General features: G+C 66.6%; 42 protein-coding genes and 2 pseudogenes. 34 read left to right on the top strand and 10 right to left on the bottom strand.

Annotated elements, in window-relative coordinates:
• The 3 genes and pseudogenes from A5753_RS09735 to prfB all read right to left on the bottom strand — a co-directional run.
• Positions 1-216: pseudogene (locus A5753_RS09735) on the bottom strand (hypothetical protein); the annotation flags it as partial.
• Positions 213-1,199, bottom strand: a complete 987-nt coding sequence (locus tag A5753_RS09730; RefSeq protein ID WP_231990052.1) for a mechanosensitive ion channel family protein — start codon at positions 1,197-1,199, stop codon at positions 213-215. The gene A5753_RS09730 and the pseudogene A5753_RS09735, both read right to left, overlap by 4 nt.
• Complete coding sequence (gene prfB / locus A5753_RS09725) at positions 1,189-2,301, bottom strand: peptide chain release factor 2 (protein WP_067126369.1); 1,113 nt, start codon at positions 2,299-2,301, stop codon at positions 1,189-1,191. The genes A5753_RS09730 and prfB overlap by 11 nt, the downstream gene beginning before the upstream one ends.
• Before the next feature lie 162 nt (positions 2,302-2,463).
• Here prfB and A5753_RS09720 point away from each other — a divergent pair, with 162 nt between their 5' ends.
• Together A5753_RS09720 and A5753_RS09715 are read left to right on the top strand one after the other, a co-directional pair.
• Positions 2,464-3,825, top strand: a complete 1,362-nt coding sequence (locus tag A5753_RS09720) for an FAD-dependent oxidoreductase (protein ID WP_067126366.1) — start codon at positions 2,464-2,466, stop codon at positions 3,823-3,825.
• Positions 3,826-3,883: 58 nt separating this feature from the next.
• Entirely contained in the window at positions 3,884-4,315 is a 432-nt protein-coding gene (locus A5753_RS09715) for a pyridoxamine 5'-phosphate oxidase family protein (RefSeq protein WP_067126363.1), read from the top strand.
• Here A5753_RS09715 and A5753_RS24815 read toward each other — a convergent pair.
• Positions 4,257-4,499 (bottom strand): annotated as a pseudogene (locus A5753_RS24815) (cyanoglobin); the annotation flags it as partial. The gene A5753_RS09715 and the pseudogene A5753_RS24815 sit on opposite strands and share 59 nt — an antisense overlap.
• A gap of 548 nt (positions 4,500-5,047) precedes the next feature.
• Here A5753_RS24815 and A5753_RS09710 point away from each other — a divergent pair.
• Both A5753_RS09710 and A5753_RS09705 read left to right on the top strand, forming a co-directional pair.
• Positions 5,048-6,208 carry a PPE family protein gene (locus A5753_RS09710; protein ID WP_067126360.1) on the top strand — a complete coding sequence of 387 codons (1,161 nt, stop codon included), beginning with the start codon at positions 5,048-5,050 and terminating at the stop codon, positions 6,206-6,208.
• Positions 6,209-6,300: 92 nt separating this feature from the next.
• Entirely contained in the window at positions 6,301-7,389 is a 1,089-nt protein-coding gene (locus A5753_RS09705; protein ID WP_067126357.1) for a PPE family protein, read from the top strand.
• 7 nt (positions 7,390-7,396) lie between these two features.
• Here A5753_RS09705 and A5753_RS09700 read toward each other — a convergent pair whose 3' ends face one another.
• Positions 7,397-7,732, bottom strand: coding sequence for a hypothetical protein (locus tag A5753_RS09700; RefSeq protein WP_156656041.1), 336 nt, complete (start codon positions 7,730-7,732; stop codon positions 7,397-7,399).
• Positions 7,733-7,795: 63 nt separating this feature from the next.
• Between A5753_RS09700 and hisN the strand changes: the two genes are divergently transcribed.
• The 30 genes from hisN (at position 7,796) to nuoN (ending at position 38,923) form a co-directional block, all read left to right on the top strand.
• Entirely contained in the window at positions 7,796-8,584 is a 789-nt protein-coding gene (gene hisN / locus A5753_RS09695) for a histidinol-phosphatase (protein ID WP_067126351.1), read from the top strand.
• 84 nt (positions 8,585-8,668) lie between these two features.
• Entirely contained in the window at positions 8,669-10,066 is a 1,398-nt protein-coding gene (locus A5753_RS09690; RefSeq protein ID WP_067126347.1) for an acyl-CoA dehydrogenase family protein, read from the top strand.
• A gap of 32 nt (positions 10,067-10,098) precedes the next feature.
• Entirely contained in the window at positions 10,099-11,304 is a 1,206-nt protein-coding gene (locus A5753_RS09685; RefSeq protein ID WP_067126343.1) for an acyl-CoA dehydrogenase family protein, read from the top strand.
• A gap of 70 nt (positions 11,305-11,374) precedes the next feature.
• Entirely contained in the window at positions 11,375-12,373 is a 999-nt protein-coding gene (locus A5753_RS09680; protein ID WP_067126340.1) for an acryloyl-CoA reductase, read from the top strand.
• Between the two features lie 22 nt (positions 12,374-12,395).
• Positions 12,396-13,367, top strand: a complete 972-nt coding sequence (locus A5753_RS09675) for an NADPH:quinone oxidoreductase family protein (protein ID WP_067126337.1) — start codon at positions 12,396-12,398, stop codon at positions 13,365-13,367.
• Positions 13,368-13,640: 273 nt separating this feature from the next.
• Complete coding sequence (locus A5753_RS09670) at positions 13,641-14,729, top strand: homogentisate 1,2-dioxygenase (RefSeq protein ID WP_067126334.1); 1,089 nt, start codon at positions 13,641-13,643, stop codon at positions 14,727-14,729.
• Positions 14,729-15,925 (top strand): S9 family peptidase, encoded by a 1,197-nt coding sequence (locus A5753_RS09665; protein WP_067126331.1) that lies wholly within the window; start codon positions 14,729-14,731, stop codon positions 15,923-15,925. Before A5753_RS09670 ends, A5753_RS09665 begins: the two co-directional genes overlap by 1 nt.
• A 4-nt stretch (positions 15,926-15,929) precedes the next feature.
• Positions 15,930-17,135: a CaiB/BaiF CoA-transferase family protein gene (locus A5753_RS09660; protein WP_067126328.1), complete on the top strand. Its 1,206-nt coding sequence runs from the start codon at positions 15,930-15,932 to the stop codon at positions 17,133-17,135.
• Positions 17,132-18,028 carry a hydroxymethylglutaryl-CoA lyase gene (locus A5753_RS09655; protein WP_067126325.1) on the top strand — a complete coding sequence of 299 codons (897 nt, stop codon included), beginning with the start codon at positions 17,132-17,134 and terminating at the stop codon, positions 18,026-18,028. The genes A5753_RS09660 and A5753_RS09655 overlap by 4 nt, the downstream gene beginning before the upstream one ends.
• The gene (locus A5753_RS09650; protein WP_067126322.1) at positions 18,028-18,651 is read left to right on the top strand and encodes a TetR/AcrR family transcriptional regulator; all 624 of its coding nucleotides are present in this window, start codon (positions 18,028-18,030) and stop codon (positions 18,649-18,651) included. The genes A5753_RS09655 and A5753_RS09650 overlap by 1 nt, the downstream gene beginning before the upstream one ends.
• Before the next feature lie 24 nt (positions 18,652-18,675).
• Positions 18,676-19,914, top strand: a complete 1,239-nt coding sequence (locus A5753_RS09645) for an acyl-CoA dehydrogenase family protein (RefSeq protein ID WP_067126319.1) — start codon at positions 18,676-18,678, stop codon at positions 19,912-19,914.
• 11 nt (positions 19,915-19,925) lie between these two features.
• Positions 19,926-20,906, top strand: a complete 981-nt coding sequence (locus tag A5753_RS09640; RefSeq protein ID WP_369829306.1) for a phosphotransferase family protein — start codon at positions 19,926-19,928, stop codon at positions 20,904-20,906.
• Positions 20,903-21,241 carry a DUF6285 domain-containing protein gene (locus A5753_RS24320; RefSeq protein ID WP_067126313.1) on the top strand — a complete coding sequence of 113 codons (339 nt, stop codon included), beginning with the start codon at positions 20,903-20,905 and terminating at the stop codon, positions 21,239-21,241. Before A5753_RS09640 ends, A5753_RS24320 begins: the two co-directional genes overlap by 4 nt.
• A gap of 25 nt (positions 21,242-21,266) precedes the next feature.
• Positions 21,267-21,668 (top strand): nuclear transport factor 2 family protein, encoded by a 402-nt coding sequence (locus A5753_RS09630; protein ID WP_067126310.1) that lies wholly within the window; start codon positions 21,267-21,269, stop codon positions 21,666-21,668.
• A gap of 34 nt (positions 21,669-21,702) precedes the next feature.
• Complete coding sequence (locus A5753_RS09625; protein ID WP_067126307.1) at positions 21,703-22,239, top strand: YceI family protein; 537 nt, start codon at positions 21,703-21,705, stop codon at positions 22,237-22,239.
• Between the two features lie 53 nt (positions 22,240-22,292).
• Complete coding sequence (locus A5753_RS09620) at positions 22,293-22,694, top strand: hypothetical protein (protein WP_067126304.1); 402 nt, start codon at positions 22,293-22,295, stop codon at positions 22,692-22,694.
• Between the two features lie 439 nt (positions 22,695-23,133).
• Positions 23,134-23,511, top strand: a complete 378-nt coding sequence (locus A5753_RS09615; RefSeq protein WP_007772880.1) for an NADH-quinone oxidoreductase subunit A — start codon at positions 23,134-23,136, stop codon at positions 23,509-23,511.
• Between the two features lie 9 nt (positions 23,512-23,520).
• Positions 23,521-24,075 carry an NADH-quinone oxidoreductase subunit B family protein gene (locus A5753_RS09610; protein WP_067126301.1) on the top strand — a complete coding sequence of 185 codons (555 nt, stop codon included), beginning with the start codon at positions 23,521-23,523 and terminating at the stop codon, positions 24,073-24,075.
• Complete coding sequence (locus tag A5753_RS09605; protein ID WP_067126298.1) at positions 24,072-24,779, top strand: NADH-quinone oxidoreductase subunit C; 708 nt, start codon at positions 24,072-24,074, stop codon at positions 24,777-24,779. Before A5753_RS09610 ends, A5753_RS09605 begins: the two co-directional genes overlap by 4 nt.
• The gene (nuoD, locus tag A5753_RS09600) at positions 24,779-26,104 is read left to right on the top strand and encodes an NADH dehydrogenase (quinone) subunit D (RefSeq protein WP_067126294.1); all 1,326 of its coding nucleotides are present in this window, start codon (positions 24,779-24,781) and stop codon (positions 26,102-26,104) included. Before A5753_RS09605 ends, nuoD begins: the two co-directional genes overlap by 1 nt.
• Positions 26,101-26,856, top strand: a complete 756-nt coding sequence (gene nuoE, locus A5753_RS09595; protein WP_067126291.1) for an NADH-quinone oxidoreductase subunit NuoE — start codon at positions 26,101-26,103, stop codon at positions 26,854-26,856. The genes nuoD and nuoE overlap by 4 nt, the downstream gene beginning before the upstream one ends.
• A complete protein-coding gene (gene nuoF / locus A5753_RS09590) occupies positions 26,856-28,202 on the top strand; it encodes an NADH-quinone oxidoreductase subunit NuoF (protein ID WP_067126288.1) in 1,347 nt (448 codons plus the stop codon). Before nuoE ends, nuoF begins: the two co-directional genes overlap by 1 nt.
• Positions 28,203-28,208: 6 nt before the next feature.
• Positions 28,209-30,626 carry an NADH-quinone oxidoreductase subunit G gene (locus tag A5753_RS09585; protein ID WP_067126285.1) on the top strand — a complete coding sequence of 806 codons (2,418 nt, stop codon included), beginning with the start codon at positions 28,209-28,211 and terminating at the stop codon, positions 30,624-30,626.
• Positions 30,627-30,631: 5 nt separating this feature from the next.
• On the top strand, positions 30,632-31,894 hold the full coding sequence (gene nuoH / locus A5753_RS09580; protein WP_067126380.1) for an NADH-quinone oxidoreductase subunit NuoH: 1,263 nt from the start codon (positions 30,632-30,634) through the stop codon (positions 31,892-31,894).
• Positions 31,887-32,432 carry an NADH-quinone oxidoreductase subunit NuoI gene (nuoI, locus tag A5753_RS09575; RefSeq protein ID WP_067126283.1) on the top strand — a complete coding sequence of 182 codons (546 nt, stop codon included), beginning with the start codon at positions 31,887-31,889 and terminating at the stop codon, positions 32,430-32,432. The genes nuoH and nuoI overlap by 8 nt, the downstream gene beginning before the upstream one ends.
• A 26-nt stretch (positions 32,433-32,458) precedes the next feature.
• Positions 32,459-33,247: an NADH-quinone oxidoreductase subunit J gene (locus A5753_RS09570; RefSeq protein WP_067126378.1), complete on the top strand. Its 789-nt coding sequence runs from the start codon at positions 32,459-32,461 to the stop codon at positions 33,245-33,247.
• Positions 33,244-33,543, top strand: a complete 300-nt coding sequence (gene nuoK, locus A5753_RS09565) for an NADH-quinone oxidoreductase subunit NuoK (RefSeq protein ID WP_007772892.1) — start codon at positions 33,244-33,246, stop codon at positions 33,541-33,543. The genes A5753_RS09570 and nuoK overlap by 4 nt, the downstream gene beginning before the upstream one ends.
• A gap of 10 nt (positions 33,544-33,553) precedes the next feature.
• Entirely contained in the window at positions 33,554-35,440 is a 1,887-nt protein-coding gene (nuoL, locus tag A5753_RS09560; RefSeq protein ID WP_067126280.1) for an NADH-quinone oxidoreductase subunit L, read from the top strand.
• 49 nt (positions 35,441-35,489) lie between these two features.
• Positions 35,490-37,337 carry an NADH-quinone oxidoreductase subunit M gene (locus tag A5753_RS09555; protein WP_156656040.1) on the top strand — a complete coding sequence of 616 codons (1,848 nt, stop codon included), beginning with the start codon at positions 35,490-35,492 and terminating at the stop codon, positions 37,335-37,337.
• Positions 37,334-38,923: an NADH-quinone oxidoreductase subunit NuoN gene (gene nuoN / locus A5753_RS09550; RefSeq protein WP_067126277.1), complete on the top strand. Its 1,590-nt coding sequence runs from the start codon at positions 37,334-37,336 to the stop codon at positions 38,921-38,923. The genes A5753_RS09555 and nuoN overlap by 4 nt, the downstream gene beginning before the upstream one ends.
• Positions 38,924-38,945: 22 nt before the next feature.
• On the opposite strand, the gene A5753_RS09545 is transcribed toward nuoN, so the two are convergent.
• From A5753_RS09545 to A5753_RS09525, 5 genes are all read right to left on the bottom strand, one after another.
• Positions 38,946-39,395, bottom strand: a complete 450-nt coding sequence (locus A5753_RS09545; RefSeq protein WP_067126375.1) for a hypothetical protein — start codon at positions 39,393-39,395, stop codon at positions 38,946-38,948.
• Positions 39,396-39,399: 4 nt separating this feature from the next.
• On the bottom strand, positions 39,400-40,659 hold the full coding sequence (locus A5753_RS09540) for a DUF58 domain-containing protein (RefSeq protein WP_067126274.1): 1,260 nt from the start codon (positions 40,657-40,659) through the stop codon (positions 39,400-39,402).
• Positions 40,656-41,636 (bottom strand): MoxR family ATPase, encoded by a 981-nt coding sequence (locus A5753_RS09535; protein WP_067126272.1) that lies wholly within the window; start codon positions 41,634-41,636, stop codon positions 40,656-40,658. Before A5753_RS09535 ends, A5753_RS09540 begins: the two co-directional genes overlap by 4 nt.
• A gap of 19 nt (positions 41,637-41,655) precedes the next feature.
• Positions 41,656-42,138 (bottom strand): hypothetical protein, encoded by a 483-nt coding sequence (locus tag A5753_RS09530; protein ID WP_067126269.1) that lies wholly within the window; start codon positions 42,136-42,138, stop codon positions 41,656-41,658.
• The coding region (locus A5753_RS09525; RefSeq protein WP_156656039.1) for a DUF4129 domain-containing protein at positions 42,135-42,657 on the bottom strand (523 nt) is incomplete at its 5' end. The genes A5753_RS09530 and A5753_RS09525, both read right to left, overlap by 4 nt.

The raw sequence follows: 42,657 nt of genomic DNA, 5'->3' as shown, positions 1-42,657 counted from the left end.
GGCGCGTCCCGGCGGAACCACCTGCGGGGCGGGGGGCTTGGGGGCCGGTTCCGGGCGGTAGGTGTCGTAGACCCACCACGCCAGGAAGAAAGCGATGATCAATACCAAGGTCGACGTGCGCATCCGCCCGCCGAACACGTAGTTGGGCCAGCGATGCGCCGCATCCGTGTCGTCGCCCTCGCCGCGCTTCTCGAGGATGTTCAGGGTGAACTTCAACGCTTCTGCACCGCACCTTGGACTTCATCATCGGTTCGCTGTTCGGCGGCCTGTGCGGCCGGCACCGAGGGGTCTTCGACCAGGCCGACCGTCGCGTCGGCCGCGGTCACGATCCCGACGCGGGCCAGCGCCCGGATGACCAGGACGCGCAGCTGCCGTCCGACCTCGAACTGCTTGCCGGGCAGCGTGCGGGCCACCATACGCAGGGTGACCGTGTCGACTTCGATGCTCTCCACACCCATCACCGTGGGCGCATCCAGCAGCAGTTGGCCCAGCACGGGGTTGTCCATCGCGCGGTCGCATTCTTGATGCAAGACGTCGTTGACCCGGTTGAGGTCGGCGTTGATCGACACCGGGATGTCCACCACCGCGCGTGCCCAATCCTTGGACAGGTTGACCACCTTGACGATCTGCCCGTTGGGAATGGTCAACACTTCACCATCCGGTGAGCGCAGTCGGGTGACCCGCAGCGTCACGTTCTCGACCGTGCCGGTCGCTTCCGTCGCGGACACGACGGTGATGGTCACCATGTCTCCGAACCCGTACTGGCGCTCCACCAGGATGAAGAAGCCGGACAGCAGGTCCCTGACCAACTGTTGCGCGCCGAAACCCAGCGCGGCCCCGACCACAGTGGCCGGCGCGACCAGCCCCCCGATCGAGAACTGCAGTATCTGAGCAACCTGCAGCATGACCCAGATGCCGATGATGACGACCGACACCCACGAGATCACCGACGCCACGGCCTGCCGGTGTTTCGATGCCTCCGAGCGCACCAGCGCATCGCTCTCGGCGAAGCCCAGGTTGAGCTGATGGGTCACCTGCTGCGCCACCCAGTTGACGAACCGGGCGGCCAGCATCGCGGCGATCAGGACCATGACGATCCGCAGACCGCGGGTGATGATCCACTCACCGAACTCGCCCCGCCAGAAGTCGTGCCAGCGGTGCGTCATCGATGCGGCGAGAAAACTTGTGTTATTCGTCATCTTTTCGGTTGCGCCAACGGATTCCCGCTTCCAGGAATCCGTCGATGTCTCCATCCAGGACGGCCGCGGGATTGCCAACCTCGTATTCGGTTCGCAGGTCCTTGACCATCTGATACGGCTGCAGAACGTAGGAGCGCATCTGGTTGCCCCACGAACTGCCACCTTCGCCTTTTAACGCATCTAACTCAGCGCGTTCTTCGGATCGCTTGCGTTCCAACAATTTTGCCTGAAGCACTCGCATCGCCGAGATCTTGTTCTGCAATTGCGATTTTTCGTTCTGGCAAGTCACGACGATACCCGTTGGGATATGGGTTAAACGTACCGCAGAGTCGGTGGTGTTCACCGACTGGCCTCCGGGGCCACTCGAACGGTAAACGTCAACGCGCACATCGCCTTCCGGTATGTCGATGTGATCGGTGGTCTCGACCACCGGAAGCACTTCGACTTCAGCGAACGATGTCTGGCGCCGGCTCTGGTTGTCGAACGGACTGATTCGCACCAGCCGGTGAGTGCCCTGCTCCACCGACAGCGTGCCGTAGGCGAACGGGGCGTGCACGGCGAACGTCGCACTCTTGATGCCGGCCTCTTCGGCGTAGGACGTATCGAATACCTCCACCGGATACTTGTGCTGTTCAGCCCACCGGATGTACATGCGCATCAGCATCTCGGCCCAGTCGGCGGCGTCCACCCCGCCCGCGCCGGAGCGAATCGTGACCAGCGCTTCGCGTTCGTCGTAATCGCCCGACAGCAGGGTGCGGACCTCGGTGGCTTCGATGTCCGCGCGCAGCGCCTTGAGCTCGGCGTCGGCCTCGACCAGCGCGTCGTCGGCGCCTTCACCCTCCTCGGCCGCCAGCTCGTAGAGCACCGGCAGGTCGTCCAGGCGCCCCCGCAACTCCTCGACCCGGCGCAGCTCGCCCTGGGCGTGCGACAACTCGCTGGTCACCCGCTGGGCACGAGCTTGGTCGTCCCACAACTGGGGATCGGACGCCTCGTGTTCGAGCTTCTCGATGCGCGTGCGCAGACCGTCCACATCGAGCACCCGTTCCACCGTGGTCAGGGTGGCGTCGAGGGCGGCGATATCGGCTTGACGGTCGGGTTCCACAGCCGACAACGTTACCCGGGGGCCCCCGAGCAGCTCGGGTCGCAGCGAGTGTCCAGGTCACGACCAGCGGTCATGCGTTTAGCATCGAGGCACGATCATGTGCGCCCCGCTTTGCGCGCGACAGCCCCCTGCGCGCATTCGGGCACGAATAGAAGGTCGAGAATGCGCCCTTACCACGTTGCAATCGTTGGTTCCGGACCGTCGGGCTTCTTCGCCGCGTCCTCCCTGCTGAAGGCGGCCGACGGGTCCGAGGACATCGATATCGCCGTCGACATGCTGGAGATGTTGCCCACCCCGTGGGGGCTGGTGCGCTCCGGCGTCGCGCCCGATCACCCGAAGATCAAGTCGATCAGCAAGCAATTCGAGAAGACGTCGAAGGATCCGCGCTTCCGCTTCTTCGGCAACATCTCGGTAGGCGAGCACGTGCAGGCCAGCGAACTCGCCGAGCGCTACGACGCCGTCGTCTACGCGGTCGGGGCGCAATCAGACCGTGCGTTGAACATCCCCGGCGAGGACCTGCGGGGCAGCATCGCCGCCGTTGATTTCGTGGGATGGTACAACGCGCACCCGAATTTTGAGGCCGCCACGCCCGATCTCTCGGGGGCACGTGCTGTGGTCGTCGGTAACGGCAACGTCGCGCTCGACGTCGCACGCATTCTGGTCACCGACCCCGACGTGCTGGGGCTGACCGACATCGCCGACCATGCGCTGGAGTCGCTGCGCCCGTGCGGCGTCGACGAGGTGGTGGTCATCGGTCGGCGGGGGCCGCTGCAAACCGCGTTCACCACCCTCGAGCTCCGCGAGTTGGGCGACCTGGAAAACGTCGACGTGATCGTCGACCCCGCCCAGCTGGAAGGCATCAGCGACGAGGATGCGGCCGCGGTCGGCAAGACGGCGAAGCAGAACATCAACGTGCTGCGCGATTACGCCAAGCGCGACCCACGCCCCGGACACCGTCGCATCGTGCTGCGCTTCATGACCTCCCCGATCGAGATCAAGGGCAAGGACCGGGTCGAGGCGATCGTGCTCGGCCGCAACGAGCTGGTCACCGACGACAACGGCTGGGTTTCCGCCAAAGATACCGGCGAGCGTGAGGAGCTACCGGTTCAGCTGGTGGTGCGCTCGGTCGGCTACCGCGGTGTGCCGACCCCGGGACTGCCGTTCGACGAGAAGACCGCGACGATCCCCAACAGCGGCGGCCGGGTGGCAGAAAGCCGCAACGAATATGTGGTCGGGTGGATCAAGCGCGGGCCGACCGGCGTGATCGGCACCAATAAGAAGGACTCCCAGGACACCATCGACACGCTGCTCGCCGATCTGTCCGGCGCCGACGGTCTCGCCGATTTCCCGGACGACCACGCCGACCAGCTGGCCGACTGGCTGGCGTCACGCCAGCCCAAGCTGGTCACCTCGGCGCACTGGGATCTCATCGATGCCCACGAGCGAGCAGCGGGCGAGCCGCACGGGCGTCCCCGCGTCAAGCTGCCGAGTTTGGCCAAGTTGCTGCGGGTCAGCCACGGCTGAGTCCGCACCGAGAGTACGAAGGGCCCTACTCAACGACGCCATTCCTAGCGTTGAGCACGTGGGTAGCGACCAACCGGTAGCCCTGCTTTCCGAGGACGAGAACTGGAACCTGTTGGGCAGCGTCTCGCTGGGTCGGCTGGTCACCAACTTCGCCGGTGAGCCCGAGATCTTCCCCGTCAACTTCGTCGCACAAGAGCGCACCGTGTTGTTCCGCACCGCTGAGGGCACCAAACTGTTTTCGGCCGTGGCCAATCACGCGGTGGTCTTCGAGGTCGACGACCACAACGTCATCGAAGGATGGAGCGTGATCGTGCGTGGTCGCGCGCGACTGCTGAAGGCCGACGCGGACATCCAACGAGCCGAACGCGCGCAGCTGCTGCCGTGGACGGCAACGCGCAAACCGCACTATGTGCGCATTACGCCCACCGAAGTCACCGGTCGCCGTTTCCGGTTCGGTCCGGAGCCTGACCGGAACGAGCCGGGTGCGTGACGAGGAGCTCGGGTGCGTCGGCGCCGGTCAGTCGCCGGCGCATGGCCCACGCGATCCGGCCGGCCTGAACCTTCGCCCAATCGGCCGCCGGCCCGCGGTACATCTCGTCAACGGTGTTGTGCCACAGGGTGAGCCAGCGCCGGAAGTGACGATCCGACAAGCGGGCACGACGGTGGATCTCCCGGGAGAAGATTCCGGTTCACATGCGTCTCGGGCTTCGATGAATTTTGTTGCAGAGCAGTGTGTTTCAGGTTCCAGTCGGGCCGGGCTGAAGGTTGCCGCAACGTATCGCACGCACGGAATGACCCGTGTGGCAAAGGGCCTCGGCCCGAATGTTCGACCGGTGTGAACCGGATTCGGCGTTGGTTAACAAATAGTGAACTAAAGGTAAATTTGAGCTGAATTCTAACTTGCCCGCTTCGTGAAATAAGCAAAACCCCGCAAGCATCGGCCGCATTTGCGACTTTTGTAGGGCCCGAAAACACGAAGGTCCTCGCAATGCCCTGCGCGCACGCTCCGCCCACCCGATAGGCGCCACGCTGCCCACCCCAGACGGCAGTGCCGCGATCGCGCGGGCTGCTTTCTCAGCTGACGCGGGGTGAGCCTTGCCGAAGGACAATTCGAATCAGGCAGCGGCCCAGCTATTTTCCAGAACACGCCGATGCGGCTGGCGCCGGCATCGGCGTCGGGGGCGTTTGCCCTAAATCCACACTTCGAGGGGATGTATCACAGATGGAGTGGACCTTTTTTCCACCCGAAATCAATTCGGCCCGGATGTACACCGGCGCCGGGATGGCCTCGCTGCTGACCGCGGCCGGAAGCTGGGACGCGTTGTCGGCCGAGCTGGCTTCCACCGCCGAGTCATACGAATCGGTGCTCGCGGGCCTCGACCTGCAATGGCGCGGCCCGGCCTCGGAGTCGATGGCGTACTCGGCCGCCCGCTACATGGGCTGGCTGCAAGGGACCGCCGAGCAGACGAAACAGACAGCAATGCAGGCGCGGACGGCCGCCGCGGCGTATGAACAGGCGTACGCGATGACGGTGCCCCCACCGGTGATCGCCGCCAATCGCACGCTGTTGGCAGCGCTGGTGGCGACGAACATCGTGGGCCAGAACACCGCGTCCATCGCGGACACCGAGGCGCAGTACGCTGACTACTGGGCTCAGGACGCCGCTGCGATGGCCGGCTACTCCGTGGCGTCGATGGCGGCGACAACCCAGTTGCCGCGGTTCGCCACCGCGCACAAATCCATCAACGAGTCCGGGGTGGGTGCCCAGAACGCCGCCGTGGCCACGGCCAACGCCAACTCCGGCGCGACTAAGGCGGTCACGCAGGCGATTTCGCCGCTCTCGACGCAACCGCAACCGCAAGTGCAGGCGGCACCGAACCTGGGAGCGGGTGGCGCGGGTGACGGCAACGCCTTCCGGGTTCTTGACGCTATTCAGGGGACGGGCCTCGGGTTCAGCGCTCCTTACAACATGGAGCAGTTCGTGTCCGGAATCATCGGGGCCGAGAACAATCTGGGCATTCTCGCCAAGCCCGGCGCGGCCGCGGCCAATCTCGCTCCAGCGCTCGCAGCGCCCGCACTCCGCGGTGCCACATCGGGCCTCGGCGGTGGCCTGGGCAATGTCACCGCGACCCTCTCGCACGCCGGCAGGATCGGGCCGATGTCGGTGCCCGCAAGTTGGTCCGCACCCACGAGCACCCACATCTCGCCATTGGAACCCGCCGGCTTCACCACGCTGCCGGGGACCGAGGAGCCGATGGCGTCCGGGTATCCCGGTTACCCCGGCATGCCGGGCGGCGGCGCCGCGCGATCGGCCGGGGCGGGTGCCCCGCCCCGTTACGGCGTGCGGCTCACCGTGATGCCACGCCCGCCGGCCGCCGGGTGACGTGCCGCCAATCCACCAACTGCCGTCGACCACAGCACTAATCGATCGTCGCCCGCAGTTTCGCTACACGCAGCTCATGAGGCTGTAAGACAATGGATTTCGGCTTCCTTCCACCAGAGGTGAACTCGGGCCGGATGTACGCGGGGCCGGGCTCGGGTTCGCTGCTGGCTGCCGCGGCGAGCTGGGACTCGCTCTCGGCCGAGCTGGGCATCACGGCCGCGGTCTACGAATCGGCGCTGTCCGGCCTGACGGGTTTGTACTGGCACGGGCCCGCAGCCCAGGCGATGTCGGCCGGCGCCGCCCCCTATGTGTCGTGGCTGCATGCGACCGCCGAACGTGCGCAGCAGACGGCCATGCAGGCCCGAGCGGCGGTGGCGGCCTACGAGCTTGCATTTGCCATGACCGTGCCTCCGGCCGCGGTGGCGGCCAACCGCACCCAACTGGCGACGCTGGTGGCAACGAACTTCTTCGGCCAGAACACCGCGGCCATCGCGGCCAACGAAGCCCAGTACGCCGAATACTGGGCGCAGGACGCCGCCGCGATGTTCAGCTATTCCACCAGTTCAGCTGCGGCGGCACAGGTTTCGCCGTTCGTCTCCCCGCGCCAAACCACTACTCCGGATGGAGAACGGGCTCAGCGAGACGCCGTCGCTCAGGCCACCGCCAACGCCTGGAGCTCGAACTCGGGCTCGAAGGCGGCTTCAGCGGCCGCCGGCTCCTCGTCGGAATTGTTCCGGATCCTTGACACCATCCAGGGCACCTCGACTGCGTTCAGATCAATCTTCACTGCCGAGGGGACTACTGCCGGAATCATCCAGGCCGACAAGAACTTGGGCATTTTGCCGAACCTCGCGGCGGTTCCCTCCGCGCTTCCCAAGGCGCCTGCGCTCGGCGCCGCCCCGTCGGGCCTGGGCAACGTCAACGCGGTACTCGCGCGTGCCGGACGGATCGGCTCGATGTCGGTGCCCGCCGGGTGGGCCACCGCGACCGGCAATCCCGTTGCGGCATTGCCGGGAAGCGGCATGTCCGGCCTGGCGGCGACCGAAGCGGTGGGCCGAACGGGGCCCGGGACGCCCGGCATACCCGGGGTACCGGGAGGCACGATCAGGCGGGCCACGCTTGTGGTCCCCCGCTACGGCAGGCGGATCATGGTGCTGACGCGGCCGCCCGCGGCCGGTTGACGGACGTTCAGTGGGCGGGTGGCTGCGGCGACTCGGGCGGCCCGGGCGCCTCGGGCGGTTCCGTGGGAGCGAATCTCCAGTTGTCCGGGTTCTTCGGCGAATAGACCACCGGGAACAGCTGACCGATGGTCGGCCATTGATTCACGTCCACGGCCAGGCGCTGATACACCGCGTGTTCGTTGACGGTGGGCCCATTGATCACGCCGGCGATGGTGACGAATTGCTCGCCGGTCGCGTCGGGGCGGGGGCTTATGCCGGTCACCAGCAACGTGCCGCTCAGCAGCTCACCGCGCGGGCCGCGCGGGGCGAACCGCTGGACGAGAAATACCGCCAGCACGGCCATCAGCAGGAGCAGCAGTCCGAATTCCCACACGGGGCCATGGTAGGACCGTGATAAGACTGCGTCATGAGCCAGGACGATCTGGCGCTGGCACTGACGCTGGCCGACCGCGCAGACACGTTGACTTCCGCGCGCTTCGGCGCGCTGGACCTGCGCGTCGACACCAAACCCGACCTGACGCCGGTCACCGACGCCGATCGCGCGGTGGAAACCGAGCTGCGTGAGCTGCTGGGTCGCGAACGGCCGGACGACAGCGTCGTCGGCGAGGAGTTCGGCGGCGATACCAGCTTCACAGGGCGTCAGTGGATCATCGACCCGATCGACGGCACCAAGAACTTTGTCCGCGGAGTGCCGGTGTGGGCCACGCTGATCGCGTTGCTCCAAGACGGCATCCCCGTCGTCGGCGCCGTGAGCGCCCCGGCGTTGCAGCGCCGGTGGTGGGCCGCGCACGGCCGGGGCGCTTTCGTCGCGGTCGATGGCGCGCCCGCGCGCCGGCTCTCGGTTTCCTCGGTGGCACAACTGGATTCAGCCAGCCTCTCATTTTCCAGCCTGTCCGGATGGGCGCAGCTCGGAGTGCGGGACCGATTCATCGCACTGACCGACGCGGTGTGGCGGGTGCGCGCCTTCGGCGACTTTCTGTCCTATTGCCTGCTCGCGGAAGGCGCGGTCGACATCGCCGCCGAGCCGGAAGTGTCGGTATGGGACCTCGCGGCGCTCGACATCCTGGTGCGCGAAGCGGGCGGCGCGCTGACGGCGTTGGACGGCACCGCAGGCCCGCATCGCGGCAGCGCCGTGGCCACGAATGGTCTGCTGCAGCAGCAGGTGCTCGGGAGCCTTGCGGGCGCCCCGCTGTGAATTAGTTAACAAGTGTTCTCCCCGATCTTACTCCGGAGTAAGATCGGGGATATCCGCATTGCCCAACGACCTGAGGCTGCTGAAATGACCGGTTCCGGTTCCAACCAGACGTCCACCCGCACCCGCGCCAAGCGGCGCGACCACAAGTCCGCTGTCGGGCTACAAACGCACAAACGCACCGGCGTCGACATCGCGATCGCGCTGATCACCCCGCTCGTCGGGCAGGAGTTCTTGGACAAATACCAGCTGCGCGACCCGCTCAACCGCGCGCTGCGCTACGGCACGAAGACGGTCTTCTCCACCGCCGCCAGCTCGTCACGGGAGTTCAAGCGAATCCAGAACCTCCGCGGCGGGCCCACCCGGCTCAAGTCCAGCGGCAAGGACTACTTCGACCTGACGCCCGACGACGAGCAGAAGATGATCGTCGAGACTCTCGACGAGTTCGCCGAGGAAGTGCTACGGCCCGCCGCACACGGCGCCGACGAAGCGACGACCTACCCGCACGAGCTGATCGCCAAGGCCGCCGAGTTGGGCATCACCGCGATCAACATCCCCGAGGATTTCGACGGCATCGCCGCACACCGGTCGAGCGTGACCAATGTGCTGGTCGCCGAGGCGCTGGCCTACGGCGACATGGGCCTGGCGTTGCCGCTGCTCGCCCCGGGAGGCGTAGCCTCCGCGCTGACCCATTGGGGCAGCGCCGACCAGCAGGCCACCTATCTTCCCGAGTTCGCCGGTGAGAACGTGCCCCAAGCATGCGTGGCCCTTGCCGAGCCGCAACCGCTCTTCGACCCCACCCGGCTGAAGACCACCGCGGTGCGCACGCCGAGCGGTTACCGCCTGGACGGGGTGAAGTCGTTGGTGCCGGCCGCTGCCGATGCCGAGCTCTTCATCGTCGGCGCGCAGCTGGACGGCAAGCCGGCCTTGTTCATCGTCGAGTCCTCGACGAAAGGCCTTACCGTGAAAGCGGATCCGAGCATGGGTATCCGCGCGGCGGCCCTGGGCCACGTCGAACTCTCCGGGGTGACGGTGCCAACGACCGCGCGGCTCGGTGAGGACGAAGCGACCGACGAAGATTACTCCGAGGCGATCGCGCTGGCCCGGCTGGGCTGGGCCGCGCTCACCGTCGGCACCTCGCACGCGGTGCTCGACTACGTCATCCCGTACGTGAAGGAACGCGAGGCCTTCGGTGAGCCGATCGCCCACCGGCAGGCGGTCGCCTTCATGTGCGCCAACATCGCCATCGAATTGGACGGGCTGCGGCTGATCACCTGGCGCGGCGCCGCCCGTGCCGAGCAAGGCCTGCCGTTCATCCGAGAGGCGGCGCTGGCCAAGCGGCTCGGCGCCGACAAGGGCATGCAGATCGGCCTCGACGGCGTTCAGCTGCTGGGCGGCCACGGCTATACGAAAGAGCACCCGGTCGAACGCTGGTACCGCGACCTGCGGGCCATCGGCGTTGCCGAGGGCGTCGTCGTCATCTGAGTCGTTATCCAATTCGAGCTGAAAGTTCAATCATGGCAATCAATCTGGAACTTCCCCGCAAGATGCAGGCGGTGACGACGAAGACGCACCAGGGCGCTGCCGAGTTGATGCGCCCGATCGCCCGCAAGTACGACCTCAAGGAACACGCTTACCCGGTCGAACTCGACACTCTGTTCAGCCTCTTCGAAGGAGCCTCGGAGTCAATCGAATTCGCGGGAGCGAACGCGCTGGGCGGTGAGGACGCAGACCGGGACAAAAACCACAACGGCGCCAACATGGCCGCACTGCTGCAGACCCTTGAGGCCAGCTGGGGTGACCTCGCGATGATGCTGTCGGTCCCCTACCAGGGGCTGGGCAACGCGGCCATCTCCGCGGTCGCCAACGAGGAACAGTTGCAGCGCTTGGGCAAGGTGTGGGCGGCGATGGCCATCACCGAACCCGGGTTCGGGTCGGACTCGGCGGCGGTGTCGACGACGGCCACCCTGGACGGCGACGAGTATGTGATCAACGGCGAGAAGATCTTCGTGACCGCCGGCTCCCGCGCCACCCACATCGTGGTGTGGGCGACGCTCGACAAGTCACAGGGCCGCGCGGCGATCAAGTCGTTCGTCGTGCCGCGCGAGCATCCCGGTGTCACGGTCGAACGGCTCGAGCACAAGCTTGGCATCAAGGGTTCCGACACCGCAGTCATCCGGTTCGACAATGCCCGCATTCCGAAGGAAAACCTACTCGGCAACCCCGAAATCGAGGTGGGCAAGGGCTTTTCGGGGGTGATGGAGACCTTCGACAACACCCGGCCCATCGTCGCGGCCATGGCCGTCGGCGTCGGCCGGGCCGCCCTGGAGGAGATTCGCAAGATCCTCACCGAGGCCGGCGTGGAGATCTCCTACGACAAGCCCTCGCACGCGCAGAGCGCCGCGGCGGCGGAGTTCATCCGCATGGAGGCCGACTGGGAGGCCAGTTATCTGCTGTCCCTGCGGGCGGCGTGGCAGGCCGACAACAAGATCCCCAACTCCAAAGAAGCGTCGATGAGCAAGGCCAAGGCTGGCCGGATGGCCACCGACGTCACACTCAAAACCGTCGAATTGGCGGGCACCGCAGGCTATTCCGAACAGTCACTGCTCGAGAAATGGGCGCGCGACTCGAAGATCCTGGACATCTTCGAGGGCACGCAACAGATTCAGCAGCTGGTGGTCGCGCGCCGCCTGCTGGGCCTGTCCTCCTCCGAGCTCAAGTAACTCGGCCATCACCGGTCTGCGCCGAACTGGTCGCTGTCGCTGTGCTCTGCGGTGAGGTTAGCGTCGAAGGATGGACACGTTTCAGGCGCTCGTCGCGCGACAAGATGGTGACCGGATAACCGCGTCGGTCGAGACGCTGAACCGCTCCGACCTGCCGCCCGGCGAGGTCACCATCCGGGTCCTGTATTCGAGCGTCAACTATAAAGACGCACTGGCATTGACGCCGGGCGGCGGCGTGGTACGCGACTACCCGGTGGTGCCGGGCATCGATCTGACCGGTGAGGTCGTGGAGTCGACGTCTCCCGACTTCGCCGTCGGCGATCGGGTGCTGGCCCACGGGTATGCGATCGGCACCGGCCACCACGGCGGCTACGCCGAATACGCGCGGTTGCCGGCCGACCAGGTCGTGGCACTCGGCGCGTTGATCCCACACGAGGGCGCCGCGATCGGCACGGCGGGCTTCACCGCCGCAATGAGTGTGCAGGCGCTGATTGATTGGGGCATCGCGCCGGACGCCGGTCCCATCGTCGTCACCGGGGCCACCGGCGGCGTCGGCTCGGTCAGCGTGGATCTGCTCGCGGCCGCCGGCTACCCGGTGGTCGCCTCGACCGGAAAGCCCGAAGCCGCCGACCGGCTCAAAGCCCTTGGCGCCGCGGAGATTATCGGCCGGTTGCCCGCCGATCCCGACGCCAAGCCGCGACCGCTCGGTAAGGCGCGCTGGGCGGGCGGGGTGGACTGTGTGGGCGGCGCGACGCTGGCCGACGTCCTCAGCACCGTCGATTACGGCGGCGCGGTGGCGGCCAGCGGCCTCACCGGCGGTCCTGCCCTGCACACCACGGTGCTGCCCTTCATCCTGCGCGGTGTCGCGCTGCTGGGCATGGACTCGGTGCTGATGCCGATCGGACCGCGCCGCGAATTGTGGGCCCGGCTCGGCGATTCGTTGCGGCCGCGGCACCTGGCCTCGCTGGTCAGCGATGTCGATGTGAAAGACGTCGTCGGAGTCATCGATCAGGTGCGTGCCGGCAAATTCTCCGGGCGGGCCGTGGTGCGGGTCGCCGGCGGATTTTGACCCGGCAGTAGGCTCTGGTGGCATGCGCGCGGTACAGGTGACTCGGCTCGATGGCCCAGACGCGGTCGAGTTGACCGACATCGACGAACCGTCGGGCGACGGGGTCGTCGTCGACGTACACGCCGCCGGGGTGGCCTTCCCGGACGCCCTACTCACCCGGGGCCTGTACCAATACCGCCCGGAGTTGCCCTTCGTGCTCGGTGCCGAGATCGCCGGCGTGGTGCGGTCGGCACCCGAGGGCGCGAACGTGCGCGAGGGCGACCGGGTCGTCGGCCTCACGATGCTGTCCGGCGGCATGGCCGAGGTCGCGGTGTTGGCCCCGGACCGGGTGTTCAAGCTGCCCGGCAATGTGAGTTTCGAGGCCGGTGCCGGCTTGTTGTTCAACGATCTGACGGTCTATTTCGCGCTGACCGTCCGCGCTCGGCTGCAGCGCGGCGAGACGGTTTTGGTGCACGGTGCGGCCGGCGGCATCGGGACCTCGGCGCTGCGGCTGGCCCCGGCGCTCGGGGCGTCGCGCACCATCGCCGTGGTCAGCACGCAGGACAAGGCCGACATCGCCACGACGGCCGGCGCGACGGATGTGGTGCTGGCCGACGGTTTCAAGGATGCGGTCAAGGAGTTGACCCACGGCCGGGGCGTCGACATCGTCGTCGACCCGGTCGGCGGCGACCGGTTCACCGACTCCCTGCGCTCGCTCACTGCCGGCGGGCGGCTGCTGGTCGTCGGCTTCACCGGCGGCGAGATTCCGACCGTCAAGGTAAATCGATTGCTGCTCAACAACGTTGACGTGGTCGGCGTGGGTTGGGGCGCCTGGGCGGGGACGCATCCGGGCGCGCTGCACGAGCAGTGGGCCGGACTCGAGCGATTGCTCACCTCCGGGGAGCTGACCCCGCCCGAGCCGGTCGCCTACCCGCTGGAGCAGGCCGCGACCGCAGTCGCCTCCCTGGAGAACCGCAGCGCCAAGGGGAAGGTCGTGCTGCGCGTCCGGAGCTAGCCCAGGGCACTTGGTCCCATCCGCCACAGTGGTCTCCGCCGCCGGGCAGTCGACTGTTTGCCCGCCTCTGAGCGACGATCCACCGGTTTGGAGCGTCACCGGTGTTGTCGCTATGAGATGGGGCGACGCCTGTGGCGCCTGTGACAAACCTGGAATGGTGACGAGGACCGGCTCGCCGCGACCCTTGTGCGTCCGCAAAAGAGAAAGTAATGTCACTTTCAGTTTTGTGACCCCTGGTCGCCGACCCGGCTGGTCCCACCGGAGGAGCCGTCCATGGAATCGTTTGTGCACCTGCGAAAAGGCCGAACCCCGCGCCGCCTGCATGCCGACCTCGACGGCCTCAAGGACGACGAGTTGGGCCGGGGCGGATTCACCGGCCGCACCGCCAACCTGTACCGGCGCCACGACCCCACCGCCTATCGGTCGGTCGGGCCGCTGCGTCCCATCGACGTGCTGTCCAGCGAGCTCAAGCCCAGCGATGCCACCGAAGCCGACGGCAGCCCGCTGCTGATGTTCAGCAACGACGACTGTCGAATCCTGTTGAGCCGGCGTCACGAGCCGATGCCGTTCTTCGTCCGTCATGTCGACGGCGACCTGCTGTGCTTCGTCCACCAGGGCAGCGGTCTGGCCGAGACGGAATTCGGGCCGCTGCGCTACCGGGAGGGCGACTGGCTGTACATCCCGAAGGCATGCACCTGGCGCCAGTTCCCCGACAACGCGACGACGATGCTTATGATCGAAGCAACCGACGAATTCCGGGTGCCACCGCCCGGCGCGCTGGGCCGCCACTTCCCCTTCGACCCGTCACAGGTCATCATCCCCGAGCCGGCGCCGGCCGACGAGACCGACGGCGAATTCGAGGTCCGGCTCATCCACGAGGGCGGCCCGACAACGCTGTTCTACCAACACAATCCGCTCGACGTCGAAGGTTGGCGCGGGGACAACTTCGCGTTCACCTTCAACATCGCCGACTACAACGTGGTCACCTCCGACAGTGTTCACCTGCCGCCGACGGTGCACCTGTTCATGCAGGCCACCGGCGTCTACGTGATGAACTTCCTGCCCAAGCCCGCTGAGGGGATCCCCGGCACCGAACGCACACCGTGGTATCACCGCAACGTCGACTACGACGAGATCGCCTTCTTCCACGGCGGCTCGCTCTACGGCATTCCGATGCCGCCCGGTTTGATTTCGCATGCGCCACAAGGGGTTCATCACGGTGCTCCGGAAAAGGCACGGGAACGGGCGCGCCGAAAATTTGACGACTACTCCCGCGTCGACTGGCAGGTGATCGCCATCGACACGCGCCGGCGGCTGACCCCGTCGGCCGAGGTACTGGCCCACGACCTAGGACAACATTGATGACGCAAGCCGTGACACCCAAGAAGTTCGAGTACGACCGGATCCCGTATCTGGTTGCCTTCCAGAATAATTCGGGAGTACGAGATGTCTACGGCGGTCTGGCCGAGATCACCGTGCTGGAGAGCTACCTGCTCAAGCCCAAGGACAAGCCGTCGGACACCGTGCTGGTGTTCATGCATCCCATCGGGGGTGGCGCCTACCTGCCGATGATCAACGCGCTGGCGCGGGCCGGCCATCACGTCATCTACTGCAATAGCCGCTTTCGCGGCACCGACTCGGCACTGCTGATGGAGAAGGTCGTCGAGGACCTCGGCGAATGCATCAAGGACGCCAAAAAGCGGCTGGGCTACCAGAAGGTGGTGCTGGCCGGATGGAGTGGCGGCGGTTCGTTGTCGGTGTTTTACCAGCAGCAGGCGCAGAACCCGACCATCACGTCGAGCCCGACCGGCGACGGCCCCGACCTGACCAAACTCGACCTGCCCGTCGCCGACGGCATCATGCTCCTTGCCGCCCACATCAGCAGGCACGGCACGCTGACCGAATGGCTGGACGCGTCGATCCTCGACGAATCCGACCCGACCAAGCGCGATCCGGAGTTGGACCTGTACGACCCCGATAACCCCAATCAGCCGCCCTACAGCCAAGACTTCCTGAACCGCTACCGACAGGCGCAGATCGACCGCAACCGCCGCATCACCGCATGGGTCAGGGACAAGCTAGCCGAGTTGGCAGCCGCCGGCCGGCCCGATGACGAGTTCGGCTTCGTCGTGCACGGCACCATGGCCGACCCGCGCTGGCTGGACCCGGCGGTCGATCCCAACGAGCGCAAACCCGGCACCTGCTACCTGGGGGACCCTCAGGTGGTGAACATGAGCCCCGTCGGGCTGGCCCGGTTCTCTACCCTGCGCGGCTGGCTTTCGCAGTGGAGCTACGACGATGCCCGAGGCGACGCGGTGGCCTGCGGACCCGACATCGCGATCCCCGCTCTGGTGATCGGTAACCTGGCGGATGACGCCTGCACGCCCAGCCACACCCGGCGGCTGTTCCAGGCGATCGGACACCAGGACAAGGAGATGCACGAAATCCCCGGCGCCACACACTATTACGCGGGACCTGACCAGCGCGGCGCGCTGCGGGCCGCCGTAACCATCGTCACCGACTGGCTGGCGCGGCACGATTTCGCGAGTCAAGGATGAGCGCATGACACCAGCCGGCCCGCTGGATGGCGTCCGGGTTCTCGAACTGGGCACCCTGATCGCCGGGCCCTTCGCCGGCCGGCTGCTCGGCGACATGGGCGCCGACGTCATCAAGGTGGAACTGCCCAAAGCACCGGACCCCTTGCGCACCTGGGGTCAAGCCGAACTCGACGGGCAGCACGTCTTCTGGACGGTGCACGCACGAAACAAGAGGGCGATCACGCTGGACCTGCGCCATCCCCGCGGCCGCGAACTGTTCTGCGACCTCGTCGAGAAATCCGACATCGTGGTGGAGAACTTCCGTCCGGGCACCCTGGAAAAGTGGAACCTGGGCTACGACGTGCTCAGCGAACGCAATCCGGGCATCATCCTGGTCCGGGTGTCCGGCTACGGACAGACCGGGCCCGACGCCACCAAGGCCGGCTACGCCTCGGTCGCCGAAGCGGCCAGCGGGCTGCGGTACCTCAACGGGTTTCCCGGCGGCCCGCCGCCCCGGCTGGCGCTCTCGCTCGGTGACAGCCTGGCCGGCATGTTCGGCGCCCAGGGCGCACTGGCCGCGCTGTACCGACGCAGCGTCACCGGGCGCGGCCAGGTGGTCGACGTCGCGCTGACCGAATCATGCTTGGCAGTACAGGAATCCACCATTCCCGACTACGACGCCGGCGGGGTGGTCCGCGGTCCCTCGGGCACCCGGCTGGAGGGGATCGCCCCGTCCAACATCTACCGCAGCGCCGACGGCTCGTGGGTGGTGATCGCCGCAAACCAGGACACCGTCTTCGCCCGGCTGTGCAAGGCGATGGGCCGCCCGGAGCTGGCCACCGACGACCGGTTCGCCACGCACATCGCCCGCGGCCGCAATCAAGACGAACTCGACAACATCATCGGGGCCTGGGCCGCGGACCGCCAGCCCGGGGACATCATCGAAATCCTTTCCGCCGCAGGGGTGATCGCGGGGCCGATCAATACGGTCGCCGAAGTGGTCAACGACCCGCAGCTGCGGGCACGCGGCATGCTGGTGGAGCATTACGACGAGCGCGTGCAGCGCAACGTGTTAGGGCCGGGCATCGTGCCGGTGCTCTCGGAATCGCCGGGGCAAGTCCGCAACGCCGGTCCCGCGCGGCCGGGCCAGCACAACGACGACGTCTACATCGGGCTGCTGGGCAAGACCGCCGGGGAGCTCGAGGAGCTGCGCTCCGAGGAGGTGCTGTGACCAATCACGTCGACATCCGAGAAGTCGCCCTGCGTGACGGCCTGCAGATCGAAACGCCGATCCCGTTGTCCGCCAAGCTCGAACTGCTGGCCGCGGTGGCGGCCACCGGCGTTCGCGAGGTCGAGGTCACCGCGTTCGTCTCCCCCACCAAGGTGCCGTCGATGGCCGATGCCGCCGAACTGGCTGCCCATCTGCACGACTACCCCGACATCGAATTCTCGGCCCTGGTGGCCAGTGCCAACGGCGCCAAGCGGGCCGTCGCCGCGGGGCTGCGCTCCATCGAGTACGTGGTGGCCGCCGACGACGCCTTCAGCACGGCCAACGTCGGGCGCACCAGCGCGGAGGCCACCGATCAAATCGACGAGATCGTCGCGATCGCGCACGACAGCGACGTCACCGTCGAGGTCGTCATCGCCACCGCCTGGGACTCACCGTTCGAAGGCCCCACCCCGCCGCAGCGGGTGCTCGAAATCGCGGCGGCCGCGCGTGACCGCGGCGTCGACCGCCTGTCGATCGCCGACACCATCGGCACCACCACCCCGGGACGGGTGAGTTCGCTGATCGCACAACTGCGTCCGGTGCTCGGCGACCTGCCGCTGGGCGGACATTTCCACAACACCCGCGGCTCCGGGCTGGCCAGCGCCTACGCCGCGGTCACCTCCGGGGTGACCCGGCTGGATGCCTCGGTCGGCGGCCTGGGCGGCTGCCCCTTCGCTCCGGGGGCCACCGGCAACGTCGCCACCGAGGACCTGGTGTACCTGCTGCGCGACAGCGGCATCGACGTCGACGTCGACCTGCAAGCCGCCATCGCCGCGGCCGACGTGGCGAAATCACTGGTGGGGCACGACCTGCCGAGCGCCCTGTTGCGCGCCGGCGACCGAAAGCGTAACTGATGTCCGCCCCGGAGGCGAACCGCGAGCTGACCGCCAAAGGCCGCCAGACCAGGCAGGCCATCGAACAGGCCGCCCGGAAGTTGTTCGCCGAACGGGGTTTTCACGGCACCACCCTGGCCGACATCACGTCGGCCGCGGGAAAATCACCGGCGGTGTTCTACCGATACTTCGCCGACAAGGAAGACCTGCTGGCCGGCCTCGCCGAATCATTCCTGCACGAGGTGGTGACGCCGTCGGGCCTGAGCGTTCACCTGCCGGACTCTCCGGACGACGACGCGTTCTTCACCTCGGTGGTCACCGGCTACTGGAACATGTTCAAGCAGAACATCGGCATCATGATCGCCGTGGCCCAGCTGGCCGCCACCCAACAGCGGTTCGCGGCCGTGCAGAACGAGTTCCGCCGTTTCGGCGTGGACATCGTGGCGGCATCGGTTCGTCGCGCGCAGGAGCAGGGTTACGGCGCCGAGCTCAACCCGCAACACACGGCGGCGGCCATCGCGCTGCTGTTCGAGAACTTCACCACCGTCTTCGTCGGGCAGTCGGGCCTCGGCATGGAGATCAGCGACGAAGACGCCATCGCCACGCTATCAACGGTGTGGAAGAAGACTCTCTATGGTGCGTAACGCGCGAATCGCGAGGAGATAGCCGTGGATTTCAGTCTGCCAGAGCACCTTCCGGGGCTGCTCGCCGAGATGGACGAGTTCATCGAGGCCGAGATCAAGCCGCTGGAACGCGAAAACATGCAGTACTTCGATCAGCGTCGCGAACACGCGCGCACCGATTGGGACAACGACGGAATCCCGACGCGCGAGTGGGAGGATCTGCTCGCCGAGATGCGCAGGCGAGCCGACAAGGCCGGCTGGCTGCGGTATGGATTGCCGACCTCACTGGGCGGCCGCGACGGCAGCAACGTCGACATGGCGGTCATCCGGGAATACTTGGCGCACAAGGGTCTTGGCCTACACAACGACCTGCAGAACGAATCGTCGATCGTCGGGAACTTCCCGCAGGTGATCATGATGGAGCGGTTCGGCACCGACGACCAACGCAAGCAGTGGTCGGAGGCGCTGATCACCGGGGAACGGTCCATGGCGTTCGGCCTGACCGAGCCGCAGCATGGTTCGGATGCGACCTGGCTACAGACACGCGCCGAACGCGACGGTGATAGCTGGGTGATCAACGGCGCCAAGCGGTTCAACACCGGAGTGCACCGCGCGACCCACGACCTGGTCTTCGCACGCACTTCCGGCGAACCGGGAGCCGCCCGGGGCATCACTGCGTTCCTGGTGCCGACCGATTCGCCCGGATTCAACGTCCCCTACTACTGGTGGACGTTCAACATGCCCACCGACCACGGCGAAGTCGAGCTGACCGATGTTCGCATTCCCGCCGACGCGGTACTCGGCGAGGTCGACGGCGGCCTGGAGGTCGGCCAAACCTTTTTGCACGAGAACCGGATTCGGCAGGCTGCGAGCAGCCTGGGCGCCGCACAGTACTGCATCGACCGCGCCGCCGAATACGCCGCCGGCCGAAAAGTGTTCGGCAAGCCGCTGTCGGTCAACCAGGCCGTGCAGTGGCCGCTGGCCGAGTTGGCGACCGAAGCGCAGATGGTGCGGCTGCTGGTGCAGTACGCCGCCTGGCATCTGGACCGCGACCACCACATGGAGGTCTCCGACAAGGTGTCGATGGCCAATTACCGCGCCAACCGGCTGGTCTGCGACGCCGCGGACCGGGCGATGCAGGTTTACGGTGGCCTCGGCTACAGCCGCCACGAGCAGTTCGAACACATCTACCGCCATCACCGTCGCTACCGAATCACCGAGGGCGCGGAGGAGATTCAAATTCGCCGGGTAGCGCAACGTCTGTTCAAATTCGGCAAGAACTGATGGACAAGGTCGTGTCAGCGGAACTGACCTCCAGACTGGCCACCGTGCTCACCGGGGCCACCGGCGTCGACACCGCGGTCGAGAACCTGCGCGCGTTGACCGGTGGCGCCAGCAGAACCACCTGGGCGTTCGATGCCGTCACCCACGCGCAGCGTCGCGCGCTGATCCTGCGCACCGGCCCGCCCGACGATGTGCATGCCGGCATGGAGCTCGAAGCCAGGACGCAGGCCGCCGCGGCGGCGGCGGGCGCGCCGGTCCCGCACGTGTTGATCGCCGACAATTCGCCTGTCGCACTGGGCAATCCGTTCCTGATCTGTGACGAAATCAAGGGCGAGACCATCGTTCGGCGCATCCAGCGACAGCTCGACGGCGCAGGCGGGCAGACGTCCCGCACGCGGCTGCTGCAGCAGTGCGCGCAGGCGGTGGCCGCCATTCACCGCGCCGACACGAGCGTTCCTGACCTGACCCACGAAGACCAACTGGCCGAATGGCGCCATCGCCTCGACGACATGGGCGACACCACCGCAACCTTTGAATGGGGGTTTCGCTGGCTGGCCGCCCACCGTCCAGAACCGTCGCCGGCGGTGTTGGTACACGGCGACTTTCGGATGGGCAACCTCATCGTCGACGGGTCGGGCCTCGCGGCGGTGCTGGACTGGGAGCTGGTGCACATCGGGCAGGGGTACGAAGACCTGGCGTGGTTCTGCATCCGGGCCTGGCGATTCGGCGCGCCGGCCGGCCTCGGCGCCGGCGGCCTGGGCAGCATCGAAAGCTTCTTGCGAGCCTACGAGCAGGCCAGCGGGGTCACCGTCGACCGGGTGGCGTTTCACTGGTGGCTGGTGTTGGCCACCTTGCGCTGGGGTGTCATCTGCCGCTTCCAGGCGGAACGGCACTTGAACGGGCACAACCGCTCGGTCGAGCTGGCCACCATCGGCCGCCGCGTCTGCGAGACCGAGTGGGACCTCCTCAACCTGCTCGAGGCGCGGCCATGAACGGCGCATACGGTCGTCCGCTGGCCGCCGAACTGGTTGCCGCGGTCGCCGAATTCCTGGAAACCGACGTGCGCGGTGCTACCGAGGGACAGGTCAACTTTCACGCCCGGGTCGCCGCCAACGCGCTGCGCATCGTCGAGCGCGAGCTGCTCGACGACAGCGAGGCGGAGTCCCGCGCGGCGCTGGCCGGCCTGGGTTTCGCCGACGAGGAACAGCTGGCCGCGGCGATACGGGCCGGTGACATGGACGGGCACGCGGACCAGGTCACCGCGTGCCTGCGCATCCTGGTGCGACGTCGATTGGCCGTCGCCCACCCCGGCTACGACAGCGAATAGCTCGACGATCAGATAGGAGCCAGACATGCCCGCTTCCGGCACCGAGACGGTTCTCGATGCGGCCAATCGCCTGTTCACGGCAATCGAGCGAAGCGATGTCGCCGCGGTCGACGCGATGTGGAGCAACGACATCACAGTGTGGCGCGTCGGCTCGCGGCGCGACGACGACAAGTCCCGCGCCATGCGCGTCATCGATTGGTTCATCGGGGCGACCGCGCAGCGTCGCTACGAAATCCTGGACCGGCAGCTCTTCGACGACGGGTCCGTTCGGGGCTTCGTCCAGCAGCACATCCTGCACGCCACCGGGCATGCCGGGCAGTCGATCTCGCTGCGGGTCTGCATCGTGATCCGGGTCGGCACGGATGGCCTGATCGAGCGGATCGACGAATACTTCGATCCCGCCGGGATCGCGCCGCTGATGAACTAGCGCTACATTCGCCACGACACATTTGGGGGTGACGATGACGACTTTGGAGACACTGCTGCACGATCCCGACATGGCCGGCGTGTGGAATTTGGCCCCGGATCGCTCGGCCATCACGTTCAAAATCAGGAACATGTGGGGCCTGGTGAACGTCAAGGGCCGCTTCACCGATTTCAGCGGCGACGGCCAACTGACCGGCAAGGGAGCGGTTTTCGGCCGCGCGGACATCCGGGCCGCCTCGCTGGACACCGGCATCGGCCGTAGGGACAAGCACCTGCGTTCGGCCGACTTCTTCGACGTCGACCGCTTTCCGGAGATCAGCGTCGTCGTCACCGCGGTCCACCCGACCAAAGGCAAGGCCGCCGACCTGCGTGCCAGCTTCACGATCAAGGGTGTCACGGCGGAGGTGACACTGCCCGTCGTGATCTCCGAGCTCGACGACGGCTCGATCCGAATCACCGGCGAAACCAAGCTCGATCGGGACCGGTTCGACCTGGATTGGAACCGGGGCGGCATGATCGGCTCGACGGCGACGGTCGCGGCGGACGCCATCTTCGTGCGGGTATCGCAATAAAGATTCTGCGGGCACCCCGCTGAACCCGGTGCGGCACCAGTAGCATCTGCACCGTGTCCGACTCCACCGTCGCCCTGCGGATCCTCGTCTACAGCAACAATGCCCATACCCGCGAACGGGTGATGCGGGCGCTGGGCAAGCAGCTGCATCCCGATCTGCCCGAGCTGAGCTACGTCGAGGTGGCGACCGGGCCCATGGTGATTGCGACGATGGACAAGGGCGGCATCGACTTGGCCATCCTGGACGGCGAGGCCACCCCGACCGGCGGCATGGGAATCGCGAAGCAGCTCAAAGACGAACTCGAGACCTGCCCACCCCTGGTCGTGCTGACCGGGCGGCCCGACGATGCGTGGTTGGCTTCCTGGTCGCGTGCCGAGGGCGCGGTGCCGCATCCCATCGACCCCATCCTGCTCGGCCGAACGGTGTTGAACCTGCTGCGAGCCCCGGTTCGCTGATCCGGTCCACGCCGCGCCCCTGCCGCGGACGTACCTTCCCGGCCGCCGAATGCGGCAGTCCTGACAACTTGGGCCCCCTCACCAAGGCCACCGCCACTAGTCGCGACGTTGCTGACGACGAGCCATTCGCCCTGGCGATGCCGTTGATCTTGACCGCCGCAGCGATCGGCGCAGCCGCGCCTTTGCTGGTGTTCCCGGGGCAGCTGGTACGACAGTTCGCGTGCGGCGGCGAGCGTTGGTTTCACCGGCTATCGACTTTGCGCAGCACAGCGCGACGTGGCACCGCCGATACGGCAAAACGTCCACCCCGGGCAAGCGCGCCGCACGCCGCGACGCTATGTTGTAAATCACTGTGACGTGCCTGCGGCCCGGCTCGTCACAGCAGCCCGGCTACCGCCTGGCCGCTGCAGGCGGCTCGTACGACGGATCATGGAGCGAGTTGAACGTCTACATACCCATCTTGGTGCTAGGCGCCATTGCCACTGCCTTTGCCGTGGGCTCGGTGGCGATCGCGAGCCTGGCCGGCCCGTCACGTTTCAACAAGTCGAAGATGTCGGCATACGAGTGTGGAATCGAACCCACCGAGACGTCGGTGAGCGGCCCGCATGCGACAGCCGGGCAGCGCTTTCCGGTGAAGTACTACCTCACCGCGATGCTCTTCATCGTCTTCGACATCGAAATCGTGTTCCTGTATCCCTGGGCCGTCAGCTATGACGCGCTGGGCACCTTCGCTCTGGTCGAAATGGTGATTTTCATGCTGACGGTTTTCGTGGCCTACGCCTACGTGTGGCGCCGCGGCGGCCTGACGTGGGATTGAGGGGAAGACGTGGGTCTTGAGGAACAGCTGCCCGGTGGGATTCTGCTGTCCACAGTCGAGAAGGTCGCGGGCTACGTCCGCAAGAACTCACTGTGGCCGGCGACCTTCGGCTTGGCCTGCTGCGCCATCGAGATGATGGCAACGGCCGGGCCAAGATTCGACCTCGCCCGGTTCGGCATGGAGCGATTCTCGGCGACCCCCCGGCAGGCCGATCTGATGATCGTCGCCGGACGGGTCAGCCAGAAGATGGCTCCGGTGTTGCGACAGATCTACGACCAGATGGCCGAACCGAAATGGGTGCTGGCCATGGGCGTGTGCGCGTCATCCGGCGGGATGTTCAACAACTACGCGGTGGTGCAGGGCGTCGATCACGTGGTCCCGGTGGACATCTACCTGCCCGGCTGCCCGCCGCGACCCGAGATGCTGCTGTACGCAATCCTGAAGCTGCACGAGAAGATTCAGGAGATGCCGCTGGGCGTCAACCGGGAGACCGCGATCGCCGAAGCCGAGCAGGCGGCGCTGTCGGCCCGGCCCACGATCGAGATGCGCGGACTGCTGCGATGAGTTCACCGGACCAAGACCCGAAAGAAGCAATCAGCCGCGCCGACGAAGAAGTCATCGACGTGCGCCGCGGGATGTTCGGCGCCAAGGGCTCGGGTGACACGTCCGGTTACGGGCGGCTGGTACGCGAAGTCCTGCTCCCGGGCAGCAGCCCGCGGCCCTACGGCGGCTACTTCGACGAGGTGGTCGACGGCCTGGCCGCGGCTTTGAACAACGACAACGTCGAGTTCACCGACGCCATCGAAAAAGTCGTGGTGTACCGCGACGAACTGACCTTGCACGTCCGGCGCGACGCGCTGGAGCAGGTCGCTCACCGGTTGCGCGACGACCCGCAACTGCGCTTCGAAATGTGCCTGGGCGTCAGCGGGGTGCACTACCCGAACGAGACGGGACGCGAACTGCACGCGGTCTATCCGTTGCAGTCGATCACGCACAATCGCCGCGTTCGCCTGGAAGTGTCTGCGCCCGACGGTGATCCGCACATTCCCTCGCTGTTCCGGATTTATCCGACGACCGACTGGCACGAGCGGGAGACCTACGACTTCTTCGGCATCATCTTCGACGGGCACCCATCCCTGACCCGCATCGAGATGCCGGACGACTGGCACGGGCACCCCCAGCGCAAGGACTACCCCCTCGGCGGAATTCCCGTCGAATACAAAGGCGCACAGATACCCCCGCCCGACGAGCGGAGAGCGTACAACTGATGAGCACTACCACTGAATCGACGCACGACGGCGCCGGCGAGACCTTCGTGGTCGCCGGTGGCCAGGACTGGGACAAGGTCGTCGAAGCCGCCCGCGGTGTCGATCCCGGCGAACGCATCGTCGTCAACATGGGGCCCCAGCATCCGTCCACGCATGGGGTGTTGCGACTGATCCTGGAGATCGAGGGCGAGACGGTCACCGACGTCCGGTGCGGCATCGGGTATTTGCACACCGGCATCGAAAAGAACCTCGAATACCGCTACTGGACCCAGGGCGTCACCTTCGTGACCCGGATGGATTACCTCGCACCGTTTTTCAACGAGACGGCCTACTGCCTGGGTGTGGAGAAGCTGCTCGGCATCACCGATCAGATTCCGGAGCGGGTCAACGTGATCCGGGTGATGATGATGGAGCTCAACCGGATCTCGTCGCATCTGGTGGCATTGGCTACCGGCGGCATGGAACTGGGCGCCATGACCCCGATGTTCGTCGGATTCCGCGGACGCGAGATCGTGCTGACCCTGTTCGAGTCGATCACCGGCCTGCGAATGAACAGCGCCTACATCCGCCCCGGGGGCGTGGCGCAGGACTTACCGCCTAACGCTGAAGCCGAGATCGTCGAAGGCCTCAAGGAACTCAGGCAAGTCCTGCGCGACATGGGCGGCCTGCTCAACGAGAACGCCATCTGGAAGGCCCGCACCCAGGACGTCGGATATCTGGATCTGACCGGTTGTATGGCGCTGGGCATCACCGGCCCCATCCTGCGTGCCACCGGGCTTCCCCACGATCTGCGCAAGAGCGAACCGTACTGCGGATACGAAAACTACGAATTCGACGTAATCACCGAAGACACGTGTGATGCTTACGGGCGCTACATGATTCGCGTCAACGAGATGTGGGAGTCGATCAAGATCGTCGAGCAGTGTCTGGACAAATTGAAGCCCGGCCCGACCATGGTCGAGGACCGCAAGATCGCCTGGCCGGCCGACCTGAAGGTGGGCCCCGACGGCTTGGGTAACTCACCGGAACACATCGCCAAGATCATGGGCGGCTCCATGGAGGCGTTGATTCACCACTTCAAACTGGTCACCGAGGGCATCAGGGTTCCGGCGGGCCAGGTCTACACGGCGGTCGAATCGCCGCGCGGCGAGCTGGGCGTGCACATGGTCAGCGATGGCGGTACCCGGCCCTACCGGGTGCACTACCGAGACCCCTCGTTCACCAATCTGCAGGCGGTCGCCGCGATGTGCGAGGGCGGGATGGTCGCCGACCTGATCACCGCGGTCGCCAGCATCGACCCGGTGATGGGCGGGGTGGACCGGTGACCGGGCCGCAGGGACAGCCGGTCTTCATCCGGCTCGGCCCACCGCCCGACGAGCCCAACGCGTTCGTCGTGGAGGGTGCGCCCAAGACGTATCCACCCGAGGTGCGGTCCCGGCTGGAGGTCGACGCCAAGGAGATCATGGGCCGCTACCCCGACAAGCGGTCGGCGCTGTTGCCGTTGCTGCACCTGGTGCAAGCCCAGGATTCCTACCTGACACCGGCGGGCCTGGATTTCTGCGGTGAGCAGCTGGGGCTCACCGGGGCCGAGGTTTCCGCGGTCGCGAGCTTCTACACCATGTATCGGCGCGGCCCCACCGGCGAATATCTGGTGGGTGTCTGCACAAACACGTTGTGCGCCATCATGGGTGGCGATGCCATCTTCGACGCCCTGAAGGAACATCTGGGCGTCGGCAACGACGAGACCACCGCCGACGGATCGGTCACGCTGCAGCACATCGAATGCAATGCCGCCTGCGATTTCGCACCCGTGGTGATGGTGAACTGGGAGTTCTTCGACAACCAAACGCCGGAGTCGGCACGCGAACTCGTCGACTCGCTGCGTTCCGGCGAGCCGAAGTCGCCCACTCGTGGTGCCCCACTGTGCGTCTTCCGCGAGACTTCGCGCATCCTGGCCGGCCTGCCCGACGAGCGTCCTGACCAGGGCCAGGGCGGCGCCGGTGCGGCCACCCTGGCCGGCCTGAAGGTCGCCAAGGAACTCGGCATGGAGGCGCCCAGCGCGCCGGAAGGCCAGTAATGACAACAACTTCTGACAACCAGGCGACACCGCTGACGCCGGTCATCAGCCGGTTCTGGGACGATCCCGAATCCTGGACCCTCGAGACCTACCACCGCCACGGCGGCTACGAGGCGATGAAGAAGGCGCTGGCGATGGAGCCCGACGCGGTGATCGGGATGGTGAAGGATTCCGGGCTGCGCGGGCGCGGCGGCGCGGGATTCTCGACGGGGACGAAGTGGTCGTTCATCCCGCAGGGCGACACCGGCGCGGCCGCCAAACCCCATTACCTGGTGGTCAACGCCGACGAGTCGGAACCCGGTACGTGCAAAGACATTCCGCTGATGCTGGCGACGCCTCATGTCCTCGTCGAGGGCGTCATCATCGCCTCGTACGCGATCCGGGCCAGCCACGCGTTCATCTATGTGCGCGGGGAGGTGCTGCCGGTCCTGCGCCGCCTGCAGAACGCGGTCGCCGAGGCCTACGCCGCCGGCTACCTGGGCCGCGACATCAACGGCTCGGGCTTCGACCTGGAGCTGGTGGTGCACGCCGGGGCCGGCGCCTACATCTGCGGCGAAGAAACCGCGCTGCTGGACTCGCTGGAAGGCCGCCGCGGCCAGCCGCGGCTGCGCCCGCCGTTCCCGGCCGTGGCCGGACTCTACGGCTGCCCGACGGTGATCAACAATGTCGAGACGATCGCGAGCGTGCCGGCGATCATCGGCAACGGCGTGGACTGGTTCCGCTCGATGGGCAGCGAGAAATCCCCGGGCTTCACGCTATATTCGCTGTCCGGCCACGTCACCCGGCCCGGCCAGTACGAGGCCCCGCTGGGAATCACGTTGCGGGAGTTGCTCGCCTACGCCGGCGGCGTGCGGGCCGGGCATCGGCTCAAATTCTGGACACCCGGCGGGTCGTCGACCCCGCTGCTGACCGACGAGCACCTCGACGTGCCCCTGGACTACGAGGGTGTCGGCGGTGTGGACTCGATGCTGGGCACGAAGGCGCTGGAGATCTTCGACGAGACCACCTGCGTGGTCCGTGCCGTGCGGCGCTGGACCTACTTCTACAAGCACGAGTCGTGCGGAAAATGCACGCCGTGCCGGGAGGGCACCTTCTGGCTGGATCAGATCTACGAGCGGCTGGAAACCGGTAAGGGCACCGACGAGGACATCCAGAAGTTGCTGGACATCTCCGACACCATTCTGGGGAAGTCGTTCTGCGCCTTGGGCGATGGTGCCGCCAGCCCGGTGATGTCGTCGATCAAGTTCTTCCGCGACGAATACGTCGCGCACGTCGAGGGCGGCGGATGCCCCTTCGATCCACGAGACTCCATGCTGACGGCGGAGCGCGACGGCGCGAAAGGGTAAGACTCGATGACTAGCGCGGCCAAGACCGAGACCGGCGACGAGGTGCGTCCGCCGGAGATGGTGACGCTGACCATCGACGGCAACGAGATCAGCGTTCCCAAGGGAACTTTGGTGATCCGTGCCGCCGAATTGATGGGCATCCAGATCCCGCGGTTCTGCGACCACCCGCTGCTGGAACCCGTCGGCGCGTGCCGGCAGTGCCTGGTCGAGGTCGAAGGTCAGCGCAAGCCGATGGCCTCGTGCACCACCGTCGCCACCGACGACATGGTAGTCCGCACCCAGCTCACCTCGGAGGCCGCGGACAAGGCTCAGCACGGTGTGATGGAGCTGCTGCTCATCAACCACCCGCTGGACTGCCCGATGTGCGACAAGGGCGGTGAATGCCCGCTGCAGAACCAGGCAATGTCCAACGGCCGCGCCGATTCTCGCTTCACCGACGTCAAGCGCACCTTCGCCAAGCCGATCAACATCTCGTCACAGGTCTTACTGGACCGGGAGCGCTGCATCCTGTGCGCGCGCTGCACCCGGTTCTCCGAGCAGATCGCCGGCGACATCTTCATCGACATGCAGGAACGAGGCGCCCTCCAGCAGGTCGGCATTTACGCCAACGAACCGTTCGACTCCTACTTCTCGGGCAACACCGTGCAAATCTGCCCGGTGGGCGCACTGACCGGGTCCTCGTACCGGTTCCGGGCCCGCCCTTTCGACTTGGTCTCCAGCCCCAGCGTCTGCGAGCACTGCGCTTCCGGGTGCGCGCAGCGCACCGACCACCGCCGCGGCAAGGTGCTGCGCCGGCTGGCCGGCGACGACCCCGAAGTCAACGAGGAGTGGAACTGCGACAAGGGCCGGTGGGCGTTCAACTACGCGACTCAGGCCGATGTGCTCACCACTCCCCTGATCCGCGACGCCGACGGCTCGCTGCAACAGGCGTCGTGGTCTCACGCGATCGCCGTCGCGACAAAGGGCCTCGAAGCGGCGCGTGGCCGCACGGGTGTGCTGGTCGGCGGCAGGGCGACCTTGGAGGACGCCTACGCCTACTCCAAGTTCGCGCGTATCGTGTTGGATAGCAACGACATCGACTTTCGGGCCCGCCCGAGCTCGGCCGAGGAGGCCGACTTCCTGGCCGCCAAGATCGCCGGCCAACCGATCACCGTCAGCTACGCCGATCTGGAATCGGCGCCGGTCGTCGTGCTGGCCGGATTCGAGCCCGAGGACGAGTCGCCCATCGTCTTCCTGCGGTTGCGCAAGGCGGCCCGCAAGCACGGATTGCCGATCTACGCCATCGCGCCTTTCGCCACGCGCGCGCTGACCAAGGTGTCCGGGCGGCTGATCAAAACCGTTCCCGGCGCAGAAGCTTCGGCACTGGACGGGTTGGCCACCGGTGAGGTGGGCGATCTGCTCTCCACCGCGGGGGCGGTCATCATGGTCGGCGAACGGCTGGCCACGGTGCCGGGCGGATTATCGGCCGCGGCTCGGCTCGCCGACACCACCGGCGCCCGCCTGGCCTGGGTGCCGCGTCGCGCCGGCGAGAGGGGCGCGCTGGAAGCCGGTGCGTTGCCGGGGCTGCTGCCCGGTGGCCGACCCATCGACGACGAGACCGCCCGGGCGCAGGTTGCCCAGGCGTGGAACGTCTCCGAATTGCCCTCCGGCAGTGGACGTGACGCCGACGGTATCGTCGCCGCCGCCGCCGACGGCACGCTGGGCGCCCTGCTCGTAGGCGGTGTCGAGCCCAACGACTTCGACGATCCGCAAGCGGTGCTGGCGGCGCTCGACGGTGTCGGCTTCGTGGTCAGCTTGGAGCTGCGGCACAGCGCCGTAACCGAACGCGCCGACGTCGTGTTTCCGGTCGCGTCGACGACGCAGAAGGCCGGCGTATTCGTCAACTGGGAGGGTCGCTTCCGGCCGTTCGAAGCGGCGCTGCGCGGCACCGCCCAGCAGGCCAGCCAATCCGACCACCAGGTGCTCGACACGCTTGCCGACGAAATGGGTGTGTATCTGGGCATGTCCACCGTCGCCACGGCCCGCGAAGAACTGGCCGCGCTGCGGCACTGGGACGGTAAGCGCGCCGCGAGCCCGGACGTCGCGGCCGCGGAGCCGGCCCAGCCCGCCGCGGGCGAGGCGATACTGGCCGGCTGGCGGATGCTGTTGGACAACGGCCGATTACAAGACGGCGAGCCGCATCTGGCGGGAACCGCGCGCGAGCCCGTCGCCCGGCTGTCCGCCGATACGGCGGCCGAGATCGGCGCCGCCGACGGCGACGCGGTCACCGTCAGCACGTCGCACGGATCCATCAGCCTGCCGCTGGTGATCACCGACATGCCCGACCGGGTGGTGTGGCTTCCGGTGAACTCGCCCGGTTCGGCGATGCACCGCCAACTCGGCGTATCGGTTGGCAGCACCGTCAAGATCGGAGTTGGCTCATGACAGCGTTGACCGCGTTCGGGCACGACACCTGGTGGTTGGTGCTCGGTAAGGCGCTGGCGATCTTCGCATTCCTCATGCTGAACGTGCTGGTGGCGATTCTGCTCGAACGCAAGGTCCTCGGCTGGATGCAGCTGCGGCCCGGGCCCAACCGTGTCGGGCCGTGGGGTGCCCTGCAGAGCCTGGCCGACGGAATCAAGTTGGCGCTCAAGGAAACCATCACCCCGGGCGGCGTCGACAAGTTCGTCTATTTCGCGGCGCCGGTCATCTCCACGATTCCGGCGTTCACCGCCTTCGCGTTCATCCCGTTTGGTCCGGTCGTGTCGGTGTTCGGACACCGCACGCCGCTGCAGCTGACCGACCTGCCGGTCGCGGTGCTGTTCATTCTGGGACTGTCGGCGATCGGTGTGTACGGAATCGTGCTGGGCGGTTGGGCTTCCGGGTCCACCTACCCGCTGCTCGGCGGGGTGCGCTCCACCGCCCAGGTCATCTCCTACGAAGTGGCGATGGGGCTTTCGTTCGCGGCGGTATTCCTCTACGCCGGCTCGATGTCCACCTCGCAGATCGTCGCAGCGCAGGACCGGGTCTGGTACGCGTTCCTGCTGCTGCCCTCGTTCGTGATCTACCTGATCTCGATGGTCGGCGAAACCAACCGGGCGCCTTTCGATTTGCCCGAGGCCGAGGGTGAGCTGGTCGCGGGATTCCACACCGAGTACTCGTCACTGAAGTTCGCGATGTTCATGCTGGCCGAGTACGTCAACATGATGACGGTCTCGTCGCTGGCCACCGTCTTGTTCTTCGGTGGGTGGCACGCGCCGTGGCCGCTGAACATGTGGGCGGGCGCCAACACCGGCTGGTGGCCGGTGCTGTGGTTCACCGCGAAGATGTGGACCTTCCTGTTCATCTACTTCTGGCTGCGGGCCTCGCTGCCCCGGCTGCGCTACGACCAGTTCATGGGTCTGGGCTGGAAGCTGCTGATCCCGGCCTCGCTGGTTTGGGTGCTGATCGCCGCCGTCATTCGCACGCTGCGCAACCAGGGCTTCCAGCACTGGACCCCGATCCTGGTGGCATGCAGCATCGTGTTCGCCACGGTGCTCGTGCTGTTGCTGCGAAAGCCGTTCAGCGCGCCGGGCATTCGCGCGCTGGAGAAACAGTTGCGCCGCGAGGCGAAGAAGCTGCCTGCCGCGGAAAGCCCGACACCGGTATTCCCGACACCGCCGCTGCCGATGAAGTCCCTGGCGGCTGCGAGCAAGGAGGAAGCACGTGGCTAAATTCTTGGACGCCGTGGCCGGATTCGGCGTGACGTTCGGATCGATGTTCAAAAAGAACGTCACCGAGGAGTATCCGGAGAAGCCGGGCCCCGTCATGCCGCGCTACCACGGCCGTCACCAGCTGAACCGCTACCCCGACGGTCTGGAGAAGTGCATCGGGTGCGAATTGTGCGCCTGGGCGTGCCCGGCCGACGCCATCTACGTCGAGGGCGCGGACAACACCGAGGAACTCAGGTATTCGCCCGGGGAACGCTACGGCCGGGTCTACCAGATCAACTATCTGCGCTGCATCGGTTGCGGACTGTGCATAGAGGCCTGCCCCACGCGGGCGCTGACCATGACCAATGACTACGAGATGGCCGACGACAACCGCGCGGACCTGATCTACGAGAAGGACCGGCTACTGGCGCCGCTGCTGCAAGACATGCTCGCGCCGCCGCACCCCAGGGTCGAAGGCGCAACCGATAAGGATTACTACCAAGGCAATGTGACCGCAGAGGGGTTGCGGGAGACCCAGCAGTCCGGAGACTCCCGGTGATCGGATTGACCGGCCACGCCGTCGTCGTGGCATCGAGTTTTGCGCAAGACACCATCGTCCGCACGTCCACCGGTGAAGCGGTCGCCTTCTGGATGCTGGGCGTCCTGGCCGTGCTCGGCGCGATCGGTGTGGTCACCGCCGTCAACGCCGTGTACTCGGCGATGTTTTTGGCGATGACAATGATCATCCTGGCGGTCTTCTACATGATTCAGGACGCGCTGTTCTTGGGTGTGGTCCAAGTCGTGGTCTACACCGGCGCGGTGATGATGCTGTTCTTGTTCGTGCTGATGCTCATCGGTGTGGACTCCGCGGAATCCCTCAAGGAGACGCTGCGCGGCCAGCGGATCGCCGCGGTGGCGGCGGGTATGGGGTTCGGCATTCTGCTCATCGCCGCCATCGGCAACTTGTCCACCGGCGGTTTCGCCGGGCTCACCACAGCCAACGCCAACGGCAACGTGGAAGGGCTGGCGGCGCTGATATTTTCGCGGTACCTGTGGGCGTTCGAGCTCACCAGCGCGCTGCTGATCACCGCGGCCATCGGTGCGATGGTGCTGGCGCACCGCGAGCGCTTCGAGCGCCGCAAGACACAGCGCGAGCTCTCCCAGGAACGATTCCAGGCAGGCGGGCACCCCACCCCGATGCCCAGCCCCGGTGTGTACGCACGCCACAACGCCGTCGACGTGGCCGCGTTGCTGCCGGACGGCTCGTACTCGAAGCTTTCGGTGTCGCCGCTGCTGCAAAGTCGCGGCGCCGACGGCAAGAGGACCACTTCCACCGAGCCGAGCCCGACTCTCTCACAAGGCGGTACGTCGTGAATCCGGCTAACTACCTGTACCTTTCGGCACTCCTGTTCACCATCGGCGCCTCCGGTGTGTTGTTGCGCCGCAACGCCATCGTCATGTTCATGTGCGTCGAGCTGATGCTCAACGCGGTCAACCTCGCCTTCGTCACGTTCGCGCGGATGCACGGCCATCTGGACGGGCAGATGATCGCGTTCTTCACGATGGTCGTCGCCGCATGCGAGGTGGTCATCGGCCTGGCCATCATCATGACCATCTTCCGTACCCGCAAATCGGCATCCGTCGACGACGCGAATCTACTCAAAGGCTGAAGACGCCAACATGACTCAATACACGTGGCTGCTGGTGGCCCTGCCATTGGCGGGCGCCGCAATCCTGCTGTTCGGCGGGCGACGCACCGACCGGTGGGGGCATTGGCTGGGCTGCGCTACCGCGCTCGCGGCATTCGCGGTGGGCGTGAGCCTGCTCAGCGAGCTGCTCGGCCGCGCCGCCGACGACCGCGTCATCCACCAGAAGGTGTTCAGCTGGATCCCCGTCGGCCAGCTCCAAGTAGACCTCGGGCTGCAAATCGACCAGCTGTCGGTGTGTTTCGTGCTGCTGATCACCGGGGTCGGGTCACTGATCCACATCTATTCGGTCGCCTACATGGCAGAAGATGTCGACCGCCGAAGGTTTTTCGGTTACCTCAACCTGTTCCTGGCGTCGATGCTGCTGCTGGTCGTCGCCGACAACTACGTCGTGCTCTACGTCGGCTGGGAAGGCGTCGGCCTGGCGTCCTACCTGTTGATCGGATTCTGGTATCACAAGCCGACGGCGGCCACCGCGGCCAAGAAAGCGTTCGTGATGAACCGGGTCGGCGATGCCGGGCTGGCCCTGGGAATGTTCTTGATGTTCAGCACTTTCGGCACCCTGTCGTATGCCGGGGTGTTCACCGCCGCACCGGCCGCCAATCATGGCGCGCTGACCGCCATGGGACTGCTCTTGCTGCTGGGCGCCTGCGCCAAATCCGCCCAAGTCCCACTGCAGGCCTGGCTGGGTGACGCCATGGAGGGCCCCACCCCGGTGTCCGCGCTGATCCACGCCGCCACCATGGTGACCGCCGGCGTGTATCTGATCGTGCGGTCCAACCCGCTGTACAACCTGTCCCCCGACGCGCGGCTGGCCGTGGTCATCGTGGGTGCGGTCACGCTGCTGCTCGGAGCTTTCATCGGCTGCGCGAAGGACGACATCAAGCGGGCGCTGGCCGCATCGACGATGAGCCAGATCGGCTACATGGTGCTGGCGGCCGGCCTCGGCCCGGCCGGCTACGCCTTCGCGATCATGCACCTGCTCACCCACGGTTTCTTCAAGGCCGGGTTGTTCCTCGGCTCCGGCGCGGTGATTCACGCGATGCACGAAGAACAGGACATGCGCCGCTACGGCGGTTTGCGCGCGGCGCTACCCATCACGTTCGTCACCTTCGGCCTGGGCTATCTCGCGATCATCGGCGTGCCACCCTTCGCGGGCTACTTCTCCAAGGACGCCATCATCGAGGCGGCGCTGGCCGCCGGTGGCACCCAGGGTTACCTGCTGGGTGGCGCCGCGCTACTGGGTGCCGGCGTCACCGCGTTCTACATGACGCGCGTGATGCTCATGACCTTCTTCGGCAAGAAACGCTGGAGCCCCGGTGCCCACCCACATGAGGCGCCGGCCCTGATGACGTGGCCGATGATCCTGCTCGCCGTCGGCTCGGTGTTCTCCGGTGGCCTGCTGGCGGTAGGGGGCACCCTGCAGAGCTGGCTCGAACCGGTCGTCGGAAAGCATGAGGAAGTCACCCACGCGTTCCCAGCCTGGGTCAGCTCCGCGCTGGCGCTAGGTGTCGTGGTCATCGGCATCGCGGTGGCCTACCGGCTGTACGCGAAGATTCCGATCCCGCGGGTGGCCCCGCTCTCCGTGTCGGCGTTGACGACGGCGGTACGCAGCGACTTATACGGCGACGCCTTCAACGAGGAGGTCTTCATGCGCCCGGGTGCGCACCTAACTCACGCGCTCGTCGAGGTCGACAATGCGGGCGTCGACGGCTCGGTCAACGCACTGGCCGCGCTGGTGAGCTCGACATCAAACCGCTTGCGGGGGTTGCAAACCGGCTTCGCCCGCAACTACGCATTGTCGATGCTGACGGGCGCGGTGCTGGTTGTCGCGCTGATCCTGGCGGTGCGGCTGTGGTGATTCGTGCCGGCGACGATGCGATGGGAAGCGATGATGAGGAGCGGCGCTGGTGAATAGCGTTCCATGGCTGAGCGTGCTGTGGCTGATGCCGCTGGCCGGCTCCGTGTTGATCATCCTGATGCCGCCCGGGCTGCGACAGCTCGCCAAGTGGACCGGTCTGGTCTTCGGCGTACTGACCCTGGTGGTGGCCATCGTGGTCACGGTCGGGTTCAAGACCGGTGGCGCGCCTTACCAATTCGTCGAAAAGCACCAGTGGATCCCGGCGTTCGGCGCCGGCTACACCCTGGGTGTGGACGGCATCGCGGTGGTGCTGGTGCTGCTGACGGCGGTGCTGATTCCGGTGCTGCAGGTGGCCGGCTGGAACGACGGGGATGAAGCTGACGACCCGCTGCGCCCGGCTGGCTTGCGATCGTCAGGTGGCAATGCTGACGACCCGCTGCGCCCGGCTTCGCCGCGCTTGCGATCGTCAGGTGCCAATGCTGACGACCCGCTGCGCCCGGCTTCGCCGCGCTTGCGATCGTCAGGTGCCAATGCTGACGACCCGCTGCGCCCGGCTTCGCCGCGCTTGCGATCGTCAGGTGCCAATGCTGACGACCCGCTGCGCCCGGCTTCGCCGCGCTTGCGATCGTCAGGTGGCGAGCGCAGCCGGGGGGTGCAGGCCTACATCGCCTTGACGCTGGCGATCGAGTCGATGGTGCTGATCTCGGTCGTCGCGCTGGACGTGTTGCTGTTCTACGTCTTCTTCGAGGCCATGCTCATCCCGATGTATTTCCTGATCGGGGGGTTCGGCGGCGGGCCAGGCAGGTCGCGCGCGGCCGTGAAGTTCTTGTTGTACAACCTGTTCGGTGGGTTGATCATGCTGGCCGCGGTGATCGGGCTGTACGTGGTGACCTCGGAACACGGTTCGGGCACCTTCGACTTCCGCGAGATCGTGGCCGGCGTCGCCTCCGGTCGCTATGGCGCGGACTCCGCGGTGTTCAAGGCGCTGTTCCTGGGCTTCATGTTCGCGTTCGCGATCAAGGCCCCGCTATGGCCGTTCCACCGGTGGCTGCCCGACGCCGCGGTCGAAGCCACCCCTGCCACCGCGGTGCTGATGATGGCGGTGATGGACAAGGTCGGCACCTTCGGCATGCTGCGATACTGCCTGCAGTTGTTCCCGGGCGCCTCAACGTATTTCCGCCCCCTGATCGTCGTGCTGGCGGTCATCGGGGTGATCTACGGCGCGATCGTCGCCATCGGCCAGACCGACATCATGCGGCTGATCGCCTACACGTCGATCTCGCACTTCGGATTCATCATCCTGGGCATCTTCGTGATGACCAGCCAGGGGCAGAGCGGGTCGACGCTGTACATGCTCAACCACGGCCTGTCCACGGCCGCGGTCTTCCTGATCGCCGGGTTCCTGATATCGCGGCACGGCAGCCGCACGATCGCCGACTACGGCGGCGTGCAGAAGGTGGCGCCGGTATTGGCAGGCACCTTCCTGGTCTCGGCCATGGCCACCCTGTCACTGCCGGGCCTGGCGCCGTTCATCAGCGAATTCCTGGTGCTGCTGGGCACTTTCAACCGGTACTGGCTGGCCGCCGCATTCGGGGTCACGGCGCTGGTGCTCTCGGCGGTCTACATGCTGTGGCTCTACCAACGCGTGATGACCGGACCGGTCGTCAGCGGCAACGAGAAGATCGGCGATCTGCGCGCACGCGAATTGATCGTCGTCGCACCGCTGATCGCGCTGCTACTCGTGCTCGGCATCTACCCCAAGCCCGTGCTCGACATCATCAATCCCGCCGTCGAGAACACCATGACCACCATGGGCCAGCATGACCCGAAGCCGACCGTCCCGGTGGGAACACCCAGACCGGCCGAACCACACCGGACCGCCGAAGGACCGCGATGACCCTCCCTACCCCGAGCATTCAGTACTTCCTGCTCTGTCCGACGCTCATCGTGTTCGGCGTGGCCGTGGTGGGCGTCCTCGCAGAGGCGTTCCTGCCCAGGCGAATTCGCTACACCGCGCAGGTGACGCTCTCGCTCGCCGGTTTGATCGCGGCATTCGTCGCGGTCATCGCCGTGAGCCGCTCGATCCAAATCCCGGGCCGGGTGGCGGTTTTGGGCGCCATGGCCATCGACCGCCCGACGCTGTATCTGCAGGGCACGGTGCTGCTGGTCGCGGTGATGGCGGTCATCTTCATCGCCGAGCGCGCCCAGCCCAAAGCGGAGAGCAAGGTGTCCGTGGGAGTCGGCAAGGCCGGCTCGGGCGGCCTGGACTCCTTCACGCCGCAGGCATCGGCGGTGCCCGACGGCGACGCCGAGCGCGAGGCCGAGCGGGCCGGGGCCGCCCAGACGGAGCTGTTCCCGCTGGCGCTGCTATCAGTCGGCGGCATGATGGTCTTCCCCGCATCCAACGACCTGCTGACCATGTTCGTCGCACTGGAAGTGTTGTCCCTGCCGCTATACCTGATGTGCGGCCTGGCCCGTCATCGTCGCCTGCTCTCGCAGGAAGCGGCGATGAAATACTTTCTGCTGGGCGCGTTTTCCTCGGCGTTCTTCCTCTACGGTGTCGCGCTGCTCTACGGCGCGACCGGCACGCTGCTGCTGACGGGTATCCGTGATGGGCTGGCCGCGCACGGCGACACCTCGATGGCGTTGGTGGGCGTCGCGCTGCTCTCGGTGGGCCTGCTGTTCAAGGTCGGTGCCGTTCCGTTCCACTCGTGGATTCCCGACGTGTACCAGGGCGCGCCGACGCCCATCACCGGCTTCATGGCGGCGGCTACCAAGGTCGCAGCTTTCGGTGCGCTGCTTCGGGTTATCTATGTGGCGCTGCCGCCGCTGCACGATCAGTGGCGCCCGGTGCTGTGGGCCATCTCCATCCTGACCATGGCGGTCGGCACCATCACCGCGGTGAACCAGACCGACGTCAAACGCATGCTGGCCTACTCGTCGGTCGCCCACGTCGGATTCATCCTCACCGGCGTCATCGCCGATAACCACACGGGCCTGTCCGCCACGTTGTTCTACCTGCTGGCCTACAGTTTCAGCACCGTCGGCGCGTTCGCGATCGTCGGCCTCATCCGTGACGCCGACGGAGTCGAAGACGCCACCCTGTCGCACTGGGCGGGGCTGGGGCAACGCTCACCCATTGTGGGCGTGATGTTTTCGATGTTCTTGCTGGCGTTCGCCGGCATCCCCCTGACCAGCGGATTCGTCAGCAAGCTGGCGGTCTTCAAGGCGGCCGCACAGGGCGGCGCCGTGCCCCTGGTGATCGTCGGTGTGGTCGCCAGCGGCGTCGCCGCCTACTTCTACGTGCGGGTGATCGTGTCGATGTTCTTCACCGAGGCGACCGAGGACACTCCGCACGTGGTCGCGCCGGGCTTCTTGAGCAAGGCCGCCATCGCGGTGTGTGCCGCGGTCACGGTGGCACTGGGCATCTTCCCGCAGCCGCTGCTCGATTTGGCCGACCAGGCCGCCGAGCTGCTGCACTGACGTCGTCGGCCGGCGTCACCGGTCAACTCATGAACGGTCGGATGGCCAGCAGGTAGATCACCAATGCACCCAGCGGGGCCACCAGTGGCAACCATGGCAACTGCAAGGGAAACGACGTCGCGACCAACCCGGCGAACGTAAACCCGACGGCGCCGGCCGCCGTCGGCCAGCTGTTCAACACCACCGGGGTGGACGCGCCGACCGCATGGCGGCATACCAGGTAGGCGGCGGCGCACAAACCGGACAGCGCGACGAATATCACCGACGGGTCGGACAGCATTGCGGTGACCGTGGCCAGCAGCACGGCAACCGTTGCGGCGGAGCGAAATACGATGCCGACCGCGACCGCAATCAGCGCCGCCACCCAGGCGGCCACCGGCGAGCCACGCCAACCATCGGCGGCCAGGCCGACCATGAGCAGACCGAAGCCCGTCGCGAACGCGGGCGCCCCAACCCGCGTCAGCGTGCTCACGCCGTTATCCACGCAGCCTCCCCCGCACTCGCCGGCGGCGATCCGGCAGCACACCCATGGACTGCTCAAGACCGCTATCGCCCGGCCACGACACGATGTCCACGCCGATGGTGGCCATGTCGCGATACATGGCGGAGCGTTGCAGCGCCCACATCCGATCCACCAACGGATCCTGTTCGTCTTCGAACGGCGAACGATCGAGAATGTCGACGGCCAGCACGACATGACCGCGCTTGCGCAGATTGATCAGGGCCAAGGCGAATTCGGTGTCGAGCAGGGTGGAGAACGCGATGACGATCGCCCCTGCGGGAACCGCCGCGCGCGGCGCCAATGTGCCCGTGGTCTGTTCGAATCGGTCGCCGGCGTTCAGGACGGTGTCGAGCACCCGATAGAACTGGCGCTGCCCGATGTCCGCGCCCAGCCAACGCGGATGGTTGCCCCCGAGAGCGACGATGCCGGCCCGATCACCGTGGCGCAATGCGGTTTGCACCACCTGCGCCGCCCCGCGCACGACGCGTTCGGTGGCCTCGGTCGCCGGACCCGCGGGCTGCCGGTAGCCATCGATCAAGACCACCACGTCGGCGGCGCGGTCGGTCAATCGCTGTGTCACATGCAATTGGCCGCGGCGCGCGCTCACCGGCCAATTGACCGCGCGCAGTTGGTCGCCCGGCACATAGAGGCGAATGTCGGCGTACTCCACACCTGGACCGACATGGCGGGTCAGGTGGGCGCCCAATCGGTCGAGCAGCTCGGTCTGCGGGATGGGCGTCTGCTGTGGCGGCGTCAAGGGAAACACGATGACCTCGGCGGCCCCGACCGTGGCCTTCCCGCTGAGCAGCCCGCCGCGGGCAACGACGTCGATGCGAGCCGCGATGGAGTACCGGCCCCAGCGCCGCGCGGCGGCTGTGACGGATTTCCGTTGAGCCACCTCGGATTCGGCGATTTCGAGCTCCATGCCCGCGATGTCCGGCACCGTGACCTGCACTGCCGAATCCCCGTCTTCTTCGGTTGTCCAAATCCTGATGTGCGCCTGGTCGTTTTCGAAGCAACGCTGCGCGTCAGGCTCGCCATGCACCTGAATCGTTGGGACCGGCCGCTGCCAGCTGATCGAACACAGCACGCCGAGCAGCGGTGCCGCGAACGCGATCAGCTGCCACCGCGAGCCGATCACGGCGGCGGCCATCGCGAACCCCGCGCACGTCGCGATCGCTCGCGTCAATTCCGATGCACGCCAGCGAAACTCGACCCCGACGCTGGACGTCACGCCGGGTTCTCTCCCCCGCCGGTGCCGGTTCGCGGCACAGGTAGGCGGTGCAGCAGCTCTCCGATTACGTCGGCGCCCTGGATCTTTCGTACCCACATCTCGGGGCGCAGGGTGATCCGGTGTGAGACCGCCGCGATGGCCAGCGCCTTCACATCCTCGGGGATGACGTAGTCGCGGCCGAGCAGCAGCGCGCGGGCCCGGGCGAGTTGCACGAGATCGAGTTCGGCGCGTGGGCTGGCGCCCACCGCAACCTGCGGATGGTGTCGCGTCGCATTGGCCAGCGACACCACATAGTGCAGGACGTCTTCGTGCACGGTCACCTGCTCCACCGATTCACGCATGGCCAGCAGGTCGTGTGCGTCCACGACTTGATTGACCGTCGGTTCCGCCGAACCGCGTTCGAGGCGGCGGCGCAACATCGAGGTCTCGTCCCGCTCGTTGAGATAACGCAGTTCCAGCCGGATCGCGAACCGGTCGAGCTGCGCCTCGGGCAGCGGATAAGTCCCCTCGTACTCGATCGGGTTGTCGGTGGCCAGCACGATGAAAGGCGCTGGCAGCTGGTGCGTTTCGCCGTCGATACTGACCTGGCCTTCGGCCATCGCCTCCAGCAGCGCCGCCTGGGTTTTCGGCGGTGTGCGATTGATCTCGTCGGCCAGGAGCAAGTTGGTGAAGATGGGGCCGGGCCGGAACGCGAAACGGCCGGACTGCATGTCGTAGATCGTCGAGCCGAGCAGGTCTGCCGGCAGCAGATCGGGCGTGAACTGCACCCGGGTGAATTGCAACCCCAGCGCGGCGGCAAAGGATCTCGCGATCAGCGTCTTGCCGAGGCCGGGCAGGTCTTCGATGAGGATGTGGCCGCGCGCGAGGACCGTGGTGAGGATAAGCCGCAGCGCGGAGCGCTTTCCCACCACTACGCGTTCTATTTCGTCGAGAATCGCCTCGCAGTGGGCGGTCGTGGTTGCGGCCGGCAGCGTCATGTCGGGATCGCGCCTCCTGTCATACCTGCTCCAGCTTTTGCAGGATCTCTTGCAGTGCCGCACGGCCCGGGCCGGGTTGGCGGTCACCGGTGCGAGTGACGTTGTTGGGATTGACCCATTCCCACAGTTCCGGGCCGAAGAGGATGCGCCCGGTTGCGTGGTAGGACACCGGATCCTTGGACTGCCTTTGGCCAGTTGTCATCTCGTAGCGGCGCGCGAGCATCGGGCGCAGATGCCGGTCCCAGTCGACTCGGGTGGACTCCGACCACCGAATCGTCGTCTCGGTGGTGGACAGCCAGCGGCGCAACGAATCCCCGAGATCGTCGGCGTCCGGCTCCGCGTCGGCTTCGTATCCACGCGCCAGGGCGCGACGCAGGCTGAGCAGCACCAGGGCCAGCCCCAGGCCGGAGGCCGCCAGCACCCACCGTCGATCATGCTGCGTCAATGCCAACAATTCGATGCCGATGATGAGGCAAATACCCAGGGACATAATCTTTTTCATGCCGCACTCCGCGAGCCCAGCTCGTCGAGGACCAGTCGAAGGACGCGCACCGCGGTGTCGCGGTGGCCCTCGTTCATCACGTGGGGGCTGAATCGCGCTTCGGCGAACAGGTTCACCAATTCAACGGCGTTGTCAGCGTGCAGAGCGTGGTGCTCAACCGCGCGGGCCAGCACCTCGGTCGGGGTGTCGAATTCCTGGGGCACCGCGCCGGGAACCTGTGCGAGTTCACGTTCCATCGCGGCATAGCAGGCGATGATCGCCGCTCGCGGCTCTCGGCTCAGGTCGGTCATCTCGGCCAATCCACGCTCGGCCGCTCGCGCCAGTGACTCCGAACGCGCTGGGGGCGCTGGGGCTTCCGCCGGCTCGTCGGCGATGGCCTGAGCCGCCGGACGCCAGCGCCGCCGCGCCGACGCGATAGTCCCGGCGACGAACATCGCCAACATCGCGACCGTGCAGGCGAGCAGGATCCCCAGCATGTTCTGCGAGGCGTCGCGAGGACGGTGCGGATGCTGCGGCGGG

The sequence above is a fragment of the Mycobacterium sp. 852002-51971_SCH5477799-a genome (genome assembly GCF_001667145.1).
Lineage (GTDB): Bacteria > Actinomycetota > Actinomycetes > Mycobacteriales > Mycobacteriaceae > Mycobacterium.
The sequence above is the reverse complement of the archived record's forward strand: the minus strand, read 5'-3'. Positions and strand labels throughout refer to the sequence as shown.

Excerpts from the sequence above, each read along its gene's own strand:
- A5753_RS09730 (WP_231990052.1), bottom strand. The coding sequence starts at position 1,199 with ATGACGAATAACACAAGTTTTCTCGCCGCATCGATGACGCACCGCTGG.
- A5753_RS09720 (WP_067126366.1), top strand. The coding sequence starts at position 2,464 with ATGCGCCCTTACCACGTTGCAATCGTTGGTTCCGGACCGTCGGGCTTC.
- A5753_RS09710 (WP_067126360.1), top strand. The coding sequence starts at position 5,048 with ATGGAGTGGACCTTTTTTCCACCCGAAATCAATTCGGCCCGGATGTAC.
- A5753_RS09705 (WP_067126357.1), top strand. The coding sequence starts at position 6,301 with ATGGATTTCGGCTTCCTTCCACCAGAGGTGAACTCGGGCCGGATGTAC.
- A5753_RS09700 (WP_156656041.1), bottom strand. The coding sequence starts at position 7,732 with ATGGCCGTGCTGGCGGTATTTCTCGTCCAGCGGTTCGCCCCGCGCGGC.
- hisN (WP_067126351.1), top strand. The coding sequence starts at position 7,796 with ATGAGCCAGGACGATCTGGCGCTGGCACTGACGCTGGCCGACCGCGCA.
- A5753_RS09690 (WP_067126347.1), top strand. The coding sequence starts at position 8,669 with ATGACCGGTTCCGGTTCCAACCAGACGTCCACCCGCACCCGCGCCAAG.
- A5753_RS09685 (WP_067126343.1), top strand. The coding sequence starts at position 10,099 with ATGGCAATCAATCTGGAACTTCCCCGCAAGATGCAGGCGGTGACGACG.
- A5753_RS09680 (WP_067126340.1), top strand. The coding sequence starts at position 11,375 with ATGGACACGTTTCAGGCGCTCGTCGCGCGACAAGATGGTGACCGGATA.
- A5753_RS09675 (WP_067126337.1), top strand. The coding sequence starts at position 12,396 with ATGCGCGCGGTACAGGTGACTCGGCTCGATGGCCCAGACGCGGTCGAG.
- A5753_RS09670 (WP_067126334.1), top strand. The coding sequence starts at position 13,641 with ATGGAATCGTTTGTGCACCTGCGAAAAGGCCGAACCCCGCGCCGCCTG.
- A5753_RS09665 (WP_067126331.1), top strand. The coding sequence starts at position 14,729 with ATGACGCAAGCCGTGACACCCAAGAAGTTCGAGTACGACCGGATCCCG.
- A5753_RS09660 (WP_067126328.1), top strand. The coding sequence starts at position 15,930 with ATGACACCAGCCGGCCCGCTGGATGGCGTCCGGGTTCTCGAACTGGGC.
- A5753_RS09650 (WP_067126322.1), top strand. The coding sequence starts at position 18,028 with ATGTCCGCCCCGGAGGCGAACCGCGAGCTGACCGCCAAAGGCCGCCAG.
- A5753_RS24320 (WP_067126313.1), top strand. The coding sequence starts at position 20,903 with ATGAACGGCGCATACGGTCGTCCGCTGGCCGCCGAACTGGTTGCCGCG.
- A5753_RS09630 (WP_067126310.1), top strand. The coding sequence starts at position 21,267 with ATGCCCGCTTCCGGCACCGAGACGGTTCTCGATGCGGCCAATCGCCTG.
- A5753_RS09625 (WP_067126307.1), top strand. The coding sequence starts at position 21,703 with ATGACGACTTTGGAGACACTGCTGCACGATCCCGACATGGCCGGCGTG.
- A5753_RS09605 (WP_067126298.1), top strand. The coding sequence starts at position 24,072 with ATGAGTTCACCGGACCAAGACCCGAAAGAAGCAATCAGCCGCGCCGAC.
- nuoD (WP_067126294.1), top strand. The coding sequence starts at position 24,779 with ATGAGCACTACCACTGAATCGACGCACGACGGCGCCGGCGAGACCTTC.
- nuoF (WP_067126288.1), top strand. The coding sequence starts at position 26,856 with ATGACAACAACTTCTGACAACCAGGCGACACCGCTGACGCCGGTCATC.
- A5753_RS09585 (WP_067126285.1), top strand. The coding sequence starts at position 28,209 with ATGACTAGCGCGGCCAAGACCGAGACCGGCGACGAGGTGCGTCCGCCG.
- nuoL (WP_067126280.1), top strand. The coding sequence starts at position 33,554 with ATGACTCAATACACGTGGCTGCTGGTGGCCCTGCCATTGGCGGGCGCC.
- nuoN (WP_067126277.1), top strand. The coding sequence starts at position 37,334 with ATGACCCTCCCTACCCCGAGCATTCAGTACTTCCTGCTCTGTCCGACG.
- A5753_RS09535 (WP_067126272.1), bottom strand. The coding sequence starts at position 41,636 with ATGACGCTGCCGGCCGCAACCACGACCGCCCACTGCGAGGCGATTCTC.
- A5753_RS09530 (WP_067126269.1), bottom strand. The coding sequence starts at position 42,138 with ATGAAAAAGATTATGTCCCTGGGTATTTGCCTCATCATCGGCATCGAA.